Annotated in this window: 50 protein-coding genes and 1 other annotated feature (2 of these 51 only partly in view); of the genes, 20 read left to right on the forward strand and 30 right to left on the reverse strand. The window is 60.5% G+C overall.

What is annotated here, in order from left to right:
- Positions 1 to 854, forward strand: the 3' portion of a protein-coding gene (locus ACS5RD_RS02835; RefSeq protein ID WP_489929898.1) for an SMP-30/gluconolactonase/LRE family protein. 40 nt of this gene lie to the left of the window's left edge; only the last 854 of its 894 coding nucleotides appear in the window; its start codon lies beyond the left edge, outside the window; it ends in the stop codon at positions 852 to 854.
- A complete protein-coding gene (gndA, locus tag ACS5RD_RS02840; RefSeq protein WP_489929899.1) occupies positions 851 to 2260 on the forward strand; it encodes an NADP-dependent phosphogluconate dehydrogenase in 1410 nt (469 codons plus the stop codon). The genes ACS5RD_RS02835 and gndA overlap by 4 nt, the downstream gene beginning before the upstream one ends.
- Here the strand turns inward: gndA and ACS5RD_RS02845 are convergent.
- The 5 genes from ACS5RD_RS02845 to choX all read right to left on the reverse strand — a co-directional run bounded on the left by ACS5RD_RS02845 (position 2257) and on the right by choX (position 6656).
- Positions 2257 to 3201 (reverse strand): 5-oxoprolinase subunit C family protein, encoded by a 945-nt coding sequence (locus ACS5RD_RS02845; protein WP_489929900.1) that lies wholly within the window; start codon positions 3199 to 3201, stop codon positions 2257 to 2259. The two genes, gndA and ACS5RD_RS02845, sit on opposite strands and share 4 nt — an antisense overlap.
- A complete protein-coding gene (locus ACS5RD_RS02850; protein WP_489929901.1) occupies positions 3198 to 3884 on the reverse strand; it encodes a 5-oxoprolinase subunit B family protein in 687 nt (228 codons plus the stop codon). Before ACS5RD_RS02850 ends, ACS5RD_RS02845 begins: the two co-directional genes overlap by 4 nt.
- A gap of 3 nt (positions 3885 to 3887) precedes the next feature.
- Positions 3888 to 4643, reverse strand: a complete 756-nt coding sequence (locus tag ACS5RD_RS02855) for a LamB/YcsF family protein (protein ID WP_489929902.1) — start codon at positions 4641 to 4643, stop codon at positions 3888 to 3890.
- Between the two features lie 63 nt (positions 4644 to 4706).
- Positions 4707 to 5726 carry an alcohol dehydrogenase catalytic domain-containing protein gene (locus ACS5RD_RS02860; protein ID WP_489929903.1) on the reverse strand — a complete coding sequence of 340 codons (1020 nt, stop codon included), beginning with the start codon at positions 5724 to 5726 and terminating at the stop codon, positions 4707 to 4709.
- Positions 5727 to 6656, reverse strand: coding sequence for a choline ABC transporter substrate-binding protein (gene choX / locus ACS5RD_RS02865; protein ID WP_489929904.1), 930 nt, complete (start codon positions 6654 to 6656; stop codon positions 5727 to 5729). It lies immediately after the preceding gene.
- Between the two features lie 103 nt (positions 6657 to 6759).
- Between choX and betI the strand changes: the two genes are divergently transcribed.
- Positions 6760 to 7371, forward strand: coding sequence for a transcriptional regulator BetI (gene betI / locus ACS5RD_RS02870; RefSeq protein WP_489929905.1), 612 nt, complete (start codon positions 6760 to 6762; stop codon positions 7369 to 7371).
- Here the strand turns inward: betI and ACS5RD_RS02875 are convergent.
- Positions 7368 to 8801, reverse strand: coding sequence for a SulP family inorganic anion transporter (locus tag ACS5RD_RS02875; protein WP_489929906.1), 1434 nt, complete (start codon positions 8799 to 8801; stop codon positions 7368 to 7370). The two genes, betI and ACS5RD_RS02875, sit on opposite strands and share 4 nt — an antisense overlap.
- Before the next feature lie 23 nt (positions 8802 to 8824).
- Positions 8825 to 8880 (reverse strand) — a sequence feature (sul1 is cis-regulatory element that is thought to sense ions involved in sulfur or methionine metabolism; They are found in Alphaproteobacteria).
- A 177-nt stretch (positions 8881 to 9057) separates the two neighbouring features.
- On the opposite strand from ACS5RD_RS02875, the gene ACS5RD_RS02880 reads away from it, so the two are divergent.
- Both ACS5RD_RS02880 and radC read left to right on the forward strand, forming a co-directional pair.
- The gene (locus ACS5RD_RS02880; RefSeq protein WP_489929907.1) at positions 9058 to 10281 is read left to right on the forward strand and encodes a lytic murein transglycosylase; all 1224 of its coding nucleotides are present in this window, start codon (positions 9058 to 9060) and stop codon (positions 10279 to 10281) included.
- Between the two features lie 46 nt (positions 10282 to 10327).
- A complete protein-coding gene (gene radC / locus ACS5RD_RS02885; protein ID WP_489929908.1) occupies positions 10328 to 11092 on the forward strand; it encodes a RadC family protein in 765 nt (254 codons plus the stop codon).
- On the opposite strand, the gene ACS5RD_RS02890 is transcribed toward radC, so the two are convergent.
- The 3 genes from ACS5RD_RS02890 to secA form a co-directional block, all read right to left on the reverse strand.
- Positions 11070 to 12596 (reverse strand): OmpA family protein, encoded by a 1527-nt coding sequence (locus tag ACS5RD_RS02890; protein ID WP_489929909.1) that lies wholly within the window; start codon positions 12594 to 12596, stop codon positions 11070 to 11072. The two genes, radC and ACS5RD_RS02890, sit on opposite strands and share 23 nt — an antisense overlap.
- 33 nt (positions 12597 to 12629) lie before the next feature.
- Positions 12630 to 13700, reverse strand: a complete 1071-nt coding sequence (locus ACS5RD_RS02895; protein WP_489929910.1) for a hypothetical protein — start codon at positions 13698 to 13700, stop codon at positions 12630 to 12632.
- A 146-nt stretch (positions 13701 to 13846) separates the two neighbouring features.
- Positions 13847 to 16558, reverse strand: coding sequence for a preprotein translocase subunit SecA (gene secA, locus ACS5RD_RS02900; RefSeq protein ID WP_489929911.1), 2712 nt, complete (start codon positions 16556 to 16558; stop codon positions 13847 to 13849).
- A gap of 198 nt (positions 16559 to 16756) precedes the next feature.
- Here secA and ACS5RD_RS02905 point away from each other — a divergent pair, with 198 nt between their 5' ends.
- The 4 genes from ACS5RD_RS02905 (at position 16757) to ACS5RD_RS02920 (ending at position 19772) form a co-directional block, all read left to right on the forward strand.
- The gene (locus tag ACS5RD_RS02905; protein ID WP_489929912.1) at positions 16757 to 17605 is read left to right on the forward strand and encodes a peptidylprolyl isomerase; all 849 of its coding nucleotides are present in this window, start codon (positions 16757 to 16759) and stop codon (positions 17603 to 17605) included.
- 99 nt (positions 17606 to 17704) lie between these two features.
- On the forward strand, positions 17705 to 19048 hold the full coding sequence (argJ, locus tag ACS5RD_RS02910) for a bifunctional glutamate N-acetyltransferase/amino-acid acetyltransferase ArgJ (protein ID WP_489929913.1): 1344 nt from the start codon (positions 17705 to 17707) through the stop codon (positions 19046 to 19048).
- Between the two features lie 72 nt (positions 19049 to 19120).
- Complete coding sequence (locus tag ACS5RD_RS02915; protein WP_489929914.1) at positions 19121 to 19519, forward strand: (deoxy)nucleoside triphosphate pyrophosphohydrolase; 399 nt, start codon at positions 19121 to 19123, stop codon at positions 19517 to 19519.
- Positions 19520 to 19631: 112 nt separating this feature from the next.
- Positions 19632 to 19772, forward strand: a complete 141-nt coding sequence (locus ACS5RD_RS02920; protein WP_054006716.1) for a hypothetical protein — start codon at positions 19632 to 19634, stop codon at positions 19770 to 19772.
- 84 nt (positions 19773 to 19856) lie between these two features.
- Here the strand turns inward: ACS5RD_RS02920 and infB are convergent, their stop codons facing one another.
- The 6 genes from infB to pip form a co-directional block, all read right to left on the reverse strand.
- Positions 19857 to 22466, reverse strand: coding sequence for a translation initiation factor IF-2 (gene infB / locus ACS5RD_RS02925; RefSeq protein WP_489929915.1), 2610 nt, complete (start codon positions 22464 to 22466; stop codon positions 19857 to 19859).
- Positions 22467 to 22471: 5 nt separating this feature from the next.
- Positions 22472 to 23107, reverse strand: coding sequence for an RNA-binding protein (locus tag ACS5RD_RS02930; RefSeq protein WP_489929916.1), 636 nt, complete (start codon positions 23105 to 23107; stop codon positions 22472 to 22474).
- Between the two features lie 21 nt (positions 23108 to 23128).
- A complete protein-coding gene (gene nusA / locus ACS5RD_RS02935) occupies positions 23129 to 24739 on the reverse strand; it encodes a transcription termination factor NusA (protein WP_054006713.1) in 1611 nt (536 codons plus the stop codon).
- A gap of 14 nt (positions 24740 to 24753) precedes the next feature.
- A complete protein-coding gene (rimP, locus tag ACS5RD_RS02940; RefSeq protein ID WP_426032269.1) occupies positions 24754 to 25359 on the reverse strand; it encodes a ribosome maturation factor RimP in 606 nt (201 codons plus the stop codon).
- 773 nt (positions 25360 to 26132) lie between these two features.
- Positions 26133 to 26486, reverse strand: coding sequence for a cupin domain-containing protein (locus tag ACS5RD_RS02945; RefSeq protein WP_489929917.1), 354 nt, complete (start codon positions 26484 to 26486; stop codon positions 26133 to 26135).
- Positions 26487 to 26558: 72 nt separating this feature from the next.
- Positions 26559 to 27551 (reverse strand): prolyl aminopeptidase, encoded by a 993-nt coding sequence (gene pip, locus ACS5RD_RS02950; RefSeq protein WP_489929918.1) that lies wholly within the window; start codon positions 27549 to 27551, stop codon positions 26559 to 26561.
- A gap of 60 nt (positions 27552 to 27611) precedes the next feature.
- Between pip and ubiG the strand changes: the two genes are divergently transcribed.
- Positions 27612 to 28355 (forward strand): bifunctional 2-polyprenyl-6-hydroxyphenol methylase/3-demethylubiquinol 3-O-methyltransferase UbiG, encoded by a 744-nt coding sequence (gene ubiG, locus ACS5RD_RS02955; protein WP_054006709.1) that lies wholly within the window; start codon positions 27612 to 27614, stop codon positions 28353 to 28355.
- 14 nt (positions 28356 to 28369) lie between these two features.
- Here the strand turns inward: ubiG and ACS5RD_RS02960 are convergent, their stop codons facing one another.
- From ACS5RD_RS02960 to ACS5RD_RS02990, 7 genes are all read right to left on the reverse strand, one after another.
- Positions 28370 to 28972 carry a TetR family transcriptional regulator C-terminal domain-containing protein gene (locus ACS5RD_RS02960; protein ID WP_054006708.1) on the reverse strand — a complete coding sequence of 201 codons (603 nt, stop codon included), beginning with the start codon at positions 28970 to 28972 and terminating at the stop codon, positions 28370 to 28372.
- Between the two features lie 70 nt (positions 28973 to 29042).
- Complete coding sequence (locus ACS5RD_RS02965) at positions 29043 to 30596, reverse strand: ABC transporter substrate-binding protein (RefSeq protein WP_489929919.1); 1554 nt, start codon at positions 30594 to 30596, stop codon at positions 29043 to 29045.
- Positions 30593 to 31570, reverse strand: coding sequence for an ABC transporter ATP-binding protein (locus ACS5RD_RS02970; protein WP_489929920.1), 978 nt, complete (start codon positions 31568 to 31570; stop codon positions 30593 to 30595). The genes ACS5RD_RS02965 and ACS5RD_RS02970 overlap by 4 nt, the downstream gene beginning before the upstream one ends.
- Positions 31567 to 32538, reverse strand: a complete 972-nt coding sequence (locus ACS5RD_RS02975) for an ABC transporter ATP-binding protein (RefSeq protein ID WP_489929921.1) — start codon at positions 32536 to 32538, stop codon at positions 31567 to 31569. The genes ACS5RD_RS02970 and ACS5RD_RS02975 overlap by 4 nt, the downstream gene beginning before the upstream one ends.
- Positions 32535 to 33392, reverse strand: coding sequence for an ABC transporter permease (locus tag ACS5RD_RS02980; protein WP_489929922.1), 858 nt, complete (start codon positions 33390 to 33392; stop codon positions 32535 to 32537). The genes ACS5RD_RS02975 and ACS5RD_RS02980 overlap by 4 nt, the downstream gene beginning before the upstream one ends.
- Positions 33376 to 34326: an ABC transporter permease gene (locus ACS5RD_RS02985; protein WP_489929923.1), complete on the reverse strand. Its 951-nt coding sequence runs from the start codon at positions 34324 to 34326 to the stop codon at positions 33376 to 33378. Before ACS5RD_RS02985 ends, ACS5RD_RS02980 begins: the two co-directional genes overlap by 17 nt.
- Before the next feature lie 3 nt (positions 34327 to 34329).
- Positions 34330 to 36354, reverse strand: a complete 2025-nt coding sequence (locus tag ACS5RD_RS02990) for a CocE/NonD family hydrolase (RefSeq protein WP_489929924.1) — start codon at positions 36352 to 36354, stop codon at positions 34330 to 34332.
- Positions 36355 to 36474: 120 nt separating this feature from the next.
- Here ACS5RD_RS02990 and ACS5RD_RS02995 point away from each other — a divergent pair, with 120 nt between their 5' ends.
- The gene (locus ACS5RD_RS02995) at positions 36475 to 38499 is read left to right on the forward strand and encodes an oxidoreductase (RefSeq protein ID WP_489929925.1); all 2025 of its coding nucleotides are present in this window, start codon (positions 36475 to 36477) and stop codon (positions 38497 to 38499) included.
- The gene (locus ACS5RD_RS03000) at positions 38496 to 40028 is read left to right on the forward strand and encodes a trimethylamine methyltransferase family protein (RefSeq protein WP_489929926.1); all 1533 of its coding nucleotides are present in this window, start codon (positions 38496 to 38498) and stop codon (positions 40026 to 40028) included. The genes ACS5RD_RS02995 and ACS5RD_RS03000 overlap by 4 nt, the downstream gene beginning before the upstream one ends.
- 24 nt (positions 40029 to 40052) lie before the next feature.
- On the opposite strand, the gene dnaJ is transcribed toward ACS5RD_RS03000, so the two are convergent.
- The 4 genes from dnaJ to ACS5RD_RS03020 form a co-directional block, all read right to left on the reverse strand.
- The gene (gene dnaJ / locus ACS5RD_RS03005; protein ID WP_054006699.1) at positions 40053 to 41201 is read right to left on the reverse strand and encodes a molecular chaperone DnaJ; all 1149 of its coding nucleotides are present in this window, start codon (positions 41199 to 41201) and stop codon (positions 40053 to 40055) included.
- 71 nt (positions 41202 to 41272) lie between these two features.
- Positions 41273 to 43180 carry a molecular chaperone DnaK gene (gene dnaK / locus ACS5RD_RS03010; protein WP_489929927.1) on the reverse strand — a complete coding sequence of 636 codons (1908 nt, stop codon included), beginning with the start codon at positions 43178 to 43180 and terminating at the stop codon, positions 41273 to 41275.
- Positions 43181 to 43388: 208 nt separating this feature from the next.
- The gene (locus ACS5RD_RS03015; RefSeq protein WP_489929928.1) at positions 43389 to 44015 is read right to left on the reverse strand and encodes an SH3 domain-containing protein; all 627 of its coding nucleotides are present in this window, start codon (positions 44013 to 44015) and stop codon (positions 43389 to 43391) included.
- Positions 44012 to 44833 carry an ABC transporter permease gene (locus ACS5RD_RS03020; protein ID WP_054006696.1) on the reverse strand — a complete coding sequence of 274 codons (822 nt, stop codon included), beginning with the start codon at positions 44831 to 44833 and terminating at the stop codon, positions 44012 to 44014. Before ACS5RD_RS03020 ends, ACS5RD_RS03015 begins: the two co-directional genes overlap by 4 nt.
- 136 nt (positions 44834 to 44969) lie before the next feature.
- On the opposite strand from ACS5RD_RS03020, the gene cysQ reads away from it, so the two are divergent.
- The 8 genes from cysQ (at position 44970) to ACS5RD_RS03060 (ending at position 54127) form a co-directional block, all read left to right on the forward strand.
- Entirely contained in the window at positions 44970 to 45764 is a 795-nt protein-coding gene (gene cysQ / locus ACS5RD_RS03025) for a 3'(2'),5'-bisphosphate nucleotidase CysQ (RefSeq protein WP_489929929.1), read from the forward strand.
- Positions 45761 to 46549 (forward strand): 3-deoxy-manno-octulosonate cytidylyltransferase, encoded by a 789-nt coding sequence (locus ACS5RD_RS03030; protein WP_489929930.1) that lies wholly within the window; start codon positions 45761 to 45763, stop codon positions 46547 to 46549. Before cysQ ends, ACS5RD_RS03030 begins: the two co-directional genes overlap by 4 nt.
- Positions 46546 to 47748, forward strand: coding sequence for a glycosyltransferase family 2 protein (locus ACS5RD_RS03035; RefSeq protein WP_489929931.1), 1203 nt, complete (start codon positions 46546 to 46548; stop codon positions 47746 to 47748). The genes ACS5RD_RS03030 and ACS5RD_RS03035 overlap by 4 nt, the downstream gene beginning before the upstream one ends.
- 173 nt (positions 47749 to 47921) lie before the next feature.
- Complete coding sequence (gene galU, locus ACS5RD_RS03040) at positions 47922 to 48815, forward strand: UTP--glucose-1-phosphate uridylyltransferase GalU (protein ID WP_489929932.1); 894 nt, start codon at positions 47922 to 47924, stop codon at positions 48813 to 48815.
- Positions 48816 to 48854: 39 nt separating this feature from the next.
- Positions 48855 to 49985 carry a glycosyltransferase family 4 protein gene (locus ACS5RD_RS03045; RefSeq protein WP_489929933.1) on the forward strand — a complete coding sequence of 377 codons (1131 nt, stop codon included), beginning with the start codon at positions 48855 to 48857 and terminating at the stop codon, positions 49983 to 49985.
- 62 nt (positions 49986 to 50047) lie between these two features.
- On the forward strand, positions 50048 to 51037 hold the full coding sequence (locus ACS5RD_RS03050) for a glycosyltransferase family 2 protein (protein ID WP_489929934.1): 990 nt from the start codon (positions 50048 to 50050) through the stop codon (positions 51035 to 51037).
- On the forward strand, positions 51034 to 52731 hold the full coding sequence (locus ACS5RD_RS03055) for a DUF5927 domain-containing protein (protein ID WP_489929935.1): 1698 nt from the start codon (positions 51034 to 51036) through the stop codon (positions 52729 to 52731). The genes ACS5RD_RS03050 and ACS5RD_RS03055 overlap by 4 nt, the downstream gene beginning before the upstream one ends.
- Position 52732: 1 nt before the next feature.
- Positions 52733 to 54127, forward strand: a complete 1395-nt coding sequence (locus tag ACS5RD_RS03060) for a nodulation protein NodH (RefSeq protein WP_489929936.1) — start codon at positions 52733 to 52735, stop codon at positions 54125 to 54127.
- On the opposite strand, the gene ACS5RD_RS03065 is transcribed toward ACS5RD_RS03060, so the two are convergent.
- From ACS5RD_RS03065 to ACS5RD_RS03080, 4 genes are all read right to left on the reverse strand, one after another.
- On the reverse strand, positions 54124 to 54591 hold the full coding sequence (locus ACS5RD_RS03065; protein ID WP_054006688.1) for a PTS sugar transporter subunit IIA: 468 nt from the start codon (positions 54589 to 54591) through the stop codon (positions 54124 to 54126). The genes ACS5RD_RS03060 and ACS5RD_RS03065 overlap by 4 nt on opposite strands.
- 36 nt (positions 54592 to 54627) lie before the next feature.
- Complete coding sequence (hpf, locus tag ACS5RD_RS03070) at positions 54628 to 55203, reverse strand: ribosome hibernation-promoting factor, HPF/YfiA family (protein WP_054006687.1); 576 nt, start codon at positions 55201 to 55203, stop codon at positions 54628 to 54630.
- A 224-nt stretch (positions 55204 to 55427) separates the two neighbouring features.
- Entirely contained in the window at positions 55428 to 56180 is a 753-nt protein-coding gene (gene lptB, locus ACS5RD_RS03075; RefSeq protein ID WP_054006686.1) for an LPS export ABC transporter ATP-binding protein, read from the reverse strand.
- Positions 56180 to 56508 carry the 3' portion of an LptA/OstA family protein gene (locus ACS5RD_RS03080; protein WP_489929937.1) on the reverse strand. It continues 163 nt past the right edge of the window, so only the last 329 of its 492 coding nucleotides appear in the window; its start codon lies beyond the right edge, outside the window; it ends in the stop codon at positions 56180 to 56182. Before ACS5RD_RS03080 ends, lptB begins: the two co-directional genes overlap by 1 nt.

Below are 56508 nucleotides of genomic sequence, written 5' to 3' on the forward strand. Positions count from 1 at the left end.
TTGTGCTGGGCAATGCGGCTCTGAAACAACTGGCGACCGGGTTTGATTGGGTCGAAGGCCCGGTGTGGTTTGGCGATGCTGGCTGTTTGCTGTTTTCCGATATCCCGAATGATAAAATCCTGCGCTATACGCCGGGAGTGGGGATTTCGACGTATCGTGCGCCGTCGAACTATTCCAACGGCCATACGCGCGACCGTCAGGGGCGGCTGGTGTCCTGCGAACACGGCACCCGCCGGGTGACGCGCACCGAATTGGATGGCAGCATCACGGTGATTGCCGACAGTTATCAAGGCAAGTCCTTGAATTCGCCAAATGATGTGGTGGTGAAATCCGATGGTTCGATCTGGTTCACCGATCCGCATTACGGCATCGGCTCGAATTACGAAGGCTTTGCGGCAGAACAGGAATTGCCCTGCAACGTCTATCGCATCGACCCGGATGGAACGATAGAAGCCGTGCTGACCGATTTCAACTGCCCGAATGGTCTGGCGTTCAGCCCGGATGAGTCGCTGTTGTACGTCGCCGATACGGGCCAGATGTATCAGGACGATCCGACGCACATTCGCCGCTTTTCCATGGAGTCGGGGCGGCCGAAAAGCCGTGGCATCTTCCACACCATCGCGCCCGGCAAGGCCGACGGTATCCGCTGCGACATGGATGGTAATCTGTGGTCCTCGGCGGGCGATGGCGTGCATTGCATCGCACCTGACGGCCACTTGATGGGCAAGATCCTTGTGCCTGAGAAAGTCTCGAATATTTGCTTTGGCGGGCGAGCCAAGCACCAGCTTTATATCACCGCCACCACCAGCCTATATGCCATCACCTTGAACCGCGTCGGAGCACAAACACCATGACCCAATCGCAAATCGGCCTGATCGGCCTTGGCACCATGGGCGCGATGCTCGCGCTGAACATCGCAGAAAAAGGCTTTCCGATTGCGGTGTGGAACCGCACCGTTGCGGTGACGCATGGCTTTAAGGCTGAGGCGGGGGCGCTGGCGGATAAGATCACGCCGTGTGAGACTTTGGCCGATCTGGTGGCCGCGATTGCGCCGCCGCGCGCGATCATTCTGATGGTCCCGGCGGGGCAGGCGGTGGATGATATGATTGCGGCGTTGCGCCCCCTGATGGCGGCGGATGATCTGATCATTGATGCGGGCAACGCCTTGTTCCACGACACCGATCGCCGCTCGGCTGAGGCGGCGGTGCAGGGACCGCATTTCATGGGCATCGGTGTGTCGGGTGGCGAGGAAGGTGCGCGGCATGGTCCGGCGATCATGGGCGGCGGGCTGCGGTCGGATTGGGACCGCGTGGCCCCGGTGCTTAACGCGATTGCGGCGAAATATAAGGGCGCGCCCTGCGCCGATTATATGGGGCCAGCCGGGGCGGGGCATTTCGTCAAAGCGGTGCATAATGGCATTGAATATGCCGATATGCAGATGATCGCCGAGGTTTATGGCGTGATGCGCGATGGGCTGGGGATGGCTGCGGCAGAGATTGCCGAGACGTTCAAGGCCTGGAACCAAGGGCCGCTGCAATCCTATCTGATCGAGATTTCGGGCGAAGTTGCTGCGGCGACCGACACGCATTCGGGCAAACCGATGTTGGATATGATCCTCGACCGCGCTGGGCAAAAAGGCACCGGGCGCTGGACGGTGATTGAGGCGCAGCATCTCGCGGCGACCATTCCCGCGATTGAAGCGGCGGTGATGGCGCGGAATTTGTCGTCGCGGTTGGAGGAACGGCTGGCGGGCGAAGCGGTGTTTGGCGCGGCGCCGCAAGCGGGTGCTGGTGTGACTTTGGCGCAGTTGGAACAGGCAATGATTGCTGGGAAAATCCTGTGCTATGCGCAGGGCTTTGCGCTGATCTCGGCGGCGTCTAAGGCGTTTGATTGGCCGATGCCCTTGCCGGAAATCGCGCGGGTGTGGCGGGAGGGCTGTATCATCCGCTCGTCGATGCTGAACGATATGGCGACGGCGTTGACCGAGGATACGGCGCGCAATCTGATGCTGGCGCCGTTCTTTGCCGATCATCTGAAGGCAACGCATGGGGCATTGCGGCAGGTGATTGCGGCGGGGGCGCTCAGCGGTCTGCCGCTGCCCGCTTTGGCCTCGGGCCTTGCGTGGTTTGACATGATGCGCACCGGGCGCTCGACCGCCAATATGATCCAAGCCCAGCGCGATTTCTTTGGCGCGCATGGATTTGAGCGGGTGGATGGCATCGCCGACAAACACGGGCCTTGGGCCGGTCACGGCATCTAAGCCCGACGGAGCCGATCCTGAAACGCGGCAAAGCGAAGGGCGTTTTGTCGCGTGATGGCGATGGCTTGCGCGGGGGTGATGGCTTGAAACATCACCGCATCGCGCGGGCGGCATTGCACGAACGCATTGAGATCATCGGCCAGAACCGTGGCGATCTTCGGATAGCCTCCGGTGGTTTGGTGATCTGACAGCAGCACGGTTGCGGCGCCATCACCCGAGACTTGGACAGAACCGCGCAGGATCGGCTCGGACGGGATCGAAAGCGCCGCGGCGGGGATCAGGGCCGGGCCGCGCAGCCGTAGGCCCATGCGGTCAAAAGCGTCGGTCGTCTCGAACCGCGCAGAAGTGAAAGTGGTTAGGGTTTCGGCGTCAAAGAAGCGCTCCTGTGGGCCAAGTGTGCAGCGCAACAAATGACGGGGGCGTGCCCAGACGGGGCAGGGGACCGGGCCTTCGCGGTCGGGGTGGGTTTCTGGGTCCGTGATGGTCAGAGTTTGGCCGGTGGTCAGCTTGCCACCCCCGAACCCGGAGGAACCATGCGTGGCGTGGCTGCCCAGCCATGCCTTGGCTTGCAGCTTGCCCGCAACGGCAAGGTAGCTCCAACCGCCCCAAGGGCCGGGGCGGATGGTCAGGGTTTCGCCCGCGCGCAGGGTCAGCACGTTCCAGGCACCCAGCTTGCGCGCCTTAGTTTCAGCGATGAACCCGCCACCGACAAGCGCGAGAGTCACGTCTCCGGTCAGGCAATGCAGGCTGAGGCCACCGAGCGAGATTTCGATGCCGGGGTGATTGGCTGGGTTGCCCAAAGCCGCATTGGCGAGGGCGAAGCTTTGGCGATCCATTGGGCCAGAGGCGGGGACGCCGTAGCGCATCAGGCCTGGGCGGCCTGCGTCTTGGATGCTGACATGCGGGCCAGCGAAAGTGATGCGAAGGGTGGCTTCGGTCATTGAGCCGCCTCGTATTCCGCCCGGCTGATACGGCGGAATCGCACTTTATCGCCAACGTCGAACAGGAAGGGGCGGGCGGGGTCATGGGTCAGGATCGCGGTGGGCGAGCGGCCAATGATCCACCATCCGGTCGGCATCAGCAGCGTGGTCACCAAGCATTGCGCCCCCGCGATGATCACCGATCCCGCCGGGATATTGCGCAGCGGCGCGGGCTTGCGGTCCAGTCGGATCGCTTCCGGCACACCCCCGAGATAGGCGTAGCCGGGGGCAAAGCCATACATGAACACCGCGTAATCGCCAGACAGATGCGCGTCTATCACCGCCTCGGGCGAAAGGCCGGTTTGCTGGGCGACGGCTATCAGATCGGGGGCGAGGTCGGCATCGTAGCAGATCAGAACCTCGCGCTGCGTCGGTTGCGGGCGCGCGGTGGTTTTGGCGGTGAGCAGGCCGCGCAGATGGGCGATGGCGGTGGAGTGATCGGTGGTCAGGGCGTCAAACTCGACCAGCAGATTGACGAAGGCGGGGATGGATTCGCGAAAACCGGGGAACGGCTGTGCCGCAAGCGCCTGATCAAGGCGCAAGACGGCATCATGGGCGGCGTGCTCGAGTACCGTGCCAAACTCCACCAGCACCGCGCGTTCGGCGATGGGGCGGAAGATGGGGGCGTTTGGGCTGGGTTGCATGGCTTACAGGAAAGCGGCGATGGTGACGCCAGCCGCGCCGAGACGGCTGCGGATTTGCCGCGCCATCTCGACCGCGCCGGGGCTGTCGCCGTGGACGCAGATGGATTGCGCGGCGAGGAGAATCGGGTCGCCACCGACCACGGGCATCAGGCCGGACTCAAGGAACGAGAGCAGGCGGGCGACCGCAGCTTCCGGGTCGTGAATCATCGCGCCGGGTTTTGAGCGCGGCACAAGTCGGCCATTGGTCAGATAGCCACGGTCGGCAAAAATCTCGGAGAACACGCGGATACCGGCGGCGCGGGCGGCATGTTCCAACTCGGTGCCGGAAATCGCCAGCAGCGCGAGATCGGGCGATATCGCTTTGACGGCGGCGGCAATCGCATCGGAAACGGCGCGATCATCGGCGGCCAGATTGGCCAGCGCGCCGTGCGGTTTGACATAGGCCACCTGCGTTCCCGCCAATGCGGCCATCGCCTGCAAGCTGCCGATCTGCGCCGCCACCATCCGCCCCACCTCTGCCGGGGTCATCGGGATCACCCGGCGGCCAAAGCCAAGCGGATCGTTATAGCCCGGATGCGCCCCCACGATGACGCCGTTCTGGGCCGCCAATCGCAGCGTCTGATACATCGTTTCGGGATCGCTGGCGTGACCGCCGCAGGCGATATTGGCGCTGGTCACAAGCGTCAGCATTGCGGCATCGTCGCCCATCGCCCAAGGGCCGTAGCCCTCACCAAGATCAGAGTTCAGGTCGATGCGCATCCTGTCGCCCTCATTGCCATTGCGCGGGCAGCATAGCAATGAAACCGCCCGCTCTCCAAGCGCTTAGCCTTGGAAAGCGATGCTATAGCGCATCTTGGCCCGACCCTCGGCCAAAGCGTGCAAGGCGTCCGAGGCGTCTTGCAGCCGGATCACCTCAACCGGGCTTTCCAGCGGGGTCGCCTCATGCAACCGCATCAGCGCCGCCATCTGCGCGCGAGTGCCCACGCTGGTGCCGGTCAGGGTGATGCCGGTCCATGTCAGCCATTCTTGGCTCAGCGGCACGGGCTCGGCCACCATCGCCGCCGCGATGATCCGCCCCAAGGGCCGCGTCGCTGCCTGCATCGCGGGCCAAGTGCGGGGGGTGGGGGCGAAGTTGATCGTGGCATGGGCGCGCAGGGCGCTGGGCCAAGTGTCGGGCAGGGTGGCGGTGGCAAGTTCGGTGGCATGCGCGCCCATCCGCCGCGCCATGTCCAGCTTGGCGGGATCGGTATCAACGGCCACCACTGTCGCCCCTCGCCTCGCTGCCAGTTGCACCGCGAACAGGCCAAGACCGCCACAGCCAAAGATCGCGCAAGTCTCGCCCTGCGCCAGCTTTGCCCGCTCAATCGCGCCATAAGCCGTCAAGCCCGCGCACATCAGCGGGGCCAAGGCAGGGCCATCCCCCGACGGAACCTTCACCGCAAACGCCGCCTTCGCCACCACATATTCCGCAAACGTCCCCGGCACGTTGAAGCCATGCGCGCGCTGGGCAGCGCAGAAACTTTCCTCGCCCGCCAAGCACAGATTGCAAACGCCACAGGTGTCATGCAGCCAAGCCGCGCCGGCGCGCTCGCCCAGAACCCAACCCTCAACCCCCGCGCCGAGGGCCGCGACGGCGCCGACGCCCTCATGCCCAAGGATGAACGGATCGGGGGCAACTGGGGCTTGGGTGTCACCCTTCCAGATATGCACATCGGAATGGCACACCCCGCTCGCCTCCAGCCGGATCAGGATTTCGCCGGGGCCGGGGGTGGGCATAGGCACCTCAACCAGCCGCAAGGGCTGGCCAAAACCGTTCATCACGGCAGCACGCATCAGAGCCATTTACAGACCCAGAGCGGCCTTCACCGCAGGCAGGGCGGGCTGGCCGTCAAAGGTGGTGACATCTTTCAACCAAGCCTGAACCATATCGGGGTGCTTGGCCATCATCGCACTGGCGGCGACCGGAAACTCCATCCCATCGCCCATCACCATCTGCATCCCGGCGTTTTCATAATCAATGTTGAACGCAAGCTGGCTGAAGAACTTGGTCACATTCGGGCAGGTTTGCGCATAGCCCTTGCGCGCAATGGTAAAGACCGACGCACCGCCGAAATTCGGGCCAAATTCCGCATCGCCATCCGCCAGATAATCCATCTGATAGACCACATTCATCGGATGCGGCTGCCAGCCCAAGAAAACGATCCAGTCCTTGCGCGCGACAGACCGCTCCACCTCGGCCAGCATCCCGGCCTCGCTGCTTTCCACGATGGTCCAGTCGCCCAGACCATGCGTATTGGCCGCGACCATATCCAACAGCGGCTGGTTCGATCCCGGCTCGATCGCGTAAATCTTCTTGTCGAACTGCTCGGCATGAGCGGCCAGATCGTTGAAACTATGCACACCCGCGTCAGCCACATACTTCGGCACGGCCAAAGTGTATTTCGCACCCTCAAGGTTCATCCCCAGCCGCTCGACCGAACCATCGTCGAAGAACTGCGCGTATTGCACGTCTTGGAAAGGCCGCCAGTTGCCCTGAAACACGTCAATATCGCCGCGCTGCATCGACACGAAGGTCACATCAAGGCTGAGCAGGTTCTGCGTCACCTCATAGCCCAACGCCTTCAACACGGTTTCCGCTGTCGCATTGGTCAGCCCAATGTCGGTCCAGCCCAGATCGGACATTCGCACCGCTTTACAGGCCTCGGACTCGCCCGCTTGCGCGGCCCCCGCTGCCATCGCCGTCATCAACAAGCCTGCCAGAACCTTGCGCATGGTCATCCCCCCGTTTGCTGTTCCAAGCCTGCGCGCGCGAAATTTATACGTCAATATAAATTTTTGTATGTGCGTTCAATTTTTTGATCTGCTACAAAAACCCATGACCAAAATCGCCTTCCGCACCCGTATCGAAGACCTCCGCCGCCGCGAACTCATTCAGGCCGCGCATCGCGTGTTCATGCAGCATGGCTTGGGCGGTATGACCACCAAGCGGATTTGCGAGGAAGCCGGGATGTCGCCCGGTATCCTGTCCTACTATTTCAAAGGCAAAGAAGACGTGCTGTTCGCGATGGTGCGGCTGAACAATCGGCTGCTGATGGAGGCGGTGGCGACAGGGCTTGCGCAGGCCACAACCCGCTGGGGTAGGCTGGAGGCGATCATCGCGGGCAACTTCCCCGAAGGTTTGTTCGAGACGAACATCGCCAACGCCTGGCTGTCGGTCTGCGCGGCGTCGGCCACCAACCAACGCTATGCCCGTCTGCAACGGATTTTCTACGCGCGGCTGCAATCCAACCTCGCCTCGGTGTTCCGCGACGTGCTGCCAGATGCGCGCTTCAAGCAGATCGCGCTTGCGCTGGGCACGATGATCGACGGCCTCTGGCTGCGTCGTGCAACAGGAGAGGTGCTGTCGCCGCAGGACTCCACCACTTTGGTGCTTTCGGTCGCAGTGGCGCTGCTGACCGAGGCCGAACGCGCGCAGCTTGCTGCCTAAAGCGGCAGCGGCTTGCTCCAGACCTTCGCCAGTAGATGATCTGACGCGCCAGTCACCGTGACCGCCAGCCCATGCCGCGCAAAACGCTCCCGCACTTTCTCCACCGCATCCAAGGCCGTGATGTCCCAGATGTTGGCGCGGCTCAGATCAATGCTGACCGGACCTTCATGCTCCAGCGGATCAAACGCGTCGATGAACGCGGCAGCAGAGGCGAAAAACAACTGCCCCTCTACGGTATAATGATCGCCCTGCCGCGTCACATGCTGCATCCGTGCGACCTTCGCGGCGAAGAACACCCCGCTCATCAGCACACCCACCAGAACGCCAAGCGATAGATTGTGGCTGGCGATCGTCACCGCCACCGTGGCCAGCATCACCAGATTTGACAGGCCGGGATTTTGGCGTAGCCGCCGCAGTGATCCCCAATCCAGCGTATCAATCGACACCATAATCATGATCGCCACCAGCACGGCCACTGGAACCTGCGACACTAACCCTTTCAGCGACACCATCAGCAGCAGCAAAATCCCGCCCGCCGCCAGAGTCGAAAGCCGCCCGCGCCCGCCGTATTTCACATTCGACACGGTTTGCCCGATCATCCCACAGCCAGCGATACCGCCAAACAGGCTTGCCGCCACATTCGCCAGCCCCAGCCCGCGCGCCTCACGGTCTTTGTTCGAGGGCGTGCCGGTCTGATCATCCACCACGCCCGCCGTCATCAGCGATTCCAGAAGGCCGACCATCGCAATGGCCAAAGCGGGCATGAAGATGATGCGCAACAGGTCAAGGTCAAACGGCACATCCGGCAGGGCGAACACCGGCAAGCCCGAAGGCAACTTGCCCAGATCGGCCACCGTCGGCACATCAATCTGCAGCGCTGAGCACAACGCCGTCAGTACCACCACGCAAATCAGCGGCGCAGGGATCGCCGTTGTCAGCTTGGGTGCCAGATAAATAATCGCCAGCCCCGCCGCTATCACTCCATATCCCATCATCCCCGCATTCAGAATATGCGGCAGCTGCGCCGCAAAGATCAGGATCGCCAGCGCATTGACAAACCCGGTGCGGACCGAGTTTGAAACGTAGCGCATCAGCGAACTCAGCCGCGCAAACCCGAACAAGATCTGAAACGCGCCGCCCCGCAGCCCTGCCGCAAACAGATACTGCACGCCATGTGTTTGGACCAAGGGGGCCACGACCAGCGCAACCGACCCTGCCGCCGCTGAAATCATCGCCGGACGCCCACCGAAAAACGCGATGACAATGCTGATCACGAAAGACGCATAAAGCCCCACCGCAGGATCAACCCCGGCGGTAAACGAAAACGCAATCACCTCGGGGATCAGCGCAAAGGTGGCGACGGCCCCCGCAAGAAGCTCGCGGACAGGATTCTGCTGCCACTGGCGCAGGTAGTGCGGCACGATGTTCATGAATGTAACGACGCGATGTGATGCGTGGTCCGGCGGATAGGCGGCCGGAATAGCCACCCGGATTTACACCGGGTCCAAGTGAGTGCGCCGTTGATACGGCCTGCGCCGCGAAAAGCCAACCTGTGAGCTGTGGTGGCAAGACGATTTGCGCGCCCTTCCAATTCCGGGCCTGCCGTTAAGCGGAAATACCCGCATCGGTTTGCCCTTTGCCGCAAATCCACTAAGCTGGCGGCAAAACAAAACGGTGGAGGTTTTCATGCAGGTGTCTCGGCGCAATTTCTCATTCGGCATCGCAGCACTTGGGCTGTCGGCCTGCGTCGGTGGCGGCTCCGCCTCCCGCCCCTCTGCGCCCGCAACCATGCCGATGGTCCCCGACGCGGGCTTTGACGTCTGGGTACAAGCCTTCCGCCCGCGTGCTTTGTCGAAGGGCATCTCGGACAGTACCTTCAGTTCGGCCTTCCGCGCCTCGGGCTTTATCCCCGGCGTGATCGAGAAAGACCGCAACCAGACCGAATTCACCCGCACGACAGAGGACTATCTGGCGATTGCCGCCAGCGATGAACGCCTGACCATGGGCCGCCAGATGCTGGCGCAGCAAATGGGCACCCTGCGCGCGATCGAGGCGCGTTTTGGGGTAGAGCCGCATGTTGTTGCCGCCTTCTGGGGCCTTGAAAGCTTTTTCGGCACACGGCGCGGCAATGTTCCGGTGATCTCGGCCTTGGCGACCTTGGCCTATGAAGGCCGCCGCGCGGCGTTCTTTGAACAGCAGTTGGTGGCGGCGCTGAAGATTCTGCAAAACGGCGATACCTCGGTACAGAACATGACCGGCAGTTGGGCGGGGGCAATGGGCCACACCCAGTTCATCCCGACCAGCTATCAAGCCTTCGCGGTGGATTTCAACGGTGATGGCCGCCGCGATATCTGGAGCGATGATCCAACCGATGCCCTCGCCTCGACCGCCGCCTATCTGTCCAAAAACGGCTGGACGCATGGTCAGCCGTGGGGCCAAGAGGTGACACTGCCCAGCGGCTTCAACACCGGGCTGGCAGGGCGCGGCAAGGGTCGCTCCGATTGGGCCGATCTGGGAGTGCGGGCGGTGAATGGTGGTTTGGGCGGACATGGTGCGGCGTCTTTGCTGCTGCCCGGTGGCCCCAGCGGCCCGGCCTTCCTGCTCTATCAAAACTTCAACGTCATCCTGCGCTACAACAACGCCGAGAATTACGCGCTGGGCGTCGGCTATCTGTCGGATCGCCTGAACGGCGCAGGGGCGTTGCGTGCGGCGTTTGGACCGGATGCGCAGGGTATGACGCTGCAAGATCGGCAGGCCTTGCAGCGCAAACTGACCGCCGCAGGCTACGACACCCAAGGTTCGGATGGCGTGATCGGTGCAAAAACCATCGCGGCGATCAGCGATTTCCAACGCGCGCGGGGTTTGCCGGTGACAGGCCAGCCCAGCATGGACCTGCTGCGGATGCTTTAAGGCGCGTTAACGATTCCTTCACCACTGTCATGGCAGCCTAGCCGCCATGAGCAAACCCCGCGCCTTTCATGAAGCCGCCTTGCCTCTGTTCGCCGCTGATGGCGATGAGGCCGTGGGTCAGGCTTTGCCGGATAGGTTGCCGTCCTACATTGCTGACCACCGCAAACGCCTGCGCACCCGGTTTATGGAGGGCGGTGCCACGGCGATCCCCGATTATGAACTGCTCGAACTGCTGCTGTTCCGCGCCATTCCCCGGCAGGATGTGAAACCGCTCGCCCGCGCCTTGCTGGATGAATTCGGCGACTTTAATCGCGTCGTCACCGCCGTTCCCGCCCGCCTGATGATGGTAAAAGGCGTCGGTGAAGCCGTGGTGCAAGAACTGAAGATCGTCGAGGCCGCCGCCCAGAGGATGATGCGGGCGCGGGTGATGAACAGGCCCCTGCTATCTAGTTGGGATGCCCTGCTGGATTATTGCCACACCGCAATGGCACACCGCGAAACCGAACAATTCCGCATCCTGTTTCTGGACCGCAAAAACGTGCTGATTGCCGATGAAGAACAGGCCAAAGGCACCGTTGATCACGTTCCGGTCTACCCGCGCGAGGTGGTCAAGCGGGGCTTAGAACTCAATGCTTCGGCGCTGATCCTCGTGCATAATCACCCCTCTGGCGACCCTACCCCTTCGCAAGCTGACATCACCATGACCCTGCAAGTGCAAGAGGCAGCACTGGTGTTGGGCATCACCCTGCACGACCATCTCATCATCGGCAAAAGCCGCGAACTTAGTTTTAGGGCGGCGGGGTATCTGTAGCATCCGGCGTGAACGACGGTTTCAGCCAAACCTCAACCCGGCGATTCAGGCGACGCCCCGCAGCGGTTTCATCACAGGCCATTGGCAGCGCCTCGCCAAACGCCTCGACCCGAGGAAAAGCGGCTGCGGGCACCGCAGCGGCCTGTTTCAGCGCCGCGAGAATACCATCGGCGCGATCTTGCGACAGATCAAGATTGGCCTTCGCCGCCCCCGAGCCATCCGAAAACCCGGCCAAGATCAGAGCCTTGTCGCGAAACACCCCCGCCTCAATCAACCGTGCAAGATCGGCCAGATTGTCTTGGCTCGCGGCATCCAGCGCCGAGGTGCCGTCCTGAAACCGGAAGGTCAGCGACAAGCGGTCGGCACCGTCCATCAGATCGACCAGCCGTTTCAGATCGGCCAAGGTGGTTTCCTCGCCCGCGCCTTGAATCGCGTTGATCAGCCGCAATCCGTCCGCCGTCATCGGCTGGCTTTCCGGGCCGCGATCAATATAGCCGCCACTGGCAATCGCCGCCTGGGCTGTCGGAAGCGCCAGAAAATCCAGAAACTCCCGCGCCATCAGCGGCAGGCGACGACGGGGGGTCAGCAAAAACACTGGCAAGGTCAGCGGATAATCCCCGGCCTTCACCGCCAACCCACTGGGCAAAAGTGGAAAGCCGCAACTGTCCGACAACGGCAGCGCCCGCGCCGCGCCCACCGAGGCGCGCCCGGTCAGCGCGATGGCCCAAGGGTCTTTGGCGACCGCATCAGCCAGCGTGCGCAGATCGGCATGGGTGACGCGCGCCGCCGGATCGCGCCCCAACCGCGCCGACAAGGCCCGTTGCAGATCGCTGTCAGCCGCCAGCCCATGCAGCACCAACGGCATATCCGGGCCACCAACCTCGGACCAATTCTTCACCTCGCCCGCCAAAACCTTCGCCAAGTCAATCGTCGAAATCCCCGGCAGCGGATTGTCCGGCGCCACAATCGGCACCAGTGCATCCAGCGCCATCGCCTTGGAGCCCAGATCAGGCTCCACCGCCGAGGCCACCATCAACTCGGCCCGCCCGGCTTTCAGCTCAGCCCGTGCTTGGTCGGGCGGCAGCGGGCGGAAGGAAATCTCGGCCAGAACCTTGGCAGTTGCGGGATCGGTCAGCACCGCAGGTCCATCCGCTGTGACGGGGGCGCTATAGACCAGCCCGCGCGACTGCGCGAAAGCGGCGATCAGCGGCGCCAGCAGCGCCGCGCCTGCATCCGCCTCACCCACCAGCCGGATCACCGCTTTCGGCGCAGTCAGATCAGGGCAGGCCGGACCATCGCAGATCACGCCCGAGGCATCCAATGTCAGCGGGCCATAAGCGCTTTCAATACGGAAAAACTCACCGTCATAGCCTTGCAAGGTGCCCGCAATGCTCAGCGCCCCATCGCGTGAGGTCAGCGTGACATCCTGCGCCACAGCCACCGTGGGCAACACCGAACACGGCAAAAGCGCGGCGATGATCGCCGCGCGCCAGTAACCCATCATAAATCGCCCTGCCTGACCCTGAGTCTGTGACTCTTAGTTTGAGGAGGCGATAGTCATGTCCGGGACAAGATTTTTCAACACCAGATAATCACCCACCGCATCACAATCGGGCATCGCAAGCGACATATCACTCACCTTGACCGTGCCCGGGGCGGTTTGCAGCGTCTGGCCCAGCATTTCGCGGCCACAGGTGGCTTCGGTGACAGCAGCTTCCACCACGATCTCGGGCTTGATCTGGCTGTCTTTGGGATAGGTGTAGACCTGCGCCAGCATCGGCAGATCGGTACTGGCATCGCCCAACAGGGTCAGGAAACCACCCTTGGCGGGCGCGCCCGCGATTGGCTGATGCGGGGTGACTTGCGAGACATCACCCGGCCCGCCGAAATCAGAGCCATCCTCGAAACCGTGCAGTTGGAAGGCATCATCTTGCTGCCATTGCACTGCAAAACGGCGCAACCCAGCCAGTTCCGGCACGGCAACCGAAGCTGCGACCGTGGTATTGTCCTTGAACATCACCTCAACCTGAGCGTCTTGCAGCAGCGCGGGCAGATCGGTGAACAAAGCCCCGGTCAGTGTGGTTTTCGCGGTGACGGTCAGGCCCGCATGTTTCAGCACCACACGCTCATCAGCGTGACAAGGGGCGACCAGCGTCACCGCGATCAGCGCGTTGTCAGCATTGGAAAGTTCCAGCGAGACCGGGCAGGCATCGGCGAGTTCGGGTTTTGCGGTGATTTCGAGCTTCGGCGCTGGAACGGTTGCTGAGATGGGCGCTGCGGGTGTTTTGGGCACAACCGGAGCAGCTTTAGCGACAGGTTCGGGCGTCGCCACAGGGGCGGTCGTGCTGGCCATAACCGGAGCTTTTGCCTTCGGCGGTTCGGCTTGCGTATTTGCGGGGGCTTCCAGCGCCACCATCGGGGCAGGCTTGTCGCCAACCTCGGTCGCTGCGACGCGCTCGATGGCTTTGGGTTTCTTGGTCGTCTGGTTCTCTGCCGCATGCGGCGGCGGAGCTTTGCCCGACATGCTTTGCACCAGCTGCCCGGCCCCCAATGCAATCGCGATCACGGCGACGCCACGGGCCAGTCTGCGCTTCATATCCACCGCCATCGGTTCCTCCATCGAATCCGTTTGCGCGCTTTTGGCCCTCAAACGCGGCGAGGGCGTGGCGCAATCAAGGAATGTTTCCGAAAATGCGGGCAATAAATGGGCAGGGGCGGCTAAAGCCGCCCCTGCGCCAACAATCCGAAATCAGATTAAACCAGCTTGCCGTGGCAAGCCTTGAAGCGCTGACCCGAGCCGCAGGGGCAAGGGTCATTGCGGCCCGGATCGCCCCAGGTCGTCGGATCACTTTCGACAAAGCCCGCCAGCGCCGCCATAACGGTGGCCGGAGCCGCCACTTCGACCGGAGCCGCCGCGCGATCAGCGGCCTGTGCCGCCTGCTGCTGCGCGATGAACTGGGCCATCATGGCTTCTTGCTCGGCTTGGCTGATCGGTCGAATTTGCGCCAACTTCTGCGTCACGTCTTGCCGCAAAGAGTTCAGCATCGATTCGAACAGCGTGAAGCTTTCAGTTTTATACTCGTTCAGCGGATCGCGCTGGGCGTAGCCACGGAAGCCCACGACCGAGCGCAGATGTTCCAACCGCAACAAATGGTCACGCCATTTCGCGTCAATGCTTTGCAACAAAAGCTGTTTTTCGATGTTGCGCATGCTGTCCGGCCCGAAAGCCTCCAGCTTTTCGCCCATCAAAGTGTCGCTGGCTGCGATGATCCGCTCACGAATGGCGTCCTGATCGGTGCCTTCTTCGGCAGCCCAAGCAGCGACGGGTAGATCAAGGCCCATCTTTTCGATCAGCGCCTCATGCAGCGCTGCGGTATCCCAACGGTCGGCGTAGGTTTTCGGCGGCATGTAGTGATCGACCAAATCCTCGGCAACCTGATGGCGCATATCCATCACGATCTCGCCCAGATCCTCGGCCTGCATGACTTCCATGCGCTGACCAAAGATCGCCTTGCGCTGGTCGTTCATCACATCGTCGAACTTCAGCAACTGCTTGCGGATGTCAAAGTTGCGGCCTTCGACCTTGGCCTGCGCGCGCTCCAGCGATTTGTTGACCCAAGGGTGAACAATCGCCTCGCCTTCCTTCATGCCCAGCTTCGACAGCACGGCATCAAGGCGCTCGCTGCCGAAAATCCGCATCAGATCGTCTTCCAACGACAAGAAGAACGAAGACCGCCCCGGATCGCCCTGACGCCCCGAACGGCCACGCAACTGGTTGTCGATCCGGCGTGATTCGTGGCGCTCGGTGGCCAGAACGAACAGACCGCCGGCCTTCTTCACCGCTTCTTCTTCATCGGCATGTTCGGCCTCAATGCGCGCGCGCACTTCATCGGGATGCACGGATGGGTCAGAAGCAATCGCTTCCATCACCTTGAATTCGACGTTGCCGCCCAGCTTAATATCGGTGCCACGGCCTGCCATGTTGGTCGCAATTGTCACCGCATTCAGCTTGCCCGCATCGGCAACGATCTGCGCCTCTTGCTCATGCTGACGTGCGTTCAGCACGTTATGCGGAATGCCCGCCGCCTTCAGCATTTCCGAAAGCGCCTCGGATTTGTCAATCGAGGTGGTGCCGACCAAGATCGGCTGGCCCGTCGCATGGGCTTCCTTGATGGTCTTGACCACACCCTCAAACTTCTCGCGCGCGGTGCGGTACACCGCGTCATGCTCGTCTTTCCGCTTCACTTCGCGGTTGGTCGGCACTTCGACCACGCCCAGCTTGTAGATTTCCATGAACTCGTCAGCCTCGGTCGAGGCCGTTCCGGTCATCCCGGCCAGCTTGTCATAGAGGCGGAAATAGTTCTGGAAGGTCACAGAGGCCAAAGTGACGTTTTCCGGCTGAATAGCCACGCCCTCTTTCGCCTCAATCGCCTGATGCAGGCCATCCGACAAACGGCGGCCCTTCATCATCCGGCCGGTGAATTCGTCAATCAGCATCACCTCGCCATCGCGGACGATATATTGCTGATCGCGGGTGAACAGCTTGTGCGCCCGCAAAGCCTGGGTGACGTGGTGGACGATGGTGGTGCTTTCCGGCTCGTACAGGCTTTGATCTGCAGGCAGAATCCCCGCTTCGTGCAAGGCGTTCTCGATAAACTCGTTGCCGTCTTCCGAATAGGTGACGTTGCGGGTCTTCTCATCCAGCTTGAAATGCGTCTCATTCAGCGTCGGGATCAGCTTATCGACCAGTTGATACAACTCACTGCGGTCCTGCGACGGGCCAGAGATGATCAGCGGCGTCCGCGCCTCATCGACCAAAATGCTGTCAACTTCATCCACAATCGCATAGTTATGCCCGCGCTGGTTCATCTCCTCCAGCGAGGCTTTCATATTGTCGCGCAGATAGTCAAAGCCCAGCTCGTTATTCGTCGCATAGGTGATGTCGGCGCGATACGCCTCACGCTTTTCAACTTCACCCTGATAGGGATAGACGACGCCCGTGGTCAGGCCCAAAGCGCCGTAGACCTTGCTCATCCACTCCGCATCGCGCTTGGCAAGGTAATCGTTCACCGTCACCACATGCACGCCCTTGCCGGAAAGCGCGTTGAGGTAAGCCGGGAAGGTCGCGACCAGCGTCTTGCCCTCACCCGTGCGCATTTCCGCGATATTGCCCTGATGCAGGAAGATCCCGCCCATCAGCTGCACATCAAACGCCCGCAGACCCAAGGCGCGCTTGGCGGCCTCACGGCAATTCGCAAAGGCTTCCGGCAGCAGCGCATCTAGGCTTTCGCCGCCCGCAATCCGCTTCTGAAACTCGGCGGTTTTCGCCTTGATCCCGTCATCGCTCAGCGCGGCAAATTCCGGCTCCAAAGCGTTAATCTTTGCCACCAAAGGGCGCACCGATTTGACCATTCGGTCATTCGGCGTTCCAAACATCTTCCGCGAAAGCGATCCAAGACCCAGCATGTGTTCTCCGCCCGGTCGTATTGACCACCGGTATTGACAATATCGTGTGAGGCTCTGGCTTGCCCGACCGCTGCTGCTTCCTTAGAAGGGCGTCAAAGCTTGGGCAAACCCGCATCACACGTGACCCGTGCGATGTAATTGTATGACCCGGCATAGTCAACGTCGCGCAGGGTTGCGGACCGATCAGGAGAGTGTGAGATGGCAAAAGCGATGCGGTTTATGGCAGGGATGGCACTGTGCTGCGCCCTTGCAACCCCGGCTTTGGCGCAAGACCCGACCGCCGATACGGTGATCGCCACCGTCAACGGCACCAATATCACCTTGGGCAATATGATCGTGGCGCGTGAAAGCCTGCCGGATCAGTATAAAAACCTGCCTGCCGATGTGCTGTTCAAAGGCATCCTCGATCAACTGGTGCAGCAAACCGTGCTGGAACAGTCGATGGGCGACAAGCTGACCAAGAAAGACACGCTGCAACTGGAAAATGATCGTCGCAGCTATCTGTCGAATGCGGCGTTGAAGCCAGTTGTGACCGCCGCCGTCACGGATGAAGCGCTGCAAAAGGCCTATGACGACAAGTTCAAAGACGCCAAGCCCGCCACTGAATACAAGGCAGCGCATATCCTCGTGGATTCCGAGGAAAAGGCGAACGAGCTGAAGGCCGAACTGGCTAAGGGTGCCAATTTCGGCGATCTCGCCAAGGCCAATTCCACCGATACCGGATCGGGCGCGCAGGGTGGTGATCTCGGTTGGTTCGGTCTGGGCGCGATGGTCAAGCCGTTTGAAGATGCGGTTGTCGCCGCCAAGGTTGGCGAAGTCGCAGGCCCGATCAAATCCGATTTCGGCTGGCACCTGATCTTGGTCAGCGAAACCCGTGTGGCCGCCAAGCCGACCCTTGATGAGATGCGCGATGAATTGGCGCAGGGCATCGAGCAGAAGGTGGTCGAGGATCACATCAAAACCCTGACCGAAGCCGCCAAAGTTGAGAAACCCGGTGAAGGCGTCGATCCGAAGTTCCTCGGCGACGCCACGCTGCTTGATAAATAACAGTTACGCAGCCTTGCTAAAGCGCTAATGATCGGCGCGCAGACCTCGGCGGTTTGCGCGCCGATTTCAGATAAACAACATAGTTAAACGGGGGCCAGCATGGCGAAGAAAGAGTTGAAAGCGAAGCTCAAGTCCTTGAAGGCCAAGCTGAAAGCCGCAACCGCCGCGCCCGAAGTAACAACGCCCGCAGGCGAGGCAAAGGTCAAGAAGGCCAAGCTCGTCTCGCCCCTCGCCCCCGCTGCCTTCCCCAGCCTGCCGCTGATCGCCGGGGTGGAGTTTGCCGCTGTTGAGGCGGGCATCAAATACCAAAACCGCAAAGATGTGATGCTGGTCCGCCTTGCCCCCGGCACAGCGATGGCCGGCGTGTTCACCCGCTCCACCACCCGCTCGGCCTGCGTGCGCGATTGCCAAGCCAAACTGGCGCTGAAAGTCTCCGCAGATGCGGGGGCCGCTATCGTAGTAAACTCCGGCAACTCCAACGCCTTCACCGGCAAAGTTGGCGATGAAGCCGTAAGCGCCGTCACCATCGGCGTCGCCGATGCTCTGGGTATCCCCGCCGCGCGCGTGTTCTCGTCCTCCACCGGCGTGATTGGCGAGCCTTTGCCCTACGCCAAGATCACCGACAAAACCGCCGAACTGGTGGCCAACCTGCGCGAAGATGCGATTGAAATGGCCGCCCACGCGATGATGACCACCGACACCTTCCCGAAAGGCGCTGCCGCGTCCGTGCAGGGCGATGGCGGGCTGATCCAGATCGCGGGCATCGCCAAAGGTTCGGGCATGATCGCGCCGGATATGGCGACGATGCTGGTCTATATCTTTACCGACGCCAAAATCAGCGCCACCAACCTGCAAAAACTGCTGTCGCGCAACACCGACGACACGTTCAACGCGATCACGGTCGATAGCGATACCTCAACCTCCGACACCTTGCTGCTTGCCGCCACAGGCAAATCCGAAGCCGCCGAACTGAAGGGCGTTCACCTGAAAGCCTTCGAGACCGCTCTGCGTGGCGTGATGATGGACCTCGCCCACCAAGTGATCCGCGACGGCGAGGGCGCGACCAAATTTGTTGAGGTCCGCATCACGGGTGCTGCCTCCAATGCCGACGCCCACAAACTCGCCATGGCCATCGCCAACTCTCCCCTCGTGAAAACCGCCATTGCAGGGCAAGACCCGAACTGGGGTCGCATTGTCGCCGCCATCGGTAAGGCGGGCGCTGAGTCGGATCGTGACAAGCTGAGCATCCGTTTCGGAGACATTCTTGTGGCCGAAAAAGGTTGGCGCAACCCTGACTACCGCGAGGAAGACGGTGCGGCCTACATGCTGCAATCCGATCTGGTGATCGCCGTCGATATGGGCTTGGGCAAGTCCAAACGCTCGGTCTGGACCTGCGATCTGACCAACCGCTACATCGAAATCAACGCTGATTACCGCTCCTGATTTCACATTGGCTTAAAATTCCGGGGGCCCGGGGGCTGGCCCCCGGCTCTTCCGTTCCAACGGAGCGACCCTATGAAAACCCTCCTCGTCTCCGCCGTCGCTTTGATCGACCCCGATGGCCGCGTCCTCTTGGCCCAACGCCCCGAGGGCAAATCCCTCGCGGGCCTGTGGGAGTTTCCCGGCGGCAAGGTCGAAGTCGGAGAAACCCCCGAAGCCGCCCTGATCCGCGAGTTGAAAGAAGAGCTCGGCATCGACACCTGGAAAAGCTGCCTCGCACCCCTGACCTTCGCCAGCCACAGCTACGACGACTTCCATCTCTTGATGCCGCTGTTCGCCTGCCGCCGTTGGGAGGGTATCCCCGCCCCGCAGGAAGGCCAGAACCTCGCTTGGGTGCGCCCGCAAAACCTGCGCGACTACCCGATGCCCGCTGCCGATCTGCCGCTGATCCCGATTCTGCGGGATTGGCTTTAGAAACCGCCCTAAAATTCCACAACTTTTCCGCGAATGTGGCGAAATTGTAGTGGGAATTTAAACGAATCACCCATAGTCTTGAGCAAATAACCGCTGATTGGGGGATTGGCACATGCTACGAACGATTTCTGTTGGAAGTTGCGTTTCTATTCAAGGCTTGTTGGTGGGCCAGATGGCCGATGGCAAGATCATGGTGAAGGTTGATGAAAAAACCTTCGTAGGGTATCCAGTCACCCGCGCCAAAGCCTCTTAAATCCACCATCAGAATAAAGAAAAAGGCCGGGTTTCCCCGGCCTTTTCTATTTGGAATAGGCCCCCGTTGCCGGGGAACCGATAATTAGGCCAAAGTGCGCTGAATTTCTTCGCGCTCAAAGATCTCGATGACATCGCCTGCGCGCACATCATCGTAACGTTCAAACGCCATGCCACATTCCTGACCCGAGATGACTTCCTTCACCTCGTCCTTGAAGCGCTTCAGCGTCTTCAGCGTGCCTTCATGGATCACTACGTTGTCACGCAGCAAGCGCACGCCCGCCGAACGACGTGCAACGCCTTCGGTAACCAAGCAGCCCGCAACTTGACCGATGCCCGTAACCTTGAACACCTCTTTGATCGTCGCATAACCGATGAAGGTTTCGCGGATCTCGGCCTTCAACAAGCCCGAAGCCGCCGCCTTGATGTCATCCACCAGATCATAAATGATCGAGTAATAGCGGATTTCCACGCCCTTCTGATGCGCTGAGTTCCGCGCCGAGGCATTCGCCCGAACGTTAAACCCGATGATCGGACATTTCGACGCTTCTGCCAACATCACGTCGGTATCGGTGATAGCCCCCACACCATAAGACAGCACGCGCACGCGGACTTCGTCGTTGCCAACCTTTTCAAGCGCTTGCACGATGGCTTCGGCAGAACCCTGCACGTCAGCCTTCACCAGCACCGGAAGCTCAGCAACCGACTGATCCGCCTTGGCCTTCGCCATCAACTGTTCCAGCGTCGTCGCAGCACCAGCCGCCGCGCGTTTGTCCTTGGCGGTTTTCAAACGGTAATCCGCGATTTCCCGCGCCTGCGCTTCGGTTTCCACCACGTTCAGCGTGTCACCAGCCGATGGCGTTCCCGACAAGCCCAGCACTTCAACCGGAACCGAGGGACCAGCTTCGTCAATCCGCTCGCCCTTGTCGTTGATCAGCGCGCGCACCTTGCCCCACTGCTCGCCGACGACAAAGATGTCGCCTTTGCGCAGGGTGCCGTTTTGCACCAGAACCGTCGCAATCGGGCCACGGCCAACGTCAAGTTTCGCTTCAATCACAGCACCCGCAGCAGCCCGGTTCGGGTTGGCGCGCAGTTCCAGAATTTCCGCTTGCAGAGCAATGGCTTCCAGCAATTCGTCGATGCCTTGGCCGGTCTTGGCCGAAACTTCAACGTCCTGCACGTCGCCCGACATCTGCTCGACCACGATCTCGTGTTGCAGCAGATCGGTGCGCACCTTGGTCGGGTCGGCGCCGTATTTGTCGACTTTGTTGATCGCCACGATCATCGGCACTTTCGCCGCTTTCGCATGGGCAATCGCCTCAATCGTCTGCGGCATCACAGCGTCATCGGCGGCCACCACCAGCACGACAATATCCGTCACCTGAGCCCCGCGCGAGCGCATCGAGGTAAAGGCAGCGTGACCGGGCGTGTCGAGGAAGGTCAGAACCTGACCCTTTTCGGTCGTCACCTGATAGGCGCCGATGTGCTGGGTGATGCCACCGGCCTCGCCAGACACCACATTCGCTTTGCGGATCGCATCCAGCAGCGAGGTTTTGCCGTGGTCAACGTGACCCATAATGGTGACAATCGGCGGCCGGGTGATCCGGGTGCCTTCGGCATCCGCAACCAGCTCAATCGCCTGTTCCACGTCAGCATCCGACACGCGCACCGCTTTGTGGCCGAATTCTTCGATCACAAGTTCAGCGGTATCGGCGTCGATGGCTTGGTTCATTGTCACCATCATGCCCATTTTCATCAGGCTTTTGACAACATCCGCAGCACGTTCGGTCATCCGGTTTGCCAGTTCAGAAACCGTGATGGTTTCCGGCAACTGCACGTCGCGGAATTGCTTCTCGGGCTTGCCGATTCCCAGCGCCTTTTGGCGGGCTTTTTCTTGCTTGCGCTTCATCGCGGCCATCGAGCGGGTACGACCGCCCTCGCCCGCCAGTGCATCATTCAGCGTCAACTTGCCGGTGCGGCGACCGTCATCGGTCTTGGCCTTGGCGTTACGCTCGCGTTCTTCACGGTCGCGATCCACCTTGCGAACCGCCAATGCGGGCTTGGCCCCCATCGGAGCACGGGCAGCAGTCTCGGCAGCGGACGGCGGTGCAGCGGGCGCATTGCGATCAGCACGTTCGCCACGCGCTGTCGACGCTGCTGCCTCGGCAGGCTTTTCAGCCACGGGCTGACGACGCGAGGTGCCAAGCACATCAGCCTTGCGGGCGGCAGCTTTCGCAACAGCCTCCGCCGCGGCTTCGGCGCGCAGGCGTTCTTCTTCATCCGCCTTGGCTTTCGCCGCAGCCAGACGCTCGCGTTCTTCGCGGTCCTTGGCCTCAGCCTCTTCGCGTTTGCGGGCGCGTTCTTCGTCACGCGCCTTGTCATCTTCGGCCCGGCGCGCGTTGTCTTCGGCTTCGCGCGCTTTGGCGACGCGCAAGGCCGCCAGACGGCGTTCCATTTCGGCATCGGAAATGCCAGCCGGGCGCTTCGACGGATCGCCCAGATGTGATGCAGACCCCGCCGCAGCCGCAGCGCCGGGCGTGCCCGGTTTGGCCGCTGCCACTGGCACGACCACGCGCTTGCGCTTCGTCTCGACCACAACGCTTTTCGTGCGGCCATGGGAGAAGCTTTGCTTCACCTGACCGGAACGAGGTGCGCCACCCAGGCCGAGGGGTTTTTTGCCGTCTGTATCGCTCATGCGTCCTACGTATCCTTCAAGGCGATCTCGTCGCCATCCTGCTGAACGGTTTGCCCACGCAACCCAGCCAGCCTTGCCGCTTCCTCTACAACACGCGTCGTGAGTCCACCAGCGCCAAGCGCGGCGTGTATCGCACGTTCGCGCCCGAAAGCCAAACCCAATTCCTCCGCTGACAAAAAGCCGATATACGACCCCTCGCCATCCGGCGCGCGCAACTTTGTCTTACCGCGTTCAGACCCGTCGGCGGCTTGCAAAAGCACCCGCACCTTGTCCTTTTGCAGCCATTCCTTGACCTTCTCATAGCCCATCACGGCCCCGCTGGCTTTGCGGGCCAAACTGATCAGATCAACCACCCGCCGCAACAGCAGCGTTTCCACCAGATCGGCCAGATCATCCGGCACCTTCACCGGCTGGCGCGCGGCGCGCGAGAACAAACCCTTCTTCGCCGCTTTCTCAATCGCCGCCCGGTCTGCCGAGACATAGAATCCCCGGCCCGGCAACCGTGCCAGAATATCCGGCACGATCAGATCTTCCGGCCCCAGACAAAAACGAATCAGACCCGCTTTCGGCTGGCTTTCCCCGGTCGCAATGCACTTGCGTTCCGGGTCGTCTTGCAGATTTTCCCGGCCACCGCGTGTCACGGTAATCCCCCGAGGCCTAAATCAGGCCTCGGCCTCCGCGTCTTCGTCGACCTCTTCCGTGGCCGAGGCCAGTTCAGTCGGATCAACCCAACCCAGCATCACGCGGGCGGTCATAACCAAAGTTTGCGCCTCTTCCAGCGAAACGTCAAACTTCTCCAGAACGCCCTCATCCTTCTTGCGCTGACCATTTTCCGTGGTCCAGCCGCCCGCCAATTCCCAGTCTGCGCAGGTCGCGAAGTCTTCCAGCGTTTTGATGCCGTCTTTCGCCAGCGCTTCCAGCATTTGGGGAGTAAGCCCCTCAAATTCAACCAGTGAATCCTCAACGCCCAACGCCCGTGCAGCTTCCATAGCCTTGGTGTTGACCGCTTCCAGATAATCCCGTGCCCGCGCCTGCAACTCGCCCGCCGTGCCTTCATCGAAGCCGTCAATCGACAGCAGTTCGTCCGCCTCAACGTAAGCGACTTCTTCGAGGTTCGCGAAGCCTTCCGATACCAGCAACTGCGCCATCATCTCGTCGATATCCAACGATTCCATGAACAGCTTGGTGCGCTCAGCAAACTCAGCCTGACGGCGTGCGGATTCGTCGGATTCCGTCACGATATCAATGTCCAAGCCCGTTAACTGGCTGGCCAGACGCACGTTCTGACCCCGGCGACCAATCGCCAGCGACAGTTGCTCATCCGGCACCACGACTTCGATCTTGCCCGCGTCATCGTCGATCACAACCTTCGAGACTTCCGCCGGCTGCAACGCGTTCACCAGGAAGGTCGCCTGATCGGCATTCCACGGAATGATGTCGATCTTCTCGCCCTGCAATTCGTTCACAACCGCCTGAACCCTGCTGCCGCGCATACCGACGCAAGCACCCACCGGATCAATCGAGTTGTCATAAGAAATCACAGCGATCTTCGCCCGCGAACCCGGATCCCGCGCCACGGCCTTGATCTCGATGATGCCATCGTAAATCTCCGGCACTTCCATCTTGAACAATTCAGCCATGAACTGCGGGTCGGTCCGCGACAGGAACACCTGCGGCCCACGCGCTTCGCGGCGCACGTCCTTAATGTAGCAGCGAATCCGGTCGTTCGGGCGATACGACTCACGCCCGATCTTCTCATTACGGCGCAGAATCGCTTCGCCCCGGCCAATATCAACGATGATATTGCCGTATTCTTCGCGCTTGACCTGACCGTTGATGATCGTGCCCTTGCGGTCTTTGAATTCTTCATACTGACGGTCACGCTCGGCTTCGCGGACCTTCTGCAAGATCACCTGCTTGGCCGATTGCGCCGCGATCCGGCCCAGATCAACGGGCGGCACTTCGTCGATGATCTCGTCACCGATCTGCGGGTCTTTCAGGTGATCCTTCGCCTGCTTCACCGTCAACTGAGCGTGGTGATTCTCGACGCCATCATCCTCAACCACCGTCCGAATACGCGCAAAGGTCGCGCGCCCGGTCTTGCGGTCGATCTTCACCCGGATGTCCATATCCGCGCCGTAGCGCGACTTGGCCGCACGGGCGAGGCTGTCTTCCATCGCCTGAATGACCAGCTCGGGCTCGATCATCTTTTCGCGTGCCACCGCTTCGGCGGTTTGCAAAAGCTCAAGCTGGTTGGCAGAGGTAATCGCCATCGGAATTCTCCCGCTTAGTGTTTGGTGGGTTCTGGAGCGTCTTCTTCGTCGCCCTCAGATGTTTCAATCTCGTCAAAGGCTGATTCGTCGATCACGCCGCTGGCTTTCTTCTGCCGCAGCATTTCGGTGATCAACTCATCGGTCAGGATCAGCTTGGCATCGGCCAGCCATTCAAACTGCAAGCCGATGGTGACAGTACCGGTCGGTTCTTCAATCTCGATCAACACTTCCTCGCCCTCAACCCCGGCCAGAGTGCCCTTGAAGCGGCGGCGGCCGTCGATCAATTCGGTGGTTTCGACGCGGGTTTCCCAGCCCTTCCACATCTCAAAATCCTTGAGACGCGTCAGCGGACGGTCAATCCCCGGCGAGGACACTTCCAACACGAAGTTCTCCTCAATCGGGTCTTCCACGTCCAGCACAGCCGAAACCGCAGTAGAAATCTCACCGCAATCATCAACTTCAATCCCGCCGTCAGGACGGTCGGCCATGATTTGCAAGGTGCGGGTCGCCCCGCCCATCAAACGAATCCGCACCAGTTCAAAGCCAAGCCCTTCGATCACCGGAGTGACGATATCGGCCAAGCGGCGATCCATAGCGGTTTTGGCAATCAGATCAGACATGATGTTCCAAAAACAAAAAACGGGCCAACAGGCCCGCGTGTGACGATCGGTAGCTTCAGGTTTGGACCCGGAAGCAGCTGTTACAGGGGATATAGGCGGAAATGTAGTTCGACGCAAGGACAATGCGAGGAGGAGAGTTGCTCCAACTACAGCGGGCCAGCCATCTAGAACCCCGATACTGCGGCCTGGCGAACGACTGGAGTACTCTAGGTTATTAATCACAAACGCGTGTAACCGAAAGTAGCACGCTCAAGCAGGTCAAGCACAAAATCTAGTGTATAAGTGTAAGAAATCCGTTGATGCAGCAACGACTCGGAGTTTAGTCTGTACGACAATTGTTCCAATTATACAGGGGCAAGGAGTCAGGAGGAGTAAACGAAATTTGGGGCGCTCCGTCCCAAGTCGCTGCCGAAGCGAGTTCGGTGACGCTAAAAAAGGAGGCCGTGATGGTTTTGGTTCGCCAATACAATCGCACTCGACGCGGACGACGGGAGCACGTTTGTGCGCACACCCGTCGCTTTCCGAAGCCTAAGCAAATGACCTTTAACTTTGGACGGTGAAGGTCAAAGATAACGGAGAGGCCCGTATGTTGCGGGCCTTTTCATTATGCATTTTGGAAGTTTTCCAGCAATACAAAACTTGCGAAGTTCGCAACTTTATCCACAGAAAATCTATTTGAATCCAAGGAGATACTAGGGAAACATAACAAATTTGATTCTAAATCAAAGACTTGATCCGGTCTTGTCGGCGTTGAACCCCAAACCCGCGTTACACTACCCCTGCATGATCACATACAACTTGCGCACATGCTCAATCACCCGCCATTCACCCTTCCAGCCCAGCGGCAGCGCAATCGCGTCGCCGGCGCCAAGCTGGACTTTGCTGCCATCGGCATGGGTCATTTCGATGCGGCCCGAGATGAAATGGCAGAACTCCGACGACGCGCTGCGATCCGCCGTAAAGCGGCCCGGCGTACATTCCCAGACGCCGATTTCCACCCGGCCATCGGCGGAAGTGAACAGCGCAACAGAGGCTTCCTGCTGGTTGCCCTCAAAGCTGGTGGCTTTGGGCGCGAAAGCTTCCAGCGGGGTATTGGCAAGGGCAAGGAAAGCAGCAAAGTCGATCATATGGGCCTCATCGGGGGGAAGTGTTAAAAGTGTCTTAACGCGGCAAGGTCAAGCCATTGATTTGCAAAGGTTCTATTTGGTCCCGAGTTGGGACCGGTCCCGCAAAGCATCCATCGCCGCCACCAAAGCCTCGGATATCCCCGGTTCTGACAGGGCATGGCCCGCCATCGGCACCACCTTCAACCGCGCCTTATCCCAGCCCGCCGCCAGCTTCGAGGCCGACACCGGCGGGCAGATCATATCAAACCGCCCCTGCACAATATCAGCACCGATATGGGCGATCTTGTGCCGATTTTGCAGGATCCAGCCGTCGGATTCCAAGAAGGCGGCATTGACGAAATAATGGTTCTCCAGCCGTGCAAAAGCCCGCGCATAATCCGCCGGACCCTCCCCGCCGATGAACCCCTCTGACGAGACGGACGCGAGGGCATTCTCCCAACCCGACCAGATCCGCGCGACCTGAGTCTCCACGATCAGACTGCCGCCGAAAAGCCGGCGATTGTAGGCCGCGATCAGATCATCACGCTCCTCAACCGGAATCGGTGCAACAAACCGCGCCCACAGATCAGGATAAAACGCCCCCGCGCCGCCGCCGTAGAACCAGTCCAACTCGGCCCGCGTCGCCAGAAACACTCCCCGCAGCACCAGATGCCGCACCCGGTCGGGATGCGAGATCGCATAGATCAGCGCCAAAGTCGCGCCCCAGCTGCCGCCGAACAGGATGAATTGCTCCACCCCCATCGCCGCGCGGATCACCTCGATATCGCGGACCAGATGCCATGTCGTGTTGTCCTCGACCGAGGCATGCGGGCGTGACCGCCCACACCCTCTCTGATCAAACAAGATAACCCGATACACCGCCGGATCAAAATACCGCCGCATCGCCGGGCTACAGCCACCCCCCGGTCCGCCATGCAACACCAGCACCGGGATGCCATCCGGGCACCCGCATTGCTCGACATAAATCCGATGACCGTCGCTCATATCCAGCACGCGCTGATCGAACGGTTCGACCTGCGGGTAAAGATAGTCGTGCGCGCGCTTTTGCCCTGATCTGTGGTCCATATTCATCCTATATAGTGCCCCTAGACTGCGCCACCACCGCCCGGCGTGCAAGGAGTTCCGATGAGCCAGACCAACACGATTGACCCCGCCGAAGTCGCCAAGTTTGAAGCGATGGCCGCAGAATGGTGGGATACTGAAGGCAAGTTCAAGCCGTTGCATCTGATGAACCCGTGTCGGTTGGATTATATCACGGCGCAGATCGCTGCTGAGTTTGACCGCGATCTGACGCAGGCTATGCCGTTTAAGGGCCTGCGAGTCCTTGATATTGGCTGCGGCGGTGGCCTGTTGTCGGAACCGATGGCGCGGCTGGGGGCGGATGTGGTGGGGGCGGATGCGGCGCCGCGAAACATTCCGGTGGCACAGGTTCATGCCGCGCAATCGGGGCTGACGATTGATTACCGCCATACGACGGCCGAGAATTTGGCCGCCGCCGGCGAACAGTTTGATGTGGTTCTCAACATGGAAGTGGTGGAGCATGTCGCCGATCCGCAGGGCTATCTGACGGCGTGCCAGCAGTTGCTGAAACCGGGGGGTCTGATGCTCTGTTCGACCCTGAACCGCAATACGAAAAGCTTTGTGATGGCGATTGTCGGCGCGGAATGGGTGATGCGCTGGCTGCCGAAAGGCACGCATGACTGGGCGAAGTTCATCACGCCGGACGAGCTTTACGATCTGATCCGCAAGGCCGGACTGGAGCCAGTGGATCGCAAAGGCATGGTGTTCAATCCGGTCAGTTGGAAATGGTCAACCTCCGCGCGGGATTTGTCCTGCAACTATGTGACCGCCAGCGTGAAGCGCGGGTAATCGCAATGCGCAGGTTACAGCGGCCCCAAAGCCAATTCCAAGGTGGAGACGCAGATCTGCTTGGCGGCTTTGGGAGAGAGCAGTTTCGGCTCGATGCAACGCTCCAGTCCCAAGCCATCCACCAACGCGATCAGCATTTGCGCGAGTGATTTTACATCGACATTCAGGCCGCGCGCGGTGGCAACTTCGGCCAGCGCCATTTCCAGATCGCGCCGATAGCGGGTGTATTGGCGACGGTGTTCGCGTTTCAGAGCCGGGTTGTTGACGATTTCTGACCATAGGGCGAGCCAGATGTTCAATTCTTCGCGGCTGAAAAACTCGGGCGCGAACATGGCGTCGATGATGGCCAGAAGCCGCGATTTCTTCGGATTGGGCGTTTCTAGCCCCGAGTGCAGGCGTTCATACATCGTGCGGTAGACGGCGACCAAGAGGCCGTCTTTCGATTTGAAGTGATGGGTGATCAGGCCGCGCGACACGCCTGCCTCGTTGCAGATGTTGTCGATGGTGAATTCAAGGATGCCGCCGCGCGCAAGGCAGGCCAGACTGGCCTGAATCAAACTGGCAGAGCGTTCTGCCGAGGTCAGGCGGGTGTATTTGGGGGCTGTGGCGGTGGTCATCGCGCGCCTTTGTTGAAGGGTCGGGCCAAGCTATCCCGGCCCGGATGTGTCGCTGATTGGGCAGGAGGGATCAAGCCTTGGTAAACATCACCGGGTCGGGGTGGCCATCGGCCATGATCACCGGTTTGATAGTGCTGTGATGGATGGCGATGTAAGGCTCGAAACAGATGAAGATGAAATCGCCCGAGGCTTCCATCAAATCCTCCATTTTGTTGAAGATTGCTTTGCGCTTGGCCTCATCCTGTTCGGTCAGGCCTTGCTGATAGAGCGATTCAAACTCGGCGCTGTCGAAGAATGCCCAGTTGTAGATGCCGATCTGATCGGGGCGGAACCAGACAAGGTTCTCGGTCGGATCAATGCCGCCCGCGAAATTCATCAGCGCCAGTTCCAAGGATTTATAGCCATCGCCGGCGGTCTTGTCGCCTGCGGCCCAATAGGCGGCGTCCTCGGTGGGCTGGATTTCAATGGTGATGCCTGCCTCGGCCATATTGGCCTGGAAGATCTGCGCGATGGCTTGGGTGGTGCTGTCGGTCAGCGCCACGAGGGTCAGGGTCAGATCGGACACGCCAGCTTCGGCCAGCAGCGCCTTGGCCTTTTCCACATCGCGGGTCGGGATCAGGTTGGAGGCGCGGGCGAAGGGCCCGGTTGGGGGAACAACTCCGGTCGATCGGGTGGCAAGGCCGTCGTAAGCGCCCAGCAGCACGGCGTCGCTGTCGTAGGCGTATTGGATGGCTTGGCGGACGCGGATATCCTTTAGCGGCTCGGCGTTCTGGTTGATCACCAGCCACGAATAGCGGGTGGACTGCGCCTCGATCAGGGTGGAGTTGGCGGGCATTGCGGCTTTGATCTGGGCGGTGGCATTGACGGCGAGTTTGGTGAAATCAAACGCGTCAGCCTCGAAGGCCAGTTGGGCGGCCTGATCGTCGGTGACGATGTAGATTTCGACAATGGAGAACGCGGGTTTCGGGCCCGTCCAATCCGGGTTGGCGGTGAGGGTGACTTTCTGATTCTGCTCCCACGCGGCAAAGCGATAGGGACCACATTCGGCGGGGGCTTCGGTGGTGTAGCTGCCGCCCACTTTCTCCGTGGCGGCTTTGCAGATGATATTGCCGCCGTAATAGGGCAGCGCGATCACCATGAAGGGGGCGAAGGCCTCTTTCAGGTGGATGATGCCAGAGCGGGCGTCGATGACTTCGACATGGTCGAGTTTTTCGAATTGGTAGGCCCAAGCCGAGTCGCTGCCCGCGATGCGTTCGAAGGAAAACTTTACATCCTCGGGCGTGACGGGGCCGAAGCCGTTCGACCATTGCAGGCCTTCGCGCAGGGTGAAGCCGATTTTGGTGGGGTCGATCCAGTCGATTTTCTCGGCACCCCAAGGCTGCCATTTGTTGCCGTCGCGCATGTCGCCCAAGCGGACGAGGGCGACTTGGGTGCAGCGGGGGATGATTTCGTCGAGTTCGCCAATGATGCCTTTGGGGTCAAGGCATTGGAAATCGGCTGTCGCGCGGATGCGCAGGGTGTCGCCCTCTGCCGCCCAAGCGAATTTGGCGGGCAGGGTGAGGGCGGCAAGGGCTGCGCCTGCGGTTTGCAGGAAACCGCGACGGTCGGTGCGCCATTGGGTCATGCTAGGGCTCCTGTAGGTTGGGCGAAGTGGCAGCGCACGAAGCGGGTGGGGCTGATTTCGCGTAAGGTGGGGGGGTCGGTGCGGCAGATGGGTTGGACGAGCGGGCAGCGGCTCTGGAAGACGCAGGCTTTCGGGCGGTTGAGCAAGCTGGGGATTTCACCTTTGATCGCAAGGTCTTGGCGGCGCTTACGCGGGTCCGGTAGCGGTTCCGAGGCGATCAAGCTTTGGGAATAGGGGTGCAGGGGGTGGGCGAAGGTGGCTCGCGTGGGGCCGATTTCGACGAGGCGGCCCAGATACATCACCGCGACGCGATCCGAGACATGGCGGACCATCGCAAGGTTGTGGCTGATGATCAGGTAGCTGAGGTTTAGGCGGGTTTTCAGATCGGTCATCAGGTTGAGGATTTCCCCTTGGACCGAGACGTCGAGGCCCGCGGTGGGCTCGTCCGCGATCACCAGTTTGGGGTTCAGCACCAGCGCGCGGGCGACGCCAACGCGGCGGGCTTGGCCGCCGGAGAGTTCGTGCGGGTAGCGGTTGGCGAAATCGGGGGGGAGGCCGACGAGGGCCAGCATCTCGGCGACTTTGGTTTTGGGTGCGGGCTGGCCGTGGATGGTCAGCGGTTCCGCCAGAAGCGCGCCGATGGTCATGCGGGGGGAGAGCGAGGCGATGGCGTCTTGGAACATCATCGCGGTGGTGGCGCGCATGGCGGTGAAATCTGCGGGGGTGCTGCGCTGGGCTTGGTCGAAGTGGATGGTGCCGTGCGTGATGGGGGTCAGGCCCAAGAGGGCGCGGGCGAGGGTAGTTTTGCCGGAACCCGATTCGCCGACAAGGCCCAAGGTTTCGCCGGGGTTCAGGGTGAAGGAGATGTCGGCGAAGATTTGCAGGCTGCGGCGCGATTTGGGGTTTAGGGCGGAGAGGATGCCACCGCGCAGGGGCAGGTCGAGGGCAAGGTTTTGGACGGTGAGCAGGGTCATGGGCGCCCCCCGGCTTTGTGGCAGAGCGCGGATTGGGTGGGCGAGATTTGCATGCGGGGCGGTGGGGTGGCGCAGATCTCGCTGGCGATGGGGCAGCGGGGGGCAAAGCTGCATCCGATGGGCGGATTGCGTAGGTCTGGCAGGCGGCCGGGGATGGTGGGCAGGATCGGGGTGGCTTGTTCGAAGTGGCCGGGATCGCAGGCGATCAGGGCGCTTGTGTAGGGGTGGAGGGGGGCGTGGAATAGGTCATCGACGAGCGCTTCTTCCACCACTTCCCCCGCGTACATCACATAGACCCGGTCGCAGAGTTCGGCGACGACGCCAAGGTGGTGGGTGATCACAAGGATCGCGCCTTGGTAGTCGCGGCGCAGGTCGCGGAGGAGGTGGATGATCTGCGCCTCCATCGTCACATCCAGCGCGGTGGTGGGTTCGTCGGCGACGAGAATGGTGGGGTTCATTAGCAAAGCGGCGGCGATGGCAACGCGCTGGCGCATCCCGCCCGACAGTTGATGTGGGTAGCGACGCAGGGTGAGGTCGGGGTCGGGCATACCGACGCGGGCCAGCAGAGTGCGGGCGCGGGCTAGTTTCTCGGCACGGGGGATTTGGGCGGCGTGTTGGAAATCCACCAGTTGCGCGCCCATCGTCAGCACCGGATTGAAGGCGGTCATCGGGTCTTGGAAGATCATCGCGATGTCTTGACCGCGTAGCGCGCGCTGGGCTTCGGGGTGAAGGCGCAGGATGTCTTGGCCTTTGTATCTGACGGCCCCGTTGGTGACTTCTGCGGCGGGGGGCAGCAGGTTGATCACACTGGCGGCCAAGGTGGATTTGCCGCAACCGCTTTCGCCGACGATGCCGATGACTTCTCCGGCGCGGGCGATCAGGCTGGCGCCGCGCAGGGCTGACAGGCGGCCATGGTCGGTGTGGTAGGCGATGCTGAGGGCGTCGATTTCGAGCAGAGGATCGGTCATCGCGGCCTCGCGGTGGCAAAGCGGGGGTCTAGCGCGTCGCGTAGGCCTTCGCCAAGAAAGGTGAAGCCGAGCGTTGCCAGAACGAGGGGTGCCCCAGCTGCGATCACAAGGGTGCTGGAGGTGCGGATGGCGGTGTAGCCGTCATAGAGGATGTTGCCCCATGACGGGGTTGGCGGTTTGACGCCGAGGTTGAGGTAGCTGAGGCCAGCCTCGAGCATGATCACCACGGGGATATCCATAGACAGCACGATACAGAGCGGGCCGAACACGTTGGGCAGCAGGTGCATCAGCAGGATGCGGGGGGTGCTGGCACCGATGGCTTGCTCGGCCACGATGAAATCGGCGCTGCGGAGGCTTAGGGTTTGCGCCCGGATCAGGCGGGCGTAGCCGGGGATTGAGACGAGGACGACGACGAGGATCAGCGTGCCGGTGCCGGGGCCAAGCACGGTGATGATGGCAAGGGCGAACATCATCATCGGTAGGGAGTTCAGCGCGTCGAAGATCAGCACCAAGGCGGCGTCCAGCCAGCGCGGACCGTAGCCTGCAATCAGGCCCAGCAGGATGCCGATGCTGCCCGCAAGGCCGATGGCGGTGAGGGCGATTGTGAGCGCGGTTCGTGCGCCGTAGATGATGCGCGACAGGGTATCGCGGCCCAACTGATCGGTACCAAGCCAATGCGCAAGGCTGGGGGATTGCAGTTTGGCGCGGACATCCAATGCAAGCGGGTCATAGGGCGCAAGGATCGGCGCGGCGATGGCCATCAGGATGAACAGGGCGACAAGGATCAGGCCCATCAAGCCCATCGGATCGCGGATCAGGGCGCGCAGCGCACGGGTGTTAACGGGCCAACGCATCGCGCACCCTTGGGTCTAGCTTGGCAATCAGCAGGTCGGCGCAGGTGATCACCAAAAGGTAAAAGGCGGTTGTAACCAAGACGGTGCCCATCACCACGGGATAGTTGCGTTTGAACACAGCCCCGGTGATCAGGGTGCCAATGCCGGGGCGCGAGAACACAGTTTCGACAAAGACCGCGCTGGACAGAATGCTGCCGAGGCCGACGGCGATCACCGAAATGGTGGGGACGATGGCAAGGCGCAGGGCATAGCGGGTGACGACTTTGCGCTCGGGGATGCCAAAAGCGCGGGCGGTGCGGATGTGATTGGCTCCCATGATTTCCAGCATCGAAGCGCGCACCATGCGGGCGAGATAGCCGACCCAGCCGACGCCTACGGCGAGTGAGGGCAGGATTAGAGCCTTGATTTGTGAGGGAATATCGCCTGCTTTGCCTGCGCCGATGGCGGGCAGCCATTGCAGCCAGACCGCGAAAATCAGTAGCAGGTAGATCGCGACAACGAAGGAGGGCACTGAGATGAAGCTCACTGAGATGAGGCCGAGGGCGCGGTCGATCATCGTGCCGCGATAGATCACGGCCAGCACGCCAAGGGTGATGCCGAGGGTCAGCGCCCAGGCGAGGGCGACGGTGCCGAGCAGCAGGGTTTGCGGGAAAGCCTCTAAGATTTGGTCAAGCACGGGGCGTTTGGACCACACGTCGATGCCGAGATCGCCTTGGGCCGCATTGGCAAAGAAGCGCCAGATTTGCACGGCCACGGGTTGGTCTAGGCCCATACGCTCGGTCAGCATGGCCTTTAGCGCAGGGGTGGCGCGGGGGCCAAGGGCAACGCTGGCGGGGTCGCCGGGGACGAGAAAGACCATGCCATACATCGCCAGCATGACCACAAAAAGGATCAGCACCGCGAGGGCGATGCGTTTGATGGCATAGGTCAGCATCGGTCAGACCATGTCACGCGCGATCTCCTCATCCCAGGTGCGCTCGAAGATCAGGGTGTCGGCTTCGTGGATTTTCAGGGTCTGCTCGACGCGGAAATGGGTGGCGGTGCAGGACATGCGCCCGGTGGAATGGTGATGTATGGCGGTTTCAGGGAACTGCATGGTGACGCGGTAATCGGTGAGGGTGACGGCAGAGAGCGGGTCGCCGTCGATGATTTCATGGCTGATGATGCCGGTGGCGGTTTGGGTCTGGGCAATGTCAGGCATGGTTTTGGAATAGGTCCATCGCGGGAAATCGACGGTCATTTTGCCCGATAGCAGGTCGCGGGTGACGCGGCGCAGGGGTGGGTTTTCGACCGGATGATAGGTGTGCTGGGTTTGCGGCGCGCGAATGGGTGGGGCGAAGGCAGGGAGGGCGGCGTCTTCGGGGCGTATGGGGCGAACCGGGAGTTCGAGGTGGCTTTCGCCGAGGTGGATGGTGAGGGTGGCGAGTTCGGGTGAGGGCCAGGCGATGGGGTAGTAGGCGGTGGAGATCGACACGGCGATGCGATGGCTGGGCGGGAAGACGTGGGCGATATCGTCCAGATCGACGGTGGCGGTGTAGGTTTGGCCGGGTGTGAGGGCGGTGGCGTGTTCGTGGCTGTCGCGGTGGGTCAGGTTCAACAGGCCCACGGCGACGCGGGTGGAGCGGCCATCGGGGGCGACATCGTTCAGGCGAACGGCGACAAGGGCTTGGGGCTTGTCGCTGGAAAAGCGCAAGTGCAGTTGTGGCGCGCCGAGGAGCTCTTTGGCCTCAAGCAGAGGGGCGGTGGTGAATACCAGCGAGCCGCCATCATCCTCGCGCTGATCGGTGGGCCAGTCGGCATCCTTGCCGTAGCGACCGACTTCTCCGGCAGTCAGACCGACCCAGAGCGGCGAGCAGATGTGCTGGGTGCCGGAACCCGTGCCACCTAGAACGCCGTGCGTGCCAAGGGTTAGCCGTTCGGGTTGGATGCGGGGTGAGGGCCAAATGTCTTCAGCCACCCAACGACCGGGGCGGTCCAGATAGCAGGTTTGCGGCGGCACATGGTCCTGCATCCAGACGCGATACATCGGCTGATCCATCATGCCGGTGTCGATGGCCTTGGTCCAATGATCCAGCCAGCGCACCAGTTCTTGCAGCCAGCCGATGGCGGGCTCAACAGTGACTTCGTGCGGGTAACTGTGCGCCCAAGGGCCGATCAGGCCAAGGCGGGGGCCTGTCAGGTTCGCCAGCAGGCGCGGCACGGCTTCGGAGTAATTGTCGGCCCAGCCGCTGATGGCATAGACCGGGATTGTGATGGCAGAAAAATCCTCGCAGATCGAACCCTGTTTCCAGTAATCATCGCGGCGCTGATGGCGCAGCCACTCGATGATCCACGGCTGGTTGGCTTGGATGCGCTGCATCCACATTGCGCGCCACGCCTCACCGACAATTTGCGGATCAGGCGGCAGGTCGTTGCCGGAAAACATCGTGGCGGACCAGTCGAAATTGTCTTTGGAAAGACAGCCGCCGACCCAGTGAATATCGGTTGCGTAGCGGTCGTCGGTTGACCCCACGGTGATTATAGATTTCAGCGCAGCGGGCTGACGGGCGGCGATTTGTAAGCCATTGAAGCCGCCCCAAGAAATGCCGATCATCGACACTTGCCCATCGCACCACGGTTGCTGCGCCAACCATTCTATCGCGGCGACACCGTCAAGCTGTTCCTGCTCGGTATATTCGCCTGTGATGATCCCCTCGGAGTCGCCCGTGCCGCGAATGTCCAGCCGGATGCAGGCATAGCCATACCCCGCCACATACATATGCAGGCCCTGATCGCGGGTGCGGGTGCCGTCGCGCAACCGATATGGCAGGTATTCCAGCAGCACCGGAACCGGAGTCGCCTCCGTCAGTGCGGTAATGGGCAGCCACAGCTTTGCCGCCAGCTGCGTGCCATCCGGCAACGGCACCCAGAGGGTTTCGACGATCTGCACCTGATGCGGGAACTCGGTTTGAATTTGCGTCATGCTATCCTCTTGTTGAACGATCATGTAATAAGACGATTGCGTTTGGCAACATAAATTTAAGGGCATTGACGCATAGATAAATCCACTCATACTATACGATCATTCAACACTGAGGCGATGATGGACCCCACCCACGCGATCTTGTTTGAGCCTGTGAAGATCGGGCCGGTCACTGCGCCGAACCGATTCTACCAGACTCCGCATGCCGCGGGCCTGGGCTGGCAACGCCCGCAAGCCGGGGCGGCGTTGCGCGGGATCAAGGCAGAAGGCGGCTGGGGCGTGGTCTGCACCGAGTATTGCTCGATCCATCCGACCTCGGACGACAGCCCGCATGGCTTTCTGACTTTGTGGGATGACAGCGACATTCCAGCGCTGGCGCTGACCGCCGATGCGATCCATGCGCATGGCAGTCTGGCAGGCATTGAGCTGTGGCATGGTGGGGCACATGCGTCGAACCGGATGACACGTGTACCGGGTATTTCGCCAGACATTCAACCGGCGATGTTCCATCTGCCGACGACGGCGCGGGCGATGGATGCCAGCGATATCAAAGCGTTTCGCGGATGGCAGCGCGACGCGGCACTGCGGGCCAAGCGGGCTGGGTTTGATATTATTTACGTCTACGCCGGGCACGACTACCTGCCGTTTCAGTTCCTGTCAGGCCGCAGCAACACGCGTGGCGATGCCTATGGCGGCAGTTTGGAAAACCGCGCGCGGCTGCTGCGCGAGATGATTGAGGATACCAAAGAGGCCGTCGGCGATACCTGCGCCGTCGCGGTGCGGCTGGCGGTGGACGAGTTGCACGGCCCGCGCGGCATCACCAGCGCAGGCGAGGGGCGCGAGGTGATTGAGATGCTCGCGGAGCTGCCGGACCTGTGGGATGTGAACATCGCAGGGGCGCTGGGCAATGACAGCAAATCGGCGCGGTTCAGCGGTGAGGGATTTCAGGAGCCTTATGTGGCGTTTGTGAAAAGCTTGACCACGAAGCCGGTGGTTTCGGTGGGGCGGTTCACCTCACCCGAGACGATGGTGGCGCAGATCAAGCGTGGTGTGCAGGATTTCATCGGGGCAGCAAGGCCCTCCATCGCCGACCCGTTTCTGCCGTTGAAAATCCGCGAAGGTCGGGCCGATGAGATCCGCGAGTGCATTGGCTGCAACATGTGCCGTGCCGCGAACAACGAGGCGGTGCATCTGCGCTGCACGCAAAACCCGACGATTGCCGAGGAATGGCGGCAGGGCTGGCATCCTGAACGGATTGCGGTGCTGCCAAAGCGGCAAAAGGTGCTGGTGGTGGGGGCTGGGCCAGCGGGGCTAGAGGCGGCGCTGAGTTTGGGGCGGCGTGGGGCCGAGGTGAGTTTGGCGGAAGCTGGGAGCGCGTTGGGCGGGCGGATTTTGCGGGAATCGAGGCTGCCCGGTTTGGGAACGTGGATCCGGGTGCGCGATTGGCGGGCGCATATGATCGGCAAGCTGGACAATGTGCAGGTCTATCCGGGTAGCGAGATGACGGCGGGCGACATTGTCGATTTCGGCGCGGATCATGTGGTGCTGGCAACAGGCTCGCGCTGGCGGCGGGATGGTGTGGGGGTGACGGGGATGCAGGCGTTGGATTTGCCTGAGTCGCTGACGCCTGATGATGTTTTTGCGGGGGCTACGGTAAATGGCCCGGCGGTGATCTATGATGACGAGCATTATTTCATGGGTGGGGCGCTGGCGGAACGGCTGCGGGCGCAAGGGCATCCGGTTTGCTATGTGACCCCCCATGCGATGGCCTCAAGCTGGACAGCGCTGACGGATGAGCAAGGCTTTGTGCAAACGCGGTTGCTGGAGGCAGGAGTCGAGATTGTCGCCTCGCATCTACTGGTCGGGCAGGCGGCTGGGGTTGTGCGGTTGGCCTGCGCCTATACTGGACGCGTGACAGAACGCTTTTGCGGGACGCTGATTGCAGTGACGGGGCGGCTGCCCGTGGATGATCTTTATGCGCCATTGATGGCCGCTGGCATTGCCGTTTCACGCGTGGGGGACTGTTTGCAACCATCCTCCATCGCCGATGCGGTCTATTCGGCGCACCGCTTTGCGCGGGGATTTGGCGCGGCAGTGGAGCCTGTGTTGCGGCGCGAAAAACCGCCGTTGAAAGGATTGCTATGACCGATTCCGCCCCGCGCAAACGCAGCGCTACCCGTGGCCCGCGCACCATGGGCACGCTACATCAAACGCCATTCGGGCAGGTGCCGCGCCCCTACGCGCCCACCGAAGTGCTGTCGACGGATCATGTGATGGCGATCCACAACTCCGCCCTGCGGGTGCTGGCCGAGATTGGCATGGCGGTGCTGGAGCCTCGCGCGCGGGACTTGTTCGCACGGGCGGGAGCAGAGGTTTCGGGTGACACGGTGCGGCTGGATGCGGATTTGGTCGGCAGTTTGCTGTCGACGGTGCCGCGTAGCTTTGGGCTGGAGGCGCGCAATCCGGCGCGGAGCCTGCGTTTCGGTGGCGCGGATTGTGTGTTCGCCTCGGTCGGTGGGCCAGCCTATGTGATGGACAATGATGGCGGTCGCAGGAATGGCACCTTTGCCGAAATGCAGGATTATCTGAAGCTGGTGCAAAGCCTGAACGTGATCCACCAAAGCGGCGGCAATCCGTTTGAGCCGATGGATCTGCCTCCGAATACCCGTTACCTCGACTGTTTTCATGCGCAAATCCAGCTGTTGGACAAGAACTGGCAGACGGAAACTTTGGGCCAGCAGCGCACCCTAGATGGTATCGAGATGGCGGCGATCAGTTTGGGCACCACGCCAGAGGGGCTGCGGGATCGGCCCTGTCTGCTGGGCATCATCAACACCAACTCGCCGTTGCAGTTGGATATTCCGATGGCCGAAGGGCTGATGATGATGGCGGAGTTCGGTCAGGTGGTGGTGATCACCCCGTTTACCTTGGCAGGCGCGATGAGCCCGGTGACGCTGGCGGGGGCGTTGGTGATGCAGCACGCCGAGGCGATGGTGGGGATTGCTTTGACCCAGATTGTGCGGCCGGGGGTGCCGGTAATGTATGGCGGGTTTACCTCAAACGTCGATATGCGATCCGGTGCGCCGGCGTTCGGCACGCCGGAATATACCAAGGCGGCGCAGGCTTCGGGACAACTCGCGCGGCTGATTGGGGTGCCGTTCCGGTCGTCGAATGTGAATGCGGCGAATGAGGTCGATGCGCAGGCGGCGTATGAATCCCAGATGTCGCTATGGGGCGCGATGATGGGCGGGGCGCATCTGATCGAACACGCGGCTGGCTGGCTGCATGGCGGGCTGACGGCGAGTTTTGAGAAGCTGATTGTCGATGCCGAAATGCTGCAAATGATGCAGGAATATTTCAAGCCGCTGGTGGTGGATGAGGCGACCTTGGCCTTCGATGCGATCCGTGAAGTGGGGTCGGGCGGGCATTTCTTTGGATCAGAACACACGATGAGCCGTTATGAACAGGCGTTCTACACGCCGCTGCTGTCGAATTGGGACAACCATACGACATGGCTGGGCAAGGGTGGCATTAAGACGCGCGAGCGAGCCAATCTGGTGTGGAAACAACTGCTTTTGGAGTACGAGCAGCCACCATTGGACCCTGCGATTGATGAGGCTTTGGCGGCTTTTGTGGCGCGGCGCAAAGAAGAAGGCGGTGCGCCAATGAATTAGGCGGGCATCGCTGCCCGCCTTGATTTAGCTTTTCATTCCGTCCCAAAAGCCTTTGACTTTGGAGAAGAACGACGAGCCTTCCGGGTTGTTATCCGTCGCCAGCGTATCAAACTCGCGCAGGATTTCTTTCTGGCGCGTGGTCAGGTTGACGGGGGTTTCCACCGCCAATTCGATCACCATATCGCCCGAGCCACCACCACGCAGCGCGGGCATGCCCTTGGCGCGCAGGCGCATTTGCTTGCCGGTTTGCGCGCCCGCAGGCACTTTGACGCGGGATTTTCCGCCGTCGATCGTGGGCACTTCGATCTCACCACCCAAAGCCGCCGTCGCCAAAGTGATCGGCACGCGGCAGAACAGATGCACACCGTCGCGTTGGAAAATCGCGTGCTCTTTCATCTCGATAAAGATGTAAAGATCGCCCGAAGGCCCGCCACGCATTCCGGCCTCGCCCTCGCCCGCAAGACGGATGCGGGTGCCAGTTTCCACCCCTGCCGGGATGTTGACCGACAAGGAGCGGTCCTTTTCAACCCGTCCATGCCCTGCACAGTTCTTGCAGGGGTTTTTCACCATTTGACCCGCGCCGTTACAGGTCGGGCAGGTGCGTTCGACGGTGAAGAAACCCTGCTGCGCGCGGACCTTGCCCATGCCGGAGCAGGTCGGGCAGGTGACGGGTTCAGCGCCGCCTTCGGCCCCGGTGCCGTGGCAGATGTCACAGGTGACAGAGGTTGGCACGTTGATGGTTTTCTGAACGCCCGCAAAGGCTTCTTCCATGCTAACGCGCAGGTTATAGCGCAGGTCAGACCCACGCTGGGCGCGCGAACGCCCGCCACCGCCACGCCCGCCAGTGAAGTTGCCGAACAGGTCTTCGAACACATCCGAGAAGGCGCTGGCGAAATCGCCATTGCCGCCCGCATAGCCACCACGTTGACCGCCGCCGCCCATGCCACCTTCAAAGGCCGCATGGCCATAGCGGTCGTAAGCCGCCTTTTTATCGGCGTCTTTCATCACCTCATAGGCTTCGTTCAGTTCTTTGAACTGGGCTTCGGCGTTGGGATTGTCGGAATTGCGGTCGGGGTGAAGCTCTTTCGCTTTCACCCGGTAAGCCTTCTTCAAATCCTCGGCGGAAGCACCCTTCGAGGCACCGAGAATGTCGTAGTAATCGCGCTTTGCCATTGCAAAACCCCTTCACGGGAACGCGGCAGGGCGGCCCTTAGATGGGCCGCCCTGTTTTGGTTCCTGGCGGCTTACTTCCGCTTGTTGTTCCCGAGATCTTCGAAGTCAGCGTCGATGATGTCTTCATCCACGCCGCGCTGCTCATCCTCATCCTTGCCTTCGGCTTGGTCTGCCGAGGCTTTGTAGATCGCCTCGCCCAGCTTCATTGCCGCTTCGGTCAGGTTCTGGATGCCGCCTTTGATCTTGCCAGCATTTTCGGTCTTCAGCGCATCTTCCAGCGCCGAAGCGGCCAGTTCGATGACTTCGACGGTTGAGGGGTCAACCTTGTCAGCGTGTTCAGCCAGCGAGCGTTTGGTCGAGTGCAGCAGGCTTTCGGCCTGATTCTTCGCTTCCACCAGCTCTTTACGCTCTTTATCGGCCTCGGCATTGGCCTCGGCGTCTTTCACCATTTTCTCAATATCCTCGTCGGACAGACCGCCCGAGGCTTGAATGGTGATCGCTTGCTCTTTGTTGGTGCCTTTGTCTTTGGCCTTCACCGACACGATGCCGTTGGCGTCGATATCAAATGTAACCTCGATCTGCGGCAGACCACGCGGAGCCGGCGGGATGTGCTCCAGATTGAACTGGCCCAGCATCTTGTTGTCGGCAGCCATTTCCCGCTCGCCTTGGAAGACGCGAATGGTTACGGCGTTTTGGTTGTCTTCCGCGGTCGAGAACACCTGCGACTTTTTCGTCGGGATCGTGGTGTTGCGGTCGATCAGGCGGGTGAACACGCCGCCAAGGGTTTCAATCCCCAAGGACAGCGGCGTCACGTCCAGCAGAACCACGTCTTTGACGTCGCCTTGCAACACGCCCGCTTGGATCGCGGCACCAGCGGCCACAACCTCATCCGGGTTCACACCCTTGTGCGGCTCTTTGCCGAAGAATTTGGTGACTTCTTCCAGAACGCGCGGCATCCGGGTCATACCGCCGACCAGAACCACCTCGTCAATGTCACCAATCGAGATGCCAGCGTCTTTCAACGCAGCAGCGCAGGGCTTCATCGACTTTTTGACCAGATCGTCGACCAGAGATTCCAACTTGGCACGGGTCAGCTTGACCACAAGGTGCAGCGGCTGACCGGTGTTTTTGTCCATCGAGATGAACGGCTGGTTAATCTCGGTCTGCTGGCTGGACGAAAGCTCGATCTTCGCTTTCTCGGCAGCTTCTTTCAGGCGTTGCAGCGCCATCTTATCCAAGGACAGATCAACGCCGTGCTCTTTCTTGAACTCATCCGCCAAGTAATTGACGATGCGCATGTCGAAGTCTTCACCACCCAAGAACGTGTCGCCGTTGGTGGATTTCACCTCAAACAAGCCGTCGTCGATTTCCAGAATGGTGATATCGAACGTACCGCCGCCAAGGTCATAGACCGCGATGGTACGGGCTTCTTTTTTGTCCAGACCGTAGGCCAAAGCAGCTGCGGTCGGCTCGTTGATGATGCGCAGCACTTCCAGACCAGCGATGCGGCCCGCGTCTTTGGTGGCTTGGCGTTGCGCGTCGTTGAAATAGGCAGGCACCGTGATCACGGCTTGAGTGACGGTTTCGCCCAAGTAGCTTTCAGCGGTTTCTTTCATCTTTTGCAGGATGACAGCCGAAACCTGTGCCGGAGAATACTTCTCACCACGCACTTCGACCCAAGCATCGCCATTGCCACCGTTGACGATCTTGTAGGGCATGTTCTTCTGGTCTTTGACGATAACCGGATCGTCATGCCGACGACCAATCAAACGCTTGACGGCGAAGATCGTGTTGCTGGCGTTGGTGACAGCCTGCCGTTTGGCAGCTTGGCCGACCAGACGCTCTGTCTCCGTATAGGCGACGATAGACGGCGTGGTGCGCGCGCCTTCCGAGTTTTCGATGATCCGGGGTTGCGATCCGTCCATGATGGCGACGCAAGAGTTGGTCGTCCCGAGGTCAATCCCAATGACTTTGGCCATAAGTAGGTCCCTTTCCTTCGGCGATGTTGTGGTGCGGAACCCAAACAGGCATTCCGTCCCGATCCCATGAGACCCGGAAGGGCTACTGCCCGTTTCCGGCTTCTGGGCGTATATAGGCAGGCTGATTTGACCCTGCAAGCGCTGCGTGGGGGGTAAAACCTAATCAATGATCGGAAAAATTGCCGGGTTTGGTTTGAGGGGGCGGATTTCAGGGTGCCCAAGGCACCAAACGACAGCAACCATGCAGGGTTTGCGCGGGCTGATCGGGGCTTGCCGCCTGAAACAGATCAAGGCTGATGCCAAAGCTTTGGTCAGACATCCAATCCGCACAGGCCTGCCCGCGCAGCACGGCGATGCCACTGGCGTCTTCGCTGGCGTATTGCACGGCGGCGATAGGTTGGGCCGCCGTGCCCGGCCAGCTGGCTTTTATATCCAGTTCGGGCCCTTCTGCATCAGGAGTGTTGAGGTGAACCGATTTGGTGGGCGGGTCAACGAATAAGGTCCAGAACGGCTCGGTCCCGGAACATTCCAGACTGTATTCCAATGCAAACCAGTCAGGGCGATCCTGCTTGTGTAAAAACCGCAGCGCCACCCAACCCGCCCCCTCACCCGCATTGACCTGCGCCCATTTGCCATCCGGGCTTAGCGCCACAACCTCAACCGCTTTGGCATTGGGCGACAAGCTGCCCATGGCGGCGCTATCGGCATCTGGGCCTACCCGAACATTCAGCACATCATCACCCGCGACCCCGGCCACATCATACAGCGCTGGCAAAACCTGCGCAGCTGCCAAGCCCGGCCACAGCAGGCCAAGACACAGCGCCAGCCGCTTCATCGTCCGGCGCCCCAACTGGCCGAGACATGCCTGCGCGTGAAATTCTCACCCATCAGCCCAATCACGATCAGCACGAATGTCACCCAAATGGTGTATTCGATCGAGCTGTTATGCGGGTGGTAATTCTGAAACATATAGCCGCGTGTTTGGTCAATCGAATGAAACAGCGGGTTCCATGTGTAATAGTGCAAGCGACTGGACGGCATGGTGTTGGCCAAGAACATCTTGCCAGAAAAGATCATATTGGCGCGGGCGTAGATTGAGGTCGCAATGCTGAAAAACTCGGGCTGCCAAGGGGTTGCGGCCTTGAAAATCATCCCGACGCCAATGCCCGAGGCCCAAGACAGCATGTAAATGCCGATCACCGGGATCGGGTCGTAAATGGTGATCGGAGTCCACAACGTGTGATAAAAGAATAGGATGCAGCCCGCTGACAGGGTCTGCAGATAGAGCGCGCCAAGCGCCGCCGAGGCGATGGAAACGATGGTGTTCATCGGCGAATGTTTCATCATCGCCGAGGTTGGCCCGTCAGACTTTGAAACAGCACTCAGCGTTTTGGCATGGGTCGCAAAGTTGAACACCCCCGACATGATATACAGCACAAAATCACCGCGCAAAGCCGAGCCGCGCATCTGCAAAAGGTCGAACATGAACACCATGATCACCACCATCAGCACCGATTGAATGATGCTCATCAACAGCCCGATCACCGCATTGCCGTGCTGCTTGCGCACGTTGCGCACGGCGGCGTGAAAGATCAGCTCCAGCATGGCGAAACCGCTGGTCACCTTGGTGCGCTTGACTTCCGGGCGAAACATTACCGCAACCTCATGTTTGGGCGAAGCCCATTATAGCGCAGGAAATCTTGCTGTTCCCTTTGCAAGCGATGATAAAGGCGATGTCTGAATTAATCAACAACACGGCAATGCGATGACGCGCTTGTCAGGAGAGCCTATGAACTTTGACCATCTGATCCCCGTCATCCGCCGTCTGGCACTGGAAGCAGGCGACCGCATCATGCAGGTCTACAACGGCCCCGATTTCGCGGTGAAGTCGAAATCCGATGCCAGCCCGGTGACCGAGGCCGATGAGGCTGCCGATGCGATCATCTCGGATGGCCTGCGCGCGGCTTTCCCGGATGTGGTGCTGATCACCGAGGAACAGGCGGATAGCCATGCCCTTAGCGCATCGACGTTCCTGATTGTGGATCCGCTGGATGGCACCAAAGAATTCGTGCAGCGGCGCGGCGATTTTACCGTGAACATCGCCTATGTCGAGAACGGCGTGCCTCTGCGCGGCGTGGTCTATGCTCCCGCACAGGGGCGGCTGTTCTACACGCAAGCGGATGGGGCGACGGTTGAGGAAACGGGCGCGTTTGCCAAGGATGTGGCGGGCCCGCTGACGCCGCTTTCCGTCTCCAAACCCGACAATACCGCGCTGATGGTGGTGGCTTCAAAATCCCATCGCGATGCGGCAACGGATGATTACATCGCCAAATACGCCTACCAAGATATGAAATCGGCCGGCTCCAGCCTGAAATTCTGTCTGGTGGCGACGGGTGAGGCCGATCTTTATCCGCGTTTGGGCCGCACGATGGAATGGGACACCGCCGCAGGCGATGCCGTGCTGCGCGGGGCGGGCGGCCATGTCGTGCGCTTTGATGATCACACGCCGCTCGCCTATGGCAAGCAAGGCTGGGACAACCCGTTCTTCATCGCCTACGCCCCCGGCGTGATTTTGCAAAAATGAGCGTGCTTCTCGCCATCCCCGCCCGCTACGCCAGCGCGCGGTACCCCGGCAAGCCCTTGGTTTCGCTGAAAGGCCCGGATGGCGAAAAGACCCTGATCCGCCGCAGTTGGGAAGCCGCAATGGCCGTGCGCGGCATTGCCCGCGTGGTGGTGGCGACGGATGATGACCGCATCCGCGACCATGCGACGGGCTTCGGGGCTGAGGTGATTATGACCTCCTCCACCGCGCGAAACGGCACCGAACGGTGCGCTGAAGTGGCGGCCTTGTTGTCGGGATATAAGGTGATCGTCAACCTGCAAGGCGACGCGCCGTTGACGCCTGCTTGGTTCGTTGAAGACCTGATCGCTGGGCTGGGTGCTGCCCCGGAAGCCGACATTGCCACCCCGGTGCTGCGCTGCGATGGTCGCGCGCTGAATGGTTTTCTGGCGGATCGTCGTGCGGGGCGGGTCGGCGGCACCACGGCGGTTTTTGGTGCCGGAATGCGGGGCCTCTATTTCTCGAAGGAGGTGATTCCCTTCACCGGGCGCGTCTATGCCGATGACGAGCCCACCCCGGTTTTCCACCACGTCGGCGTCTACGCCTACCGTCCCGCGGCGCTGACTGGCTATCCAAGCTGGCCCATCGGTCCGCTCGAGACGCTTGAGGGTCTGGAACAACTCCGCTTCCTTGAAAATGGTCGGCAAGTGCTTTGCGTAGAGGTTGATGGCAAGGGTCTGACCTTTTGGGAGTTGAACAACCCCTCCGACGTGCCGGTGATCGAGGCAGCGTTGGCAGCGCTTACATGACCACGGCCCCCATCAGTGTCATCGTCGTCAGCCGCCACCGTCCGGCGGCGCTGATGCGCTGCATTGTGGCTCTAACCCAGCAGGATCACCCAAATTTTGAGCTGATCGTGGTGGCCGATCCCGATGGCATCCGGCAAACTAAAACTCTGAAACTACCGCTGAAATGCGTGACGTTTGACGAGGCCAACATCAGCGCCGCCCGCAATGCCGGGTTGGCAGTGGCCGCTGCTTCCATCGTAGCCTTCATCGACGATGATGCGGTGGCAGAACCGACGTGGCTGTCGCGGCTGACTGCGGCCTTTGCCGATCCAGAAGTGACCGCCAGCACGGGCTTTATCCGGGGCCGCAACGGCATTTCTTACCAATGGCAGGCTTGCGAGGTTGATCAATTCGGCCAAGATCACCCGCTGACCATCACCGAACCGACGCTGCGCCCAAACACCCCGAAGCGCGCGGTCAAAACCCAAGGCACCAACTGCGCCTTCCGCCGCGATGCTTTGCTACAGATCGGCGGCTTTGATCCGGCCTATCGGTTTTACCTCGACGAAGCCGATGTGAATCTGCGCTTGCCCGGCCTCACCGCGATCATTCCCGATGCGCAGGTGCATCACGGCTATCTCGCCAGCACCCGCCGCGCCGCAAATCGCGTGCCGCTCAGCCTGCATGACATCGCCGCCAGCACCGCGATTTTCCTACGCCGCCACGCGCCCGAAGCTGACATGGGTGCTGCGCTAAAGGCTCTATCCCTGCGAGAATCCGCTCGCATCGCCGCGCATCGCCGCGCTGGCCGCATTGACGCGAAAGCTGAGCTTGCCCTGCTCACCAGCCTCAGCCAAGGCTGGGCCGAGGGGCTGGCCCATCTCTTCGCAGCACTGCCACCGCTCTCCGCAGCCACCACACCTCTACAACCGCTGACCACAGGCCCGCGCCCCGGCAAAATCCTCGCCGGGCGGTTCTGGCAAAAGCGCCGCCTGTTGGCCGAAGCTACGGCCATCACCGCGGCCATCACCACGGTTTTCCTATTCACCCCCACGGCCCGCCCGCACAAACTCAGCTTCCAACCCGAGGGCTACTGGCTGCAAACAGGCGGTATCTTTGGCCAATCGACGCGGCAGGGGCCGCGCTTTCAGCTTATCTCGTTCCGCAAACGCGTGAAAGAAGAAGCCGCGCGTCTTGCCCGATATCGCCCAATCGCCTAAGCGGCGGCGGAAATTTGCTGCATCCATGCAACTTTTCCCCGCAACGGGCGTTGTAAAGGCGTACTACTACACCTCGACACCCGCCCTAGGCATCGTAGACAGATTGTTCTGTTAAGATTTCTGCGATAGGCTGGAATAACAAAAATGCTTAGGCTGCGCGAAAGATTGGGCAAATGAAGATCAAAAAAGTCACAAAAGCGGTGTTTCCGGTTGCCGGAATGGGCACGCGGTTTCTGCCAGCCACCAAATCTATCCCGAAAGAGATCATGACGCTGGTGGACCGGCCGCTGATTCAATACGCGATTGATGAGGCGCGTGCGGCGGGCATCAAAGAGTTTATCTTCGTCACCTCGCGCGGCAAATCCGCGCTTGAGGACTATTTTGACCACTCACCCGAGCTGGAAAACACCCTGCGCAAAGCCGGGAAAGATGATTTGTTGGAAATCCTGAAGGAAACCAACATGGATTCCGGCGCGATTGCCTATCTGCGTCAAACCCGGCCCTTGGGCCTTGGCCACGCCGTTTGGTGCGCCCGTCGTCTGATCGGGGATGAGCCTTTCGCCGTGCTGCTGCCCGATGACGTGATCGCCGCTGAAAAGCCGTGCTTGCAGCAGATGATGGAAGCCTACGAGCAAACCGGCGGCAATATGGTCGCCGCGATGGAAGTGCCGCCGCACAAGGCTTCGTCCTATGGCGTGTTGGACATTGCCGAGGATATGGGCGCAATCGTGCTGGCCAAGGGCATGGTTGAAAAGCCCAAGGCCGAGGATGCGCCGTCTAATCTCGCGGTGATTGGCCGTTATATCCTGACGCCCAAGGTGCTGACCAACCTCAACAAAATGAAGCAAGGTGCTGGCGGAGAAATCCAGTTGACCGATGCGATTGCCGAGGAAACCAAGGCAGGCAAGGTCTATGGCTATCGCTTCCGTGGCCAGCGCTATGATTGCGGCTCGAAAGCCGGCTTCTTGCAAGCGACGGTGGCGTTTGGTCTTGCGCGCCCCGATCTGCGTGAGGAATTCGGCGCTTATCTGAACGATATGATCGCGCTGCAAAAAGCGGCGCAGTAAGCGGTGGTCCCGGCGCGGCTACTTGACCTGACGCGACTGATGTCGCGTTTGGGCAAGGGGCCGATGACCGGGGTTGACCGGGTTGAGTTCGCCTATCTTGATCAGTTTTTGTGCTTGGATACACCGTGCTTGGGTCTGGTGCGGACAGCGCTGGGCCTTTTGCTGCTGGACCGCACCGCGATGGCGGCTTTGCGCGATGGCACGCTTGACCTAACCCGCAATGACCTGATTGGCCGCATCGCGTGGCGGCGTGACCCCGCGCGCGGTCGGGCCGAGGCCGCCCTGCGCTGTCTCGCCATCGCCCGCTGCACCAAGCGCGGTCTGGCGCGTCTGCTCAAGCGCCACCTGCCCCCCGGCTCCAGCTATTTCAACACGGGTCACGCCAATCTGGACGACCGGGTCTTACGCCAAATCCGGGCTGCTGGCCTGAAAATCGCCGTGTTGGTGCATGACACCATCCCGCTTGATCATCCCGAATTCGCCCGCCCCGATACCGTGGCCCCCTTCCGTCGCAAGATGCAGGTGGTGGCGATCCACGCCGATCTGGTGATCCACACCACCCAAGCCACCCGCGCGCAGACCGAGGCGCAACTGGCGCGCTTGGGCCGCGTGCCGGATGGCATCACCGCCAATCTGGGCGTTCCCGTCGCGCAACCCATCGCCACTGACATCCCCGCGCAGCCGTATTTCGTCACTCTTGGCACCATCGAGCCGCGCAAGAATCACGCCCTGCTGCTGAACCTCTGGGCGCAAATGCCCGAGCCCCCCGGCCTGCTGATCCTTGGCGGGCGCGGCTGGTCCAACGCCGAGGTCTTCGCCCGGTTGGATGCACTGCCCGATGATTCCCCGGTTCAGGAACGTGCTGGCCTAACCGATGGCCAGATCGCCTTTCTGTTGCAAGGCGCGCAAGCTTTACTCTTTCCAAGCTTTGCCGAGGGCTTCGGCATCCCCGCGCTGGAGGCTGCTAGTCTAGGCACCCCGGTTGTCGCCGCTGATTTGCCGGTATTTCAAGAGCTTCTTGGGGAGTTCGCAGTTTACCTTGACGTTACGGACAGTTATTCTTGGATGGAAACAATCAGCCGATTGGCCAAGGTTGGGATAACGAAAAGGACGGTAAAGACGCCACCAAACTGGGCGGAACATTTCAAGCTTGTGTTAAGCAGGATGTGATACCCCGTTAAGGACGGTCACGGGGCAAGTGGAAGTATAGGGTGGGTGTATTCTCAAGATATATGCTGCGGCTGGCGCGCAAGCGCTGGCGAATCCGTGCTTTTCGCAAGCGGCGGGAGCTGCGCGGCATAGTAGATCGCACCAATCTTATCGCACCCGATCATATCTTGCTGTTCTCCACTCTGCGCAATGAACGTATCCGGTTGCCGTATTTCCTGCGCTATTACCGCAATCTGGGCGTCAATCATTTCGTTATCGTCGACAATGACAGCGACGATGGCAGCCGCGAATATCTGCAAGCACAGCCCGATGTCTCGCTCTGGACCACCAAGCACAGCTACAAACGCGCCCGCTTCGGGGTGGATTGGCTGAACTATCTGCAAAACAAGTACGCCCACGGCCACTGGGCGCTAATCGTCGATCCAGATGAATTCTTCGTCTACCCGTTCTGCGATACCCGGCCTTTGCGGGCGCTGACAGATTGGCTGGACGCGTCCTCAATCAAATCCTTCTCGGCGATGCTGCTGGATATGTATCCCAAAGGTCCGTTCGACGCCGCCCCCTATGCCGAGGGCCAAGACCCGTTTGAGGTTGCCCCCTATTTTGATAGCGGCAATTACATCATCCACCGCAACAAGAAATTCGGCAATCTGTGGATACAAGGCGGCCCGCGCCTGCGGATGTTCTTCCAAGACCTGCCTGAACGCGCCCCTGCCTTGAACAAAATCCCGCTGGTGAAATGGGATCGCGATTACGCCTATGTCTCATCGACCCACATGCTGCTGCCGCGAGGCCTGAATCAGGTTTATGATGAATGGGGCGGCGAGAAAGCCTCCGGTTGCCTGCTTCATGCCAAGTTTCTCGATACCTTTGCCCGTAAGGCCGAGGAAGAAATGGAACGTCGCCAGCATTACGCCAACAGCCATGAATACCGCGCTTACCGCGCCGGGATCAGCACCCAGCCTGATCTGTGGTGCAAGTGGAGCGAGAAATACATCAACTGGCGCCAGTTGGAGATTTTGGGCCTGATGTCGAAAGGCAACTGGGCATGAGTGTTGGCATCGTCATGCTGTGCCACACGGCGTTTGACCGCGCGGCACAGGTGGCGCGGCATTGGGCAGTGCGCGGTTGCCCGGTGGTGATTCATGTGGATCGACGGGTTAAGCGCAAGGCCTATGACGGTCTGGTCAAGGCGTTGAACGACCTTGATAATATCAGATTTTCTGGCCGCCATGCCTGCGAATGGGGCACTTGGGGCATTGTCGCCGCCACGCAAGAGGCCTCCACCATCATGCTGCGCGACTTCCCGCAGGTACGGCATGTCTACCTGGCCTCAGGTTCCTGCCTGCCTTTGCGCCCGGTTGAAGAAATGGTGGCCTATCTCACTGATCGTCCGCGCACCGATTTCATCGAATCCGTCACCACCGAAGATGTCGGCTGGACCATTGGCGGCCTTGATGTAGAGCGTTTCACTCTGCGCTTCCCGTTCAGTTGGCGCAAAAAACGCCGCTTGTTTGACGGTTACGTCCGCCTGCAACGCCGCCTTGGCTTCCGCCGTCGCATCCCTGCGGGCATCGTGCCGCACTTAGGTAGCCAGTGGTGGTGCCTGACCCGGCAAACCCTGTCCGCCATTCTGGAAAACCCCGAGCGAGATGAAATCGACCGCTACTTCCGCCGCGTCTGGATTCCCGACGAAAGCTATTTTCAAACCTTGGTGCGGCAGGTTTCGGCCAATGTCGAAAGCCGCTCGCTGACGCTGTCAAAGTTCGATTTTCAGGGCAAACCGCATATTTTCTACGACGACCATCTGCAATTGCTGCGCAGGTCAGATTGCTTTGTCGCCCGCAAAATCTGGCCTCATGCGGGGCGGCTTTATAAAACCTTTCTGTCAGGTGACCCCGGTGGCCAAGCGGCGGCAGAGCCGAACCCCGGCAAGATTGACCGCCTGTTCGCCAAAGCGGTCGAGCGGCGCACAAAAGGCCGCCCCGGCCTGTACATGCAGTCGCGCCATCCCAACGAAAACTGGGAAAATGGCCGCACCGCAGCGCCCTATTCGGTGTTTGAAGGCTTCGCCGATCTGTTCGATAATTTTGAAATCTGGCTCGGCAAGGCCACCGGAACCCGTGTGCATGGCCATCTGTTCGCCGCAGACCGGATTGAATTCGCGGGTGGCGAGAAAATCTACAACGGTGCGGTCTGCGATTCCGCTGCCATCCGCGACTATAACCCGACCTCGTTTCTGACCAACTTGATCTGGAACACCCGCGGCGAGCGGCAGTGTTTTCAGTTCGGCCCGGATGACAGCCAAGTGCTGACCAACTTCATCGCGGGTGATCCCAACGCGCAAATCTCTGTGATTTCAGGGGCTTGGGCTATCCCATTGTTCCACTCCAACAGCAACTTCGGCGAAATCCGCAAGGAAGCCGCCCGTCTGCAAAAGGTTGAGGCAGAGTATCTGAATGAACTCCGCAAGCCTTGGGTCAAAGCCCGTGTGCGCACTTGGACGTTGGCCGAGTTTGTTGAAAACCCGATGGAACCCTTGCAAACCATCGTTGATGAAATCAGTCCGCGTGCGATGCGCCGTCTGACCGAAGCGCCGCGTTTGGCCGATCTGACGGGCTTTGGCCAATTCCTGCAAAACCTGCGTAATCAGGGCATGCAGCCGGTGCTTATGGGCGATTTTCCCACGGGCGACGATCCGCGCCCCTCGACCTCGCGGCGTGGCCGCCCCTATCTGGTGAAGTGATTTGACCGCATTTAGCTCTTTCGTGATCTTCGCCGAAATGCGCACCGGATCGAATTTTCTTGAGGCCAATCTGAACACCATCGATGGTGTATCCTGCCATGGTGAGGCGTTTAACCCATTCTTCATCGGCGGCGAAAGCAAGCAAGAGATGTTCGGCATCGACATCGCCGGGCGCAGCGCCGACCCGGCTGGATTTCTGCGCGCGATGCGGGCGCAGACCAAGGGGCTGGCGGGGTTTCGCTATTTCTCCGATCACGATCCACGGGTGTTTGATCTGGTGCTGGCCGACCGCGCCTGCGCCAAGATCATCCTGACCCGCAATCAGCTGGAAAGTTTTATCAGCTGGAAGATCGCCAAGGAAAGCGATCAGTGGTGGATGGCGAACACCAAACATCTGAAAACCGTGCGCCCGCGTTTTGATTTGGATGAGTTCACCACCCGGATCGCCCAGTTGCAACAGTTCCAAGGCAAGCTGGTGCATGCCCTGCAAACCACGGGGCAGACCGCCTATTACATTGATTATGAAGATATTCGTGAGTTGGACGTGCTGAATGGCCTTGCCAGTTTCCTCGGCATCCCCGCCCGGATCGAAGCCCTCGACTTCCGTTTCAAAAAGCAAAACCCCGAAGCGATTTCGGAAAAAGTCTCTAACCCGCTGGAAATGCAGCAGGGTCTGGCGACGCTGGATTGGTTCAACCAAAGCCATGTGCCGAATTTTGAACCCCGCCGACTGGCCGCTGTCGCGCAATATATTGCCTCAGAACAAGCCGATCTGTTGTTCATGCCGATCAAATGCGGGCCAGAGGCGCAGCTGAAGAAATGGCTGCAAAGCTACGGGCCGCTGCAGCCCAGTTTTGACCGCCAGTCTCTGCGCAAATGGAAAGCCGCCCATCCCGGCCAGCGCAGTTTCACCGTTCTCCGCCATCCTTTGGCCCGCGCCTACACCGCGTGGTGCGATTTCACCGCCAAAGAATGGATGCCCGAACTGCGGCCCTACTTGAAGCGCGTGCATAAATTCCAGCTACCGCCCAAGGGCAAACCTTTTGAGAGCCCGGAAGATTTTCGCGCCGGATTTCTGGTATTTCTTGAGTTGATCAAGCACGTTCTGGCAGGCCGGACCGAGTTGCGGGTGATGCCGCAAATCGCCTCGCAAGGCGCGTTGATCCAAGGCTTCGCGCAGGTACAAAGCCCTGACCTGCTGATCCGTGAAGACAAACTGAACGAAGGTCTGACCTATCTCTGCGCTGATCTGGGTCTTGATGCCAAACCGCTGCCCGCGGTGGCTGACAAACACCCCTACCTGCTGGCAGAGCTATACGGCCCCGATATTGAGGCCGCCGCACGCGAAGCCTATTGGCGCGATTACGAAGGCTTCGGCTTTAGAAACTGGGCCTAGGCGGCAACCTGCGGCGTCCTCGCCTCAGTCAGAATCGCATAGAGCTTGTCCGGGTCGGTATTTGCCCGCAGCTTGGCGCAAATCCCCGGATCGCGCATGGTGCGCGACACCTGCGCCAGCGCTTTCAGGTGCTCCACCCCGGAATCCTTCGGTGCAAACAGACCGAATACCAGATCCACCGGCTGACGATCCACGCTTTCATAATCCAGCGGTTTTTCCAGCCGGATGAAAACGCCAAAAATTTTCTCAATTTCCTCAAGTCGCGCATGGGGCAAAGCGATGCCGTTGCCGACTCCGGTTGGCCCCAGACTTTCGCGCTCTTGCAAGCCATCGACAACAATCGCCGAAGACAGGCCATAGGCCTGAAAAGTCACCTCTCCCAGTTCTTGGAAGAGGCGTTTCTTACTGGTCAGTTGGCCAAGAACCCGGACGGCACCCGGTATCAGCAGTTTAGAAAGGTCCATCCGGCGTCTCGTCCTTCCGCAGCCATTCGGCTTACGTTATCTGGTGTTGCGCGGGTCAATCCAGCCGATATTGCCGTCATCACGACGGTATACGACATTCACGCCCGCATGTCCTTCATTGCGAAACACCAGAAACTTCTGACTGGTCAGTTCCAGCTGCATCACGGCCTCACCCACGGTGATCGACGGAATCTTGGCTTCCATCTCGGCAATAATGATCGGCTGGGCGACCGCGTTGTCATCGTCTTCCGGTTCTTCGGTTGGAGCGAGGATATAGGACGAGCCTTCGCCGAATTCAACCGGCACCGGGCGGCTGTGGTGATGGTTGCGGATCCGCCGCTTATAGCGCCGCAACTGCTTGTCCATTTTCTCGCGGCAGGATTCAAACGCCGCGTAAATCTCGGTTGCATGACCCTTGGCTTGGGCGTTCAGCCCAGTCGAAAGATGGATCACCGATTCGCAAACAAACTCATGCGCCGACTTGGAAAAAACGATGACGGCCTCAGTTGGGCGTTGAGCATATTTCTCAACAACCTCACCCAATTCGGACTTCACATGAGTCTGTAAAGCCTCGCCGATGTCGATTTGTTTTCCACTGATCTGGTAGCGCATGATGCCTCCTTTAGCGCATAGGGTCATAGACTTCCGCAACACACGGAAGGGTTGACACTCTTTGATTTACAGCAAGTTAACGAGGCCAATCGCCACAAGTCGCGGGGCCGTTTGGGGGCCGCTTCCGTCTGATTGGGCAAGGCGCAATGGGCTCGCATCTTTATCATTTGGGGATGCAGGGGGGCACTTGTCAACAGGGCTGTCACGCCATTGTTAAACTTGCGCTAGATGATGCGGAAATTCTCGCCCAGATAGACCCGGCGCACCATTTCATCCTTAACGATTTCCTCGGCGGTGCCGGTTTTCAGGACCACCCCATCGTGGAGGATATAGGCGCGATCCACAATTTCTAGGGTTTCGCGCACGTTATGGTCGGTGATCAACACGCCGATGCCGCGCGATTTCAGATCATGCACCAGATGGCGAATTTCACCGACCGCAATCGGATCAACCCCTGCGAAAGGTTCATCCAGCAGCAGATATTTCGGATCAGCCGCCAGACAACGGGCGATTTCGACTCGGCGACGCTCGCCCCCCGACAAGGCCAGCGCGGGGGCGCGGCGCAGGTGGGTGATGGAAAACTCGGACAGCAATTCTTCCAGCCGTTCGCGGCGCTTGTGGTGATCCTTCTCTCGGATCTCCAGCACGGCGAGGATATTATCTTCGACCGACAGCCCGCGAAAGATTGAGACTTCTTGCGGCAGATAGCCAATGCCCAGTTGCGCACGGCGATACATCGGCAAAGACGTGACATCGCGCCCGTCGATCATGACCTGTCCGCTTTCCGGCGTCACCAACCCAGCGATGGTGTAAAACATCGTCGTCTTGCCACAGCCGTTCGGCCCCAGCAGCGCCACCACTTCGCCCCGGTTCAGATGCAGCGACACGTCGCGTATCACCGGGCGGCGCTTGTAGCTTTTGCGGATATGCCGGATCGACAGGCCCGCATCGCCATCGGTAACCGCCAGATCAAGCATCACTTCTTCCCCGGCACGAAGGTGGTTTTCACCCGGCCTTCCATGCGGCCCAAGCCGGTTTTCAGATCAATCACCAGCTTGCCCGCCGACATAGCGGCCTGACCTTGGGTCAGAAGCACGTTACCGGTCATCACCACTTCGCCGCTTGCGATGTTATAAACCGCATTATCCGCCTGCGCCGCATCAGAGGCGTTGACCAGCAGCACCTTGCCCGAGGCATACAAAGTCTCAATGCTGGTCTTGTCAGCGCCGTAGGCCACGCGCACCTCATTGGCCGACAGTTTCATCGCACCCTGAGACACCACGACATTGCCAGAAAACACCGCCG

This window comes from Cypionkella sp. PAMC25878 (assembly GCF_058135695.1).

Excerpts from the sequence above, each read along its gene's own strand:
- nusA (WP_054006713.1), bottom strand. The coding sequence starts at position 24,739 with ATGGCGATTACCTCTGCCAACCAGCTTGAGCTTTTGCAAACCGCCGAA.
- ACS5RD_RS02855 (WP_489929902.1), bottom strand. The coding sequence starts at position 4,643 with ATGCGCATCGACCTGAACTCTGATCTTGGTGAGGGCTACGGCCCTTGG.
- ACS5RD_RS03015 (WP_489929928.1), bottom strand. The coding sequence starts at position 44,015 with ATGAAGCGGCTGGCGCTGTGTCTTGGCCTGCTGTGGCCGGGCTTGGCA.
- ACS5RD_RS03000 (WP_489929926.1), top strand. The coding sequence starts at position 38,496 with ATGACCGATTCCGCCCCGCGCAAACGCAGCGCTACCCGTGGCCCGCGC.
- ACS5RD_RS02860 (WP_489929903.1), bottom strand. The coding sequence starts at position 5,726 with ATGGCTCTGATGCGTGCTGCCGTGATGAACGGTTTTGGCCAGCCCTTG.
- rimP (WP_426032269.1), bottom strand. The coding sequence starts at position 25,359 with ATGTCTGATCTGATTGCCAAAACCGCTATGGATCGCCGCTTGGCCGAT.
- ACS5RD_RS02975 (WP_489929921.1), bottom strand. The coding sequence starts at position 32,538 with ATGACCGATCCTCTGCTCGAAATCGACGCCCTCAGCATCGCCTACCAC.
- ACS5RD_RS03030 (WP_489929930.1), top strand. The coding sequence starts at position 45,761 with ATGAGCGTGCTTCTCGCCATCCCCGCCCGCTACGCCAGCGCGCGGTAC.
- dnaK (WP_489929927.1), bottom strand. The coding sequence starts at position 43,180 with ATGGCCAAAGTCATTGGGATTGACCTCGGGACGACCAACTCTTGCGTC.
- ACS5RD_RS03055 (WP_489929935.1), top strand. The coding sequence starts at position 51,034 with ATGAGTGTTGGCATCGTCATGCTGTGCCACACGGCGTTTGACCGCGCG.
- ACS5RD_RS03035 (WP_489929931.1), top strand. The coding sequence starts at position 46,546 with ATGACCACGGCCCCCATCAGTGTCATCGTCGTCAGCCGCCACCGTCCG.
- ACS5RD_RS02875 (WP_489929906.1), bottom strand. The coding sequence starts at position 8,801 with ATGAACATCGTGCCGCACTACCTGCGCCAGTGGCAGCAGAATCCTGTC.
- ACS5RD_RS02995 (WP_489929925.1), top strand. The coding sequence starts at position 36,475 with ATGGACCCCACCCACGCGATCTTGTTTGAGCCTGTGAAGATCGGGCCG.
- ACS5RD_RS02970 (WP_489929920.1), bottom strand. The coding sequence starts at position 31,570 with ATGACCCTGCTCACCGTCCAAAACCTTGCCCTCGACCTGCCCCTGCGC.
- lptB (WP_054006686.1), bottom strand. The coding sequence starts at position 56,180 with ATGCTTGATCTGGCGGTTACCGATGGCGATGCGGGCCTGTCGATCCGG.
- ACS5RD_RS02890 (WP_489929909.1), bottom strand. The coding sequence starts at position 12,596 with ATGATGGGTTACTGGCGCGCGGCGATCATCGCCGCGCTTTTGCCGTGT.
- cysQ (WP_489929929.1), top strand. The coding sequence starts at position 44,970 with ATGAACTTTGACCATCTGATCCCCGTCATCCGCCGTCTGGCACTGGAA.
- ACS5RD_RS02980 (WP_489929922.1), bottom strand. The coding sequence starts at position 33,392 with ATGCGTTGGCCCGTTAACACCCGTGCGCTGCGCGCCCTGATCCGCGAT.
- ACS5RD_RS02850 (WP_489929901.1), bottom strand. The coding sequence starts at position 3,884 with ATGCAACCCAGCCCAAACGCCCCCATCTTCCGCCCCATCGCCGAACGC.
- ACS5RD_RS02960 (WP_054006708.1), bottom strand. The coding sequence starts at position 28,972 with ATGACCACCGCCACAGCCCCCAAATACACCCGCCTGACCTCGGCAGAA.
- pip (WP_489929918.1), bottom strand. The coding sequence starts at position 27,551 with ATGGACCACAGATCAGGGCAAAAGCGCGCGCACGACTATCTTTACCCG.
- ACS5RD_RS03065 (WP_054006688.1), bottom strand. The coding sequence starts at position 54,591 with ATGGACCTTTCTAAACTGCTGATACCGGGTGCCGTCCGGGTTCTTGGC.
- ACS5RD_RS02985 (WP_489929923.1), bottom strand. The coding sequence starts at position 34,326 with ATGCTGACCTATGCCATCAAACGCATCGCCCTCGCGGTGCTGATCCTT.
- radC (WP_489929908.1), top strand. The coding sequence starts at position 10,328 with ATGAGCAAACCCCGCGCCTTTCATGAAGCCGCCTTGCCTCTGTTCGCC.
- secA (WP_489929911.1), bottom strand. The coding sequence starts at position 16,558 with ATGCTGGGTCTTGGATCGCTTTCGCGGAAGATGTTTGGAACGCCGAAT.
- ACS5RD_RS02915 (WP_489929914.1), top strand. The coding sequence starts at position 19,121 with ATGAAAACCCTCCTCGTCTCCGCCGTCGCTTTGATCGACCCCGATGGC.
- ACS5RD_RS02845 (WP_489929900.1), bottom strand. The coding sequence starts at position 3,201 with ATGACCGAAGCCACCCTTCGCATCACTTTCGCTGGCCCGCATGTCAGC.
- ACS5RD_RS03020 (WP_054006696.1), bottom strand. The coding sequence starts at position 44,833 with ATGTTTCGCCCGGAAGTCAAGCGCACCAAGGTGACCAGCGGTTTCGCC.
- ACS5RD_RS02905 (WP_489929912.1), top strand. The coding sequence starts at position 16,757 with ATGGCAAAAGCGATGCGGTTTATGGCAGGGATGGCACTGTGCTGCGCC.
- ACS5RD_RS02990 (WP_489929924.1), bottom strand. The coding sequence starts at position 36,354 with ATGACGCAAATTCAAACCGAGTTCCCGCATCAGGTGCAGATCGTCGAA.
- gndA (WP_489929899.1), top strand. The coding sequence starts at position 851 with ATGACCCAATCGCAAATCGGCCTGATCGGCCTTGGCACCATGGGCGCG.
- infB (WP_489929915.1), bottom strand. The coding sequence starts at position 22,466 with ATGAGCGATACAGACGGCAAAAAACCCCTCGGCCTGGGTGGCGCACCT.
- ACS5RD_RS02965 (WP_489929919.1), bottom strand. The coding sequence starts at position 30,596 with ATGACCCAATGGCGCACCGACCGTCGCGGTTTCCTGCAAACCGCAGGC.
- hpf (WP_054006687.1), bottom strand. The coding sequence starts at position 55,203 with ATGCGCTACCAGATCAGTGGAAAACAAATCGACATCGGCGAGGCTTTA.
- argJ (WP_489929913.1), top strand. The coding sequence starts at position 17,705 with ATGGCGAAGAAAGAGTTGAAAGCGAAGCTCAAGTCCTTGAAGGCCAAG.
- ACS5RD_RS03050 (WP_489929934.1), top strand. The coding sequence starts at position 50,048 with ATGCTGCGGCTGGCGCGCAAGCGCTGGCGAATCCGTGCTTTTCGCAAG.
- ACS5RD_RS02895 (WP_489929910.1), bottom strand. The coding sequence starts at position 13,700 with ATGGCGGTGGATATGAAGCGCAGACTGGCCCGTGGCGTCGCCGTGATC.
- ubiG (WP_054006709.1), top strand. The coding sequence starts at position 27,612 with ATGAGCCAGACCAACACGATTGACCCCGCCGAAGTCGCCAAGTTTGAA.
- galU (WP_489929932.1), top strand. The coding sequence starts at position 47,922 with ATGAAGATCAAAAAAGTCACAAAAGCGGTGTTTCCGGTTGCCGGAATG.
- ACS5RD_RS02945 (WP_489929917.1), bottom strand. The coding sequence starts at position 26,486 with ATGATCGACTTTGCTGCTTTCCTTGCCCTTGCCAATACCCCGCTGGAA.
- dnaJ (WP_054006699.1), bottom strand. The coding sequence starts at position 41,201 with ATGGCAAAGCGCGATTACTACGACATTCTCGGTGCCTCGAAGGGTGCT.
- ACS5RD_RS03045 (WP_489929933.1), top strand. The coding sequence starts at position 48,855 with ATGTCGCGTTTGGGCAAGGGGCCGATGACCGGGGTTGACCGGGTTGAG.
- ACS5RD_RS02880 (WP_489929907.1), top strand. The coding sequence starts at position 9,058 with ATGCAGGTGTCTCGGCGCAATTTCTCATTCGGCATCGCAGCACTTGGG.
- ACS5RD_RS02920 (WP_054006716.1), top strand. The coding sequence starts at position 19,632 with ATGCTACGAACGATTTCTGTTGGAAGTTGCGTTTCTATTCAAGGCTTG.
- choX (WP_489929904.1), bottom strand. The coding sequence starts at position 6,656 with ATGCGCAAGGTTCTGGCAGGCTTGTTGATGACGGCGATGGCAGCGGGG.
- betI (WP_489929905.1), top strand. The coding sequence starts at position 6,760 with ATGACCAAAATCGCCTTCCGCACCCGTATCGAAGACCTCCGCCGCCGC.